Source organism: Rhodonellum psychrophilum GCM71 = DSM 17998, from assembly GCF_000381545.1.
Lineage (GTDB): Bacteria > Bacteroidota > Bacteroidia > Cytophagales > Cyclobacteriaceae > Rhodonellum > Rhodonellum psychrophilum.
This window is the reverse complement of record NZ_KB906675.1, coordinates 1-57,671: the sequence shown is the minus strand read 5'-3', so window position 1 is coordinate 57,671 and position 57,671 is coordinate 1. Positions and strand designations below refer to the sequence as shown.

The 57,671-nt window shown below is 42.6% G+C and carries 51 protein-coding genes, 1 pseudogene and 1 riboswitch (1 of these 53 running past the window's edge); of the genes and pseudogenes, 22 read left to right on the top strand and 30 right to left on the bottom strand.

All coding sequences use genetic code 11. From position 1 onward, the window contains the following. Nucleotides 1–67 carry the 5' portion of a polyprenol monophosphomannose synthase gene (locus F824_RS0106115; protein WP_019596983.1) on the bottom strand. 686 nt of this gene lie to the left of the window's left edge, so the window shows 67 of its 753 coding nt (coding positions 1–67); the start codon lies at nucleotides 65–67; its stop codon lies beyond the left edge, outside the window. A 105-nt stretch (nucleotides 68–172) separates the two neighbouring features. Here F824_RS0106115 and F824_RS0106110 point away from each other — a divergent pair, with 105 nt between their 5' ends. The 3 genes from F824_RS0106110 (at nucleotide 173) to F824_RS0106100 (ending at nucleotide 2,878) form a co-directional block, all read left to right on the top strand. Continuing rightward, a complete protein-coding gene (locus F824_RS0106110; protein ID WP_019596982.1) occupies nucleotides 173–1,054 on the top strand; it encodes an ATP-grasp domain-containing protein in 882 nt (293 codons plus the stop codon). A 305-nt stretch (nucleotides 1,055–1,359) separates the two neighbouring features. Then, nucleotides 1,360–1,785: a hypothetical protein gene (locus F824_RS0106105; protein WP_019596981.1), complete on the top strand. Its 426-nt coding sequence runs from the start codon at nucleotides 1,360–1,362 to the stop codon at nucleotides 1,783–1,785. A gap of 22 nt (nucleotides 1,786–1,807) precedes the next feature. After that, nucleotides 1,808–2,878, top strand: a complete 1,071-nt coding sequence (locus tag F824_RS0106100; protein ID WP_019596980.1) for a globin family protein — start codon at nucleotides 1,808–1,810, stop codon at nucleotides 2,876–2,878. A gap of 69 nt (nucleotides 2,879–2,947) precedes the next feature. Here F824_RS0106100 and hisB read toward each other — a convergent pair whose 3' ends face one another. The 13 genes from hisB to F824_RS0106015 form a co-directional block, all read right to left on the bottom strand. Further along, a complete protein-coding gene (gene hisB / locus F824_RS0106095) occupies nucleotides 2,948–4,042 on the bottom strand; it encodes a bifunctional histidinol-phosphatase/imidazoleglycerol-phosphate dehydratase HisB (RefSeq protein WP_026333530.1) in 1,095 nt (364 codons plus the stop codon). A 32-nt stretch (nucleotides 4,043–4,074) separates the two neighbouring features. Beyond that, entirely contained in the window at nucleotides 4,075–5,133 is a 1,059-nt protein-coding gene (hisC, locus tag F824_RS0106090; RefSeq protein ID WP_019596978.1) for a histidinol-phosphate transaminase, read from the bottom strand. Beyond that, entirely contained in the window at nucleotides 5,133–6,425 is a 1,293-nt protein-coding gene (gene hisD / locus F824_RS0106085) for a histidinol dehydrogenase (protein WP_019596977.1), read from the bottom strand. The genes hisC and hisD overlap by 1 nt, the downstream gene beginning before the upstream one ends. 188 nt (nucleotides 6,426–6,613) lie before the next feature. After that, a complete protein-coding gene (gene hisG / locus F824_RS0106075) occupies nucleotides 6,614–7,474 on the bottom strand; it encodes an ATP phosphoribosyltransferase (RefSeq protein WP_019596975.1) in 861 nt (286 codons plus the stop codon). 270 nt (nucleotides 7,475–7,744) lie between these two features. Continuing rightward, complete coding sequence (locus F824_RS0106065) at nucleotides 7,745–8,317, bottom strand: hypothetical protein (RefSeq protein WP_019596973.1); 573 nt, start codon at nucleotides 8,315–8,317, stop codon at nucleotides 7,745–7,747. Next, nucleotides 8,314–8,712, bottom strand: a complete 399-nt coding sequence (locus F824_RS0106060; protein ID WP_019596972.1) for a VOC family protein — start codon at nucleotides 8,710–8,712, stop codon at nucleotides 8,314–8,316. The genes F824_RS0106065 and F824_RS0106060 overlap by 4 nt, the downstream gene beginning before the upstream one ends. 140 nt (nucleotides 8,713–8,852) lie before the next feature. Next, entirely contained in the window at nucleotides 8,853–9,605 is a 753-nt protein-coding gene (locus tag F824_RS25590) for a GDSL-type esterase/lipase family protein (RefSeq protein WP_019596971.1), read from the bottom strand. Nucleotides 9,606–9,782: 177 nt separating this feature from the next. Then, entirely contained in the window at nucleotides 9,783–10,139 is a 357-nt protein-coding gene (locus F824_RS0106045; protein WP_019596969.1) for a translation initiation factor, read from the bottom strand. Between the two features lie 7 nt (nucleotides 10,140–10,146). Next, the gene (locus F824_RS0106040; protein WP_019596968.1) at nucleotides 10,147–10,992 is read right to left on the bottom strand and encodes a universal stress protein; all 846 of its coding nucleotides are present in this window, start codon (nucleotides 10,990–10,992) and stop codon (nucleotides 10,147–10,149) included. Nucleotides 10,993–11,061: 69 nt separating this feature from the next. Then, on the bottom strand, nucleotides 11,062–11,967 hold the full coding sequence (locus tag F824_RS0106035; protein WP_026333529.1) for a 1,4-dihydroxy-2-naphthoate polyprenyltransferase: 906 nt from the start codon (nucleotides 11,965–11,967) through the stop codon (nucleotides 11,062–11,064). A 77-nt stretch (nucleotides 11,968–12,044) separates the two neighbouring features. Next, nucleotides 12,045–12,635 (bottom strand): glutathione peroxidase, encoded by a 591-nt coding sequence (locus tag F824_RS0106025; protein WP_019596965.1) that lies wholly within the window; start codon nucleotides 12,633–12,635, stop codon nucleotides 12,045–12,047. Between the two features lie 2 nt (nucleotides 12,636–12,637). Further along, on the bottom strand, nucleotides 12,638–14,428 hold the full coding sequence (gene argS / locus F824_RS0106020; protein WP_019596964.1) for an arginine--tRNA ligase: 1,791 nt from the start codon (nucleotides 14,426–14,428) through the stop codon (nucleotides 12,638–12,640). 176 nt (nucleotides 14,429–14,604) lie between these two features. After that, nucleotides 14,605–15,555, bottom strand: coding sequence for an arginase (locus F824_RS0106015; RefSeq protein WP_022582340.1), 951 nt, complete (start codon nucleotides 15,553–15,555; stop codon nucleotides 14,605–14,607). 383 nt (nucleotides 15,556–15,938) lie between these two features. On the opposite strand from F824_RS0106015, the gene F824_RS0106010 reads away from it, so the two are divergent. From F824_RS0106010 to F824_RS0105980, 5 genes are all read left to right on the top strand, one after another. Further along, complete coding sequence (locus F824_RS0106010; protein ID WP_026333528.1) at nucleotides 15,939–17,087, top strand: methionine aminotransferase; 1,149 nt, start codon at nucleotides 15,939–15,941, stop codon at nucleotides 17,085–17,087. 155 nt (nucleotides 17,088–17,242) lie between these two features. Beyond that, nucleotides 17,243–17,776, top strand: a complete 534-nt coding sequence (locus F824_RS0106005; protein ID WP_019596960.1) for a hypothetical protein — start codon at nucleotides 17,243–17,245, stop codon at nucleotides 17,774–17,776. Further along, the gene (locus F824_RS0106000) at nucleotides 17,773–18,720 is read left to right on the top strand and encodes an alpha/beta hydrolase (RefSeq protein ID WP_019596959.1); all 948 of its coding nucleotides are present in this window, start codon (nucleotides 17,773–17,775) and stop codon (nucleotides 18,718–18,720) included. Before F824_RS0106005 ends, F824_RS0106000 begins: the two co-directional genes overlap by 4 nt. A 455-nt stretch (nucleotides 18,721–19,175) precedes the next feature. Next, the gene (locus tag F824_RS0105985) at nucleotides 19,176–20,018 is read left to right on the top strand and encodes a sulfurtransferase (protein WP_019596956.1); all 843 of its coding nucleotides are present in this window, start codon (nucleotides 19,176–19,178) and stop codon (nucleotides 20,016–20,018) included. 161 nt (nucleotides 20,019–20,179) lie between these two features. Beyond that, the gene (locus F824_RS0105980) at nucleotides 20,180–21,532 is read left to right on the top strand and encodes an FAD-dependent oxidoreductase (protein WP_019596955.1); all 1,353 of its coding nucleotides are present in this window, start codon (nucleotides 20,180–20,182) and stop codon (nucleotides 21,530–21,532) included. Between the two features lie 140 nt (nucleotides 21,533–21,672). Here the strand turns inward: F824_RS0105980 and F824_RS0105970 are convergent, their stop codons facing one another. Beyond that, nucleotides 21,673–22,050, bottom strand: coding sequence for a hypothetical protein (locus F824_RS0105970; protein WP_019596953.1), 378 nt, complete (start codon nucleotides 22,048–22,050; stop codon nucleotides 21,673–21,675). A 334-nt stretch (nucleotides 22,051–22,384) separates the two neighbouring features. Between F824_RS0105970 and F824_RS0105965 the strand changes: the two genes are divergently transcribed. The 7 genes from F824_RS0105965 (at nucleotide 22,385) to F824_RS0105930 (ending at nucleotide 29,705) form a co-directional block, all read left to right on the top strand. Beyond that, nucleotides 22,385–23,257: a sulfite exporter TauE/SafE family protein gene (locus F824_RS0105965; RefSeq protein WP_139189638.1), complete on the top strand. Its 873-nt coding sequence runs from the start codon at nucleotides 22,385–22,387 to the stop codon at nucleotides 23,255–23,257. 68 nt (nucleotides 23,258–23,325) lie between these two features. Next, entirely contained in the window at nucleotides 23,326–23,736 is a 411-nt protein-coding gene (locus F824_RS0105960; protein WP_019596951.1) for an RrF2 family transcriptional regulator, read from the top strand. A 443-nt stretch (nucleotides 23,737–24,179) separates the two neighbouring features. Further along, nucleotides 24,180–24,671, top strand: coding sequence for a hypothetical protein (locus F824_RS25585; protein WP_019596950.1), 492 nt, complete (start codon nucleotides 24,180–24,182; stop codon nucleotides 24,669–24,671). A gap of 153 nt (nucleotides 24,672–24,824) precedes the next feature. Further along, a complete protein-coding gene (locus F824_RS0105945) occupies nucleotides 24,825–26,213 on the top strand; it encodes an arginine decarboxylase (protein WP_019596948.1) in 1,389 nt (462 codons plus the stop codon). A gap of 208 nt (nucleotides 26,214–26,421) precedes the next feature. After that, nucleotides 26,422–28,380: a hypothetical protein gene (locus F824_RS0105940; RefSeq protein WP_019596947.1), complete on the top strand. Its 1,959-nt coding sequence runs from the start codon at nucleotides 26,422–26,424 to the stop codon at nucleotides 28,378–28,380. A 58-nt stretch (nucleotides 28,381–28,438) separates the two neighbouring features. Next, nucleotides 28,439–29,218 carry a DUF2490 domain-containing protein gene (locus F824_RS0105935; RefSeq protein WP_236613220.1) on the top strand — a complete coding sequence of 260 codons (780 nt, stop codon included), beginning with the start codon at nucleotides 28,439–28,441 and terminating at the stop codon, nucleotides 29,216–29,218. Nucleotides 29,219–29,237: 19 nt separating this feature from the next. Next, the gene (locus F824_RS0105930) at nucleotides 29,238–29,705 is read left to right on the top strand and encodes a hypothetical protein (protein WP_033405164.1); all 468 of its coding nucleotides are present in this window, start codon (nucleotides 29,238–29,240) and stop codon (nucleotides 29,703–29,705) included. Nucleotides 29,706–29,725: 20 nt separating this feature from the next. Here F824_RS0105930 and F824_RS0105925 read toward each other — a convergent pair whose 3' ends face one another. Continuing rightward, nucleotides 29,726–30,820, bottom strand: coding sequence for an alanine racemase (locus F824_RS0105925; protein WP_022582280.1), 1,095 nt, complete (start codon nucleotides 30,818–30,820; stop codon nucleotides 29,726–29,728). A 550-nt stretch (nucleotides 30,821–31,370) separates the two neighbouring features. Between F824_RS0105925 and F824_RS0105915 the strand changes: the two genes are divergently transcribed. Then, nucleotides 31,371–34,796 carry a HEAT repeat domain-containing protein gene (locus F824_RS0105915; protein WP_019596942.1) on the top strand — a complete coding sequence of 1,142 codons (3,426 nt, stop codon included), beginning with the start codon at nucleotides 31,371–31,373 and terminating at the stop codon, nucleotides 34,794–34,796. A gap of 446 nt (nucleotides 34,797–35,242) precedes the next feature. Here F824_RS0105915 and F824_RS0105905 read toward each other — a convergent pair whose 3' ends face one another. The 11 genes from F824_RS0105905 to pdeM form a co-directional block, all read right to left on the bottom strand. After that, nucleotides 35,243–36,718, bottom strand: coding sequence for an SGNH/GDSL hydrolase family protein (locus F824_RS0105905; protein ID WP_051107544.1), 1,476 nt, complete (start codon nucleotides 36,716–36,718; stop codon nucleotides 35,243–35,245). 14 nt (nucleotides 36,719–36,732) lie between these two features. Then, on the bottom strand, nucleotides 36,733–39,615 hold the full coding sequence (locus F824_RS0105900; protein WP_019596939.1) for a TonB-dependent receptor: 2,883 nt from the start codon (nucleotides 39,613–39,615) through the stop codon (nucleotides 36,733–36,735). 287 nt (nucleotides 39,616–39,902) lie between these two features. Further along, on the bottom strand, nucleotides 39,903–40,247 hold the full coding sequence (gene gldC, locus F824_RS0105890; protein WP_019596937.1) for a gliding motility protein GldC: 345 nt from the start codon (nucleotides 40,245–40,247) through the stop codon (nucleotides 39,903–39,905). A 126-nt stretch (nucleotides 40,248–40,373) separates the two neighbouring features. Further along, entirely contained in the window at nucleotides 40,374–41,033 is a 660-nt protein-coding gene (locus F824_RS0105885; RefSeq protein WP_019596936.1) for a 3-oxoacid CoA-transferase subunit B, read from the bottom strand. Nucleotides 41,034–41,135: 102 nt separating this feature from the next. Next, on the bottom strand, nucleotides 41,136–41,831 hold the full coding sequence (locus tag F824_RS0105880) for a CoA transferase subunit A (protein WP_019596935.1): 696 nt from the start codon (nucleotides 41,829–41,831) through the stop codon (nucleotides 41,136–41,138). 16 nt (nucleotides 41,832–41,847) lie between these two features. Continuing rightward, nucleotides 41,848–42,780 (bottom strand): bifunctional riboflavin kinase/FAD synthetase, encoded by a 933-nt coding sequence (locus tag F824_RS0105875; protein ID WP_019596934.1) that lies wholly within the window; start codon nucleotides 42,778–42,780, stop codon nucleotides 41,848–41,850. Then, nucleotides 42,767–43,453 carry a tRNA pseudouridine(55) synthase TruB gene (truB, locus tag F824_RS0105870; RefSeq protein ID WP_019596933.1) on the bottom strand — a complete coding sequence of 229 codons (687 nt, stop codon included), beginning with the start codon at nucleotides 43,451–43,453 and terminating at the stop codon, nucleotides 42,767–42,769. Before truB ends, F824_RS0105875 begins: the two co-directional genes overlap by 14 nt. Before the next feature lies 1 nt (nucleotide 43,454). Continuing rightward, nucleotides 43,455–44,252, bottom strand: a complete 798-nt coding sequence (locus F824_RS0105865; RefSeq protein ID WP_019596932.1) for an undecaprenyl-diphosphate phosphatase — start codon at nucleotides 44,250–44,252, stop codon at nucleotides 43,455–43,457. Next, nucleotides 44,253–44,462 (bottom strand): DUF3098 domain-containing protein, encoded by a 210-nt coding sequence (locus F824_RS0105860; RefSeq protein WP_019596931.1) that lies wholly within the window; start codon nucleotides 44,460–44,462, stop codon nucleotides 44,253–44,255. Between the two features lie 2 nt (nucleotides 44,463–44,464). Then, on the bottom strand, nucleotides 44,465–45,355 hold the full coding sequence (locus F824_RS0105855; RefSeq protein ID WP_019596930.1) for a cell division protein FtsX: 891 nt from the start codon (nucleotides 45,353–45,355) through the stop codon (nucleotides 44,465–44,467). Between the two features lie 54 nt (nucleotides 45,356–45,409). Beyond that, nucleotides 45,410–46,087 (bottom strand): ligase-associated DNA damage response endonuclease PdeM, encoded by a 678-nt coding sequence (pdeM, locus tag F824_RS0105850; RefSeq protein WP_019596929.1) that lies wholly within the window; start codon nucleotides 46,085–46,087, stop codon nucleotides 45,410–45,412. Nucleotides 46,088–46,215: 128 nt separating this feature from the next. Here pdeM and F824_RS0105845 point away from each other — a divergent pair, with 128 nt between their 5' ends. Beyond that, nucleotides 46,216–46,656 (top strand): DUF2147 domain-containing protein, encoded by a 441-nt coding sequence (locus tag F824_RS0105845; RefSeq protein WP_019596928.1) that lies wholly within the window; start codon nucleotides 46,216–46,218, stop codon nucleotides 46,654–46,656. Nucleotides 46,657–46,724: 68 nt separating this feature from the next. Here the strand turns inward: F824_RS0105845 and F824_RS0105840 are convergent, their stop codons facing one another. Continuing rightward, the gene (locus tag F824_RS0105840) at nucleotides 46,725–47,120 is read right to left on the bottom strand and encodes a VOC family protein (protein WP_019596927.1); all 396 of its coding nucleotides are present in this window, start codon (nucleotides 47,118–47,120) and stop codon (nucleotides 46,725–46,727) included. Nucleotides 47,121–47,420: 300 nt separating this feature from the next. On the opposite strand from F824_RS0105840, the gene F824_RS0105835 reads away from it, so the two are divergent. Beyond that, a complete protein-coding gene (locus F824_RS0105835; protein ID WP_019596926.1) occupies nucleotides 47,421–48,890 on the top strand; it encodes a protein adenylyltransferase SelO in 1,470 nt (489 codons plus the stop codon). A gap of 85 nt (nucleotides 48,891–48,975) precedes the next feature. Beyond that, nucleotides 48,976–49,458, top strand: a complete 483-nt coding sequence (locus F824_RS0105830; RefSeq protein WP_019596925.1) for a hypothetical protein — start codon at nucleotides 48,976–48,978, stop codon at nucleotides 49,456–49,458. A 54-nt stretch (nucleotides 49,459–49,512) separates the two neighbouring features. Here F824_RS0105830 and F824_RS0105825 read toward each other — a convergent pair whose 3' ends face one another. Together F824_RS0105825 and F824_RS0105820 are read right to left on the bottom strand one after the other, a co-directional pair. Next, on the bottom strand, nucleotides 49,513–50,568 hold the full coding sequence (locus F824_RS0105825; RefSeq protein ID WP_026333526.1) for a homoserine O-acetyltransferase family protein: 1,056 nt from the start codon (nucleotides 50,566–50,568) through the stop codon (nucleotides 49,513–49,515). A gap of 71 nt (nucleotides 50,569–50,639) precedes the next feature. Then, nucleotides 50,640–51,947 carry an O-acetylhomoserine aminocarboxypropyltransferase/cysteine synthase family protein gene (locus tag F824_RS0105820; protein WP_019596923.1) on the bottom strand — a complete coding sequence of 436 codons (1,308 nt, stop codon included), beginning with the start codon at nucleotides 51,945–51,947 and terminating at the stop codon, nucleotides 50,640–50,642. A gap of 199 nt (nucleotides 51,948–52,146) precedes the next feature. Beyond that, nucleotides 52,147–52,256: riboswitch (SAM riboswitch) on the bottom strand. Between the two features lie 338 nt (nucleotides 52,257–52,594). Between F824_RS0105820 and F824_RS0105810 the strand changes: the two genes are divergently transcribed. From F824_RS0105810 to F824_RS25580, 3 genes and pseudogenes are all read left to right on the top strand, one after another. Beyond that, the gene (locus F824_RS0105810; protein WP_019596921.1) at nucleotides 52,595–53,650 is read left to right on the top strand and encodes an acyloxyacyl hydrolase; all 1,056 of its coding nucleotides are present in this window, start codon (nucleotides 52,595–52,597) and stop codon (nucleotides 53,648–53,650) included. 425 nt (nucleotides 53,651–54,075) lie between these two features. Then, on the top strand, nucleotides 54,076–57,309 hold the full coding sequence (locus tag F824_RS0105800) for a S41 family peptidase (RefSeq protein ID WP_026333525.1): 3,234 nt from the start codon (nucleotides 54,076–54,078) through the stop codon (nucleotides 57,307–57,309). Between the two features lie 130 nt (nucleotides 57,310–57,439). Beyond that, nucleotides 57,440–57,671 (top strand): annotated as a pseudogene (locus F824_RS25580) (IS5/IS1182 family transposase); the annotation flags it as partial.

Below are 57,671 nucleotides of genomic sequence, written 5' to 3'. Positions count from 1 at the left end.
GGACCATCTCTCGAATGTTTTCGAGTTCGTTGTAAGTGGGGATGATGACGAGTTTTTCTTTTTGCATACGATTGGACCCCAAAAGTATAATAAATTGATAGTTTTTTTTTGTTCGGTTTAATAAAATGCAGAAGTTTGGCCAAATTCACCTTTAATCTTTAAAAAAAAAACCATGCGTATTGCTGTAGTTACCTATGAATCAAAGATTTCCTATGCGGCAACCAACGTTTTGGATGAAGATAAAATACTGGCGGAAATCCTGACTGATCTGGGTTTGGAATTCAAATTTGAGATTTGGTCGGACACTTTGGTGAAATGGGAAACATATTCGCATCTGCTGGTCAAATCCCCATGGGACTATTTTGATCGGTATTCGGAATTTTTGGACTGGTGTCAGCGCATCAAAAAACTGGGGATACCGGTTTTCAATGACATCGAAACAATCCTTTGGAATTCGGACAAACGATATTTGGAGGAAGTCCAAAAGCAGGGATTTCAGATTGTGCCGACCCGCTTTTTATCCAAGCAACAACCCTTTGACTTGGCCGAGTACTTTGATGTTTTTAAGACGGACCAACTGGTGTTGAAGCCCACCGTCAGTGGAGGAGCCAAAAATACGATCAAGTTGGATCGGGAAATGTGGCTATCCAAAAAGGAGGAGATGATTGGATTGATGGCGACAGAAGATTTCATGGTGCAGCCATTTGTCAAGCAAATAGTGGAGGAGGGCGAATATTCTTATTTGTATTTCAATGGGAAGTTTTCCCATGCCGTACTCAAAAGTGCCAAAGAAGGAGATTTCAGGGTGCAACATTTTTTTGGGGGAAATATCAGTAAAGTCCTTCCCAAACCTGAAGATTTGAACTGTTTACAGCAATTAGTAAATGCTTTTGCGAAGAATTGTCTTTATGCCAGGGTAGATGGCGTTTGGATTGAAGGTGTCTTTTATCTGATGGAATTGGAGTTGATCGAACCCTATCTTTTTTTGTTTATAGAAGAACAAGCGATCCCCAATTATCGCGGGGCAATCAAGGAGAAACTGGGTCTGATTTAGGAAGGATCCAGTGTTTTATTTTTTAAGCGTGTCAAAGTGTATTTGTTTGTTTCAAGCAATACTTTGGATTTTGTGTTTTGCAAAAACCTTCTAAAAGGCTCTACTTTTCGACGAAAGTTGATTTTTGATTTTCGTGTTCATACTGCGGTAACCCATCTCCAATTCCAAGAATAATCAAGCCATTTAGGTTTTGGAGGAGAAATTTTTAGAACTATAAAATCAGAATTTATTTCGATTTTTTCAATCTCCCTAAATCCAAAAGGAAAATGGGGGTCGTATATGTGGTCAAACGAAATTGAAAGACCATGATTAAAAAGATTTTGATAGGAGCTGTTGCCATCGTACTCCTTTTGGTAGCGACGCTGGCCATACACATTTACTTGGTGACACAACCCAAAGAAGGTGCAATGCCTACCATGACCATGAGCCGTATTGATTTTCCCTCCGCTTTGGATTCTTTGGAAGGCTATGCGATCAGGGATTTTGTCAAAAACACGGATGGCATGAAAGATACCCGAGTCAATCTTTCTATGGGGCACCTTGTCTGCCTTTATGACCGCAACCAAAAATCGCCACAGGAGATCGTGTCTGACATCAATGACAATTTCATGACTTCTGCTGTGCTTTTCCAACCCTCAGACGACATGCTGGCGCAAAGCTGTCCTGCAATCAACAAAAGCTCCCTCACCTATAAATTGGGGGCATTTTTCCAAAAAACCTTTGAAAATTAATTATAACTAAATTTTAACAACTATGAGAAAGGTAAATTACTGGTTAGCCAGTGCGCTTGTTGGGTTTTCTGTCGCCTTGTCTTCCTGTGACAGGGAGGATGGACCGGAACCCATTATGGATGATTCGTTTTATTCCACCAAGTTGGGTGGAGAAACCAGAGTGGCTGATCCCATGAATTCGGGTCAGATGATTGAGCAGGGTTTCTTGAACCTCAGAACCGTCGTGACCAATACTGTTGTTACCATCGCCACGAATGAAGGTGGGAAGTATGATGCCTTACAGCCTTATTTCAGCGTACTGTTAAGTGAGGTTGGAAGAGGTGAAACCTCAGGTCTAAACCATTTGGTAATGGAGTTTTCAGAATTTTTGGCGCAAGCCACAGGTTCGAAAAATTTCAGTTATACGGGGTTGAGCATGGCAGATGCGCACAATCCTGCTTTGCATTCCAGGATGAATGGAACGATCAACAATGCAGATTATGACCTCTTCATCGGTGCAGTGGTGGAAGGTGCAGCCCAGGCTGGAATTACTTCTGCTGACGTGATTGGACCTGTTGGACAGTTGTTGGAATCTGTAAGACAACCCATTGTACAGCGTGCCGATGGAGCATCGCTTGACCTTTATTCCCGATTGGGTGGCTCTGGTTTAGTTGCTGATCCCGATAACGAAGGTCAATTGATTGAGGCTGGATATATTCCATTGAGAGCGGTGGTGACGGGTACTGTATTGATCATTGCGACCAACGAAGGTGGCAAATACAATTCCCTTCAACCTTATTTCTCAGTACTTTTGGCAGAAGTTGGTGCGGGAAATACTTCGGGTTTTACCATGCTGGTATCTGATTTCAGTGATTTGTTGGCCGAAAGCATCGGTTCTCAAAACATCGAATACAATGGTTTGAATATGGTTGATGCACACAATCCCGCTACCAATCCCAGAATGACTGGTTTGATCACTTCAGCAGATTACGATCTGTTTATTCAGGCTGTAGTGGAAGCTGCGGTTGAGTTGAATGTACCTACTTCCGTGATTGGTGAATTTGGAGGTCTTTTGACCAGCCCAGGTTTAAAAGGAGCGATTGTACAAGGCTAAAAATATTAGTTTGGTCAAAAATTGATATGGACTGGAAAATGAAGAAATTCAACTTCCAGTCCATATTTTTTATAATACTCCTTTTGTACTTGGGAGTTGATTCAGTGCTGTTTGATCTTTTTGAACGGCCATCTTGATGGCTCTTGCAAAACCTTTGAAGATCGCCTCAATTTTATGGTGCTCATTGTTGCCTTCTGCCTTGATGTTGAGGTTGCACTTGGCAGTGTCGCTGAAGGATTTGAAGAAATGGTAAAACATCTCCGTAGGCATTTCCCCGATTTTTTCCCTTTTGAATTCGGCTTCCCAAACCATCCAAGGTCTTCCTCCAAAATCAATGGCAACCTGTGCCAAGACATCGTCCATGGGAAGCAAAAAGCCATATCGGTAGATTCCCTTTTTATCACCCAATGCCTTTAAATAAGCTTCGCCCAAGGCCAAAGCGGTGTCCTCGATGGTGTGGTGCTCGTCGATGTGCAAATCCCCCTTCACCTGAATGTCTAGATCGGTGCCGCCATGTTTCCCCAATTGGTCGAGCATGTGGTCAAAAAAGTGGATGCCTGTACTGATATTTGTTTTGCCGGTTCCGTCAAGGTTGAGTTTGATGTTGATTTCCGTTTCTGAGGTTTTTCTTTCGACGGTGGCGGTGCGGGAAGGATACTTCAGGAATTGATAGATTTCCTCCCAAGAGTTTACACAGATGGTCGGCTCTTCATAAGTTTCACCAATGAAAATGGATTTGCTTCCCAGATTTTTGGCCAATTGAATATCTGTTTTTCGGTCTCCGATGACAAAGGAATTTTCCAAATCATAGGTCCCGTCAAAATACTGGCCCAACAAACCTGTTCTTGGTTTGCGGGTAGGAAGGTTTTCATGCTCAAAAGAACGGTCGATGTGCACTGCAGCGAAGTGGATGCCTTCATTGGCCAGGGTAGTCATCATCTTATTCTGGGCAGGCCAAAAGGTATCTTCTGGAAAAGAATCTGTTCCCAAGCCGTCCTGATTGGTGACCATCACCAATTCGTAATCCGTTTCTTCTGCAATCTTTCTTAGGCTGGAAATAGCCATTGGCAGGAATTCCAGTTTTTCCAGGCTATCTACCTGCATATCAATCGGTGGCTCGATAATCAAGGTCCCATCTCGATCGATAAAAAGTACTTTCTTCATGGTTGTTCTCGGTTTAGGATGATTTTTGTTTTTTATCCCACTACTGGGAATTTCTTCAGCGTTTTGATCAATGCTACATTTTCCTCTCTTGTTCCCACAGAAATCCTTAGGCAATCGTCACAAAGCAAAACCTTGGAGCGATCTCGCACGATGATCTGGCTGTCGATCAGGAAATCATATATTTTTCTTGCTGCCGTGACTTTGACCAATAGAAAATTGGCATGGGAAGGATAAATATGCAACACAAATTCCAAATGGGTCAATTCCTGCCACAAATATTCCCTTTCCAGCAAGATGTCCTTTACCAAGGATTCCATTTTTTCTTTTCCCTCCAATGCTTCCAATGCTTTTTGTTGCGTCAGTCCACTGATGTTGTAGGGAGGTTTGATCAGGTTGAGGATTTTGATGATCTCGGCTGAGGCAAATGCCATCCCCAATCGAAGCGAAGCCAGACCCCAAGCCTTGGAGAAAGTCTGCATCACCAAAAGATTGGGATATTGGTCCAATTCCGTCGTGAAACTTGGCTCGTCACTGAAATCCGTGTAGGCTTCATCCACCACAACCAAACCCTTGAAGTTTTCAAGGATCTTTCGGATATCTTCCCGGGCGACTTTGTTTCCGCTGGGATTGTTGGGGGAGCAGATAAAGATGATTTTGGTGAATTCATCCGTGGCAGCCAAAATGGCATCCGGCCTGAGTTGGTAATCTGTGCTGAGGTTGACCTTTTTAATCTGAATATCATTGATTTCAGCACTCACTTCATACATGCCATAAGTAGGAGGGAGAAGGATCACATTGTCCTTTCCAGGCCTGCAGAAGGCGCGAATCAATAAATCGATGGCCTCATCGCTTCCATTTCCAATGAAAATCTGATTGGGGCGAACATCTTTAACAATGGCCAATTTTTCTTTTATTGCCCATTGATAGGGATCTGGATAGCGGTTGAAATCCTCCGCCGTGGCCGATCCAAATGGGTTTTCATTGGCATCTAAGAAAATACCCTCCTTTCCTGAGTATTCATCTCGGGCGGAAGAGTAGGGTTTGATATTGGCGATATGTGGCCGAAGCAAAGCCTTAAGGTCGAAAGCCATTATTGGTTGTCTTTTAGGTATTTGAGTCTGATACTGACCGCGTTTTTGTGTGCAAACAAAAGTTCGTTCGCTGCCATGACCTCGATGGTTGGACCCAGGTTTTGCAGGCCTTTTTCGGTGATCTTTTGGTACGTGATCTTTTTGACAAAACTGTCCAAGGAAACTCCGCTGTAATTGCGGGCATAGCCATAGGTGGGCAATGTATGGTTGGTCCCTGAGGCATAGTCCCCAGCGGATTCGGGGGTGAAATTCCCGATAAACACCGATCCTGCATTGATGATTCTGGACACGACTTCGTCTTCATTTTCCACACAAATGATCAAGTGCTCGGGGGCATATTCATTGATCAAGTCGATTGCTTTGTCCTGGTTGGGCATCACGAAAGCGACTGAATTTCCCAACGCTTTTTTCGCCATTTCCATTCTGGGCAATTTCTCCAATTGAGTCTCCACTTCCTTGAGGATTTTATTGGCCACTTTTTCGGAGGAGGCCACCAAAATAACCTGACTGTCCACGCCATGTTCGGCTTGGGACAAGAGATCTGCTGCCACAAATGCCGGAATGGCCGTTTCGTCCGCATATACCAACACTTCTGATGGTCCGGCTGGCATGTCTATGGAGACACCTTTCTTCACTGCCATTTGCTTTGCAGCAGTCACGTACTGATTTCCGGGACCAAATATCTTGTCCACTTTTGGGACGGAATCGGTGCCGTAGGTAAGTGCTGCAATCGCTTGTGCTCCTCCTGCTTTTACGATTTTATCGATGCCGATGAGATCCGCTGCATATAAAATCGCAGGGTGAATGTTCCCCTCTTTGTTTGGTGGAGTGCAAAGGATGATTTGTTCACAACCCGCGAGGTTAGCCGGAATGCCCAGCATCAAAACGGTCGAAAAAAGAGGAGCTGTGCCTCCCGGAATGTAAAGACCTACTTTTTGGATGGGAACACTTCTCCGCATGCAAGTTACACCTTCCATCACTTCCATTTCCAAATCTGGAGTGGCTTGGGCTTCGTGGAATTTCTCGATATTTTCTTTTGCCTGAAGAATCGCCTCCTGCAGTTCTGGGCTTACAAGTGCTTTGGCGGCCTTGATTTCCTCCCTGCTTGCTTGGAGATTTTGGATTTCGACATGGTCATATTCCAAAGCGAATTTTTTCAAGGCTTTGTCGCCCTGTCTTTTCACCTTCCGCATGATGGGACGGACGATCTTCTCTATGTCTTTTGTCTTTTGAACGGGTCTGGCCATTGCTTTTAGCCATTCCGGTCTGGGGGGATTGATAATTATTTTCATAATCTCTGTTTTTTGTCCGAAGCCGAATATCTGTACGGTTTCCCCAAAACCAAAAGCCTACCATTTGGAGTTTTTATTTTAGGGCAAGCCAATTTATTGTTGGGAATAAAGCCTAGGGATGTCTTTGTTTATAAATTTCACGTGGGCAGTTGGACTCTTTTGTCATTTTTTGTGGATGACAATAGATTTTAGACCACCATTTTTTCGATTGGTACCACCAAAATTCCTTCGGCACCTGCAGCACGAAGGCCTTCGATGTTTTCCCAAAACTGCTCCTCGCTCAATACAGAATGTACAGAGGACCAGCCTTCTTGAGCCAGGGGAAGAATGGTTGGGCTGCGCATTCCCGGGATCAGGGAAATGATTTTGTCAAGGGAATGGTTGGGTGCATTCAGCAATACATATTTATTGCTTTTTCCGGTTTGTACCGCATTCATTCTGAACAGCAATTTATCAACAATGGACAGTTTTTCTGGGCTCAGGTTTTTGTTGCTGATCAGAACCGCCTCGGATTTGAAGATTTGTTCTACTTCCTTCAATCCGTTCATCATCAAGGTGGATCCAGAACTTACGATATCACAAATGGCTTCCGCCAAACCGATGCTGGGAGCAATCTCTACAGATCCGCTTATTTCATGGATTTCTGCTTGAAGATTTTTTGATTTCAGGAAATCCCCGAGGATTTTTGGATAGGAGGTTGCAATGCTTTTTCCGTCAAAAAAGGACAACCCTGGATAATCCTGGCCTTTTGGAATGGCAAGGGAAAGCCTGCATTTGGAAAACCCCAGTTTCTTGAGGGTATTCACTTCCTTGTTCTTTTCCACCAACTCGTTTTCTCCAACGATTCCCAGATCTGCGACACCATCGGCCACATAGCCTGGAATATCGTCATCTCTTAAAAAGAGGAATTCGATGGGGAAATTGGTCGACGTGGATTTTAACTTGCCGGTGCCATTGTAAAATTTGATTCCACATTCTTTGATAAGGCTGAGGGAATCTTCACTTAATCTGCCGCTCTTTTGAACCGCTATACGGATAATGTTTTCCATGGATGCAATATAAGTTTAGTATGGGAATACCAATGGTTGTTTTGGATAAATGGGCCGGGTAAATGGTTTACCAGCCTCCAGTGGGCGATATAATGTTGATTTTCCTCCTTAGGAGGAATGGTGGGAATGATGAACAGAACCAGCATGGGCTGATGCGAAAAATTTGGCGGTATGGGAAAGGCAACTGTTCATTTGAATTGTAAAGTTAAAGACCTATTTATAACTACCAAAGAGTTCAGGATGTTTTTATTTTCGTTTTGCCATGAATTTTTAGACCCATAAACTTATCCCACCGAATGCGGCACCCAGAAAACCGCCAACTACAAGTTCCTGGAGAGAATGGCTTCTCTTGACTAATCTAGACCAGCTGATGGCAAAGGCGAAAACAAGCAGCGCCAATCCAAACCCGATTGACAATGCAAAGAGGTTCAGACTGATAAAAAATGCTATTGCTGCATGCAACGATGCCTTCAGTTTCAGATTGACAATACCCATGGTGAGCAGTAAAAAAAAGAAAACAAGACTTGTCATGATCAGCTCACTCGGCAGTTGGAGGAAATAAAAAAGCAGCAAGAGAACCACGAATAAAACCAGGGCAAAGGGGTAGAAATTTTTCCGTTGTTGTTGGTCGGAAACGTCGAAATTCCCATACTTCCCATTTTTCACCTTTCGCCAATTGTGGAGGGCGATGGGTACCACAACCAATCCAATGACCAATCCGCTGACCAAAATGGCAGCAGGTCTTTCCATTCTATAGAAACTGACAAAAACCACATAGATGCTGCCCAGCAAGAGGGGGTGGCCAATTATTGAAATCCATTTGGCAATTGAGAGAGTATTCACGTGTTTGGCTGGATCAAATCCCAGAGATTGCCATATAGGTCGGCGAATACGGCGACTGTCCCGAAGCTTTCCTCAGATTTTTCTCGGATGATCTTGACGTCGTGATACAGGAGATTTTGATAAGTACCTTCGAAATCATCGGTATGCAAAAAAAGAAAAACCCGACCACCAGTTTGGTTGCCAATTGCCATTTCCTGTTCTTCCCCAACTGCCTTGGCCAACAAAACCTGGCAATTACCGGGTTCGGAACCTGGAGGTGCTATTCTTACCCATCTTTTGGTTTCACTCATGACCGTATCCTCTTCCAAGGTAAAGCCAAGTTTGCCTACATAGAAATCGATGGCTTCATCATAATCCCGCACAACCAAGGCAAATTGGGCAATTGTTTGTTTCATTTTTGGTGATTTTAAAATATTTTCAAACCCATTCAATCCAAATCCATTTCGGGATTCGTATATTCTTTCAGTTAGGTAAATAGTTTGGTTGAATAAACATTTTAGAATATTGGTTTAGTTTGTGGTTCAATTTTTTTTGGTTAAAGGGGAGGCTTCGCAGCCTCCTTTTTCTTTTCAATGAAATTAAAATGCGCAAAAACCGATTTAGCCATCATGCTGTATCCCAGGTCAGAAGGGTGAATGCCGTCCGCGGCAAAAAATTCGCCGGTGAAATCCTGTTTGGAAACGTCAAAATGAAGTGGAATGATTTTTTGGCTGAGGCTTGTGATTTCTGAGGTCAACATGTACCTATGGATCCGCATGAAAAAGCGGAGCAATCCTGGAATTGCGGGGAAAACATGCACCGGTGGTACCATCGGGATGATGATTTTATTTACCCCTTTTTCCATTATCAAAAACTGCAAAAACATTTCCAAATCCTTTCTGAATTTTTTCGGATGCGTTAATTTGAAACAGTCATTGGCCCCTATCATCACGATTGCACTTGTAAATGGCATTTCTTTGGCGACGGGATTGCCCATCAATAATCCCATCAATTTCCCGGCGCGAAGTCCGTTTTTACCGATGTTGTGGATTTCAAACCCATTGAAAGAGAGCAGGTCAATATTGGAAGCGAAAGTGGTTTGGGGACTGCTTGCGCCGACACCCGCCACGGTAGATTCTCCGATGATCAACAGCGTATTTTCTTTGGAAAGTGAGGGGATATATTGGTAATCGGATTGGGGAGGCAATTTCTTGATTTTTCCCCTTGCTTTCTTTCCAGAAAAATACAAGAAAGGTAAACAAGGGACCAAGAGGACACGCTCCAAAAAATAAAGCAATTGAATTTTCATGGTATTGGTGGATTGTGGTGATTGTACCAATCAGAAATCTATCCGAAACTCTTCAAGAATTCATGAAAAAAGGATAGGGGATTTGGGTGAATGGCATGATCAGGCTTTGGTCTCCTGATCATGCGCAAAACACTGATTTTAAATGCCCTCCAAAGGTTCACAAATCAAACTTTTTGATTAGCCTCCCGATTTCTTGGCCTTGTAACCTTCTTGGGTAAGAAAACCTATTATTTTGTCCCGATGGTCTCCTTGAATGAGAATCTCCCCATCTTTGGCACTTCCACCTACACCGCATTTGTTTTTGAGGATTTTCCCCAAAGCTTTCAAGTCCTCGTCCGAGCCTATAAATCCCTCGATCAAGGTTACCTGTTTGCCGCCACGCGACTTTTTGTCAAGGGTAACTTTTAGCTTTTGGTGAGCAGGGGGAAGGGTTTCCATTTCCTCCTCACCTGAATTTTTGAATTCAAATGCATCGGATGTTGAGTAGACCACACCTTCTCTGCTTTTCCAATCGCTTCCTTTGTTTTTTGCCATTTCCTATTTATTTCACTTTCATTGTCCAAACTGGCCTCTGCGCGTGATTGACGACATCTTCGGCAATACTTCCGCTTAGAAGATGCAAGAAACCCGTACGGCCATGCGTGGCCAATGCAATCATATCGGCATCGATGTCTTCTGCATATTCGATTATCCCTTCTTCCTCTGAGGAACTATTGAAAATCTCCACTGAAACATTTTGCAGTTCATTTTCAGAAATAAATGCATGGATGTTTTTAAGCGATTCCCTGCTGTTTTCGAACATGCTTGGCGTATTGATCTTGACCAAGAATAACTCGGCTTGGAGGACCTCTTGAAGTTTTTTCAGTTTTGTCACCACCTTTTTGGAGCTTTCCTGAAAGTCGCTGGCAAAAACTATTTTTTTGATGTTATCCGGGTCTCTTTTGTCTTTGATGGTGATGACGGGGCAAGTGGCATGTCGCACGACTTTTTCAGTGTTGCTACCGATAAGCAACTCTTCCAGTCCACTGGATCCTCTAGATCCCATGACCACAAGGTCTGCACCGATCTCTGCGATTTCCTTGGAGATACCTGCATAGGGATTACCAAAAACAAGCTTTGTGCTGAAGGAAAAACCAAGGTTTTTGTACATGGCTTCCAGTTCTGACATTTGTTTTTTCCGCTTTTCGACAAGCTCGAGGACAAATATCTGGTTCATTTCATAACCAGTCTCTGCCCCACCCATTGTTCCTAAAGAATGTGCAGTGGGGATTTCGATTACGTGCACCAGTTTGAGATGATGTTTTGTCTTGGCCGCCAATCCGCGGGCAAAATCAAAGGCGTTTTCAGCATCTTTTGAAAAATCGTAAGGTACAAGAATAGTCTTCATGTTTTGAGGGTTTGATTCAGAGTGGAAAATACAAAAAATAAGCTGTTCTTTTAAATTCCTTGCCTACAATTATGAAAAAATTAGTAATCCTAACCCAAAAGAAACCACCCAAAATAATGTTGCGATAGCCATTTTTTTTAAATAGGGATCAATCGATTTCGATTTGGAGACGCCTAATCCAACATGGATCATAAAAGGCAATACGATCAGAGGGGATAATGCCCACCACGCATGCTGGGAATAGGCAAATCCAAGCAAGGCAAAATTGCCGGTAAGAATCAAAACCCAGTTGTAAAGGATTGCCTTTTTCTTGCCAATCCTCACCGGGATGGATTTTTTCCCCGCCTTGGTGTCCGAGTCAATGTCGCGAATATTGTTGATATTCAAAACTGTGGTGCTGAATAGTCCCAAGGAAATAGCGGGCAAGAGGATGGACCAATCAAAACTTAAGGTATGCAGGAAATAAGTACCGATTACCCCCACCAATCCAAAGAAGAGGAACACCGAAATGTCTCCCAAACCGGCATATCCATAGGGCTTTTTTCCCGAGGTATAAGTAATGGCTGCAATGATTGCGGCGATCCCCAATCCCAGAAAAACCAAAAAAAGTTTCCAGTCTTGTAAAGCAAAAAACAGCAGCAGAATTCCACTTACAAGCGAAAGAATCGCGAAGAGAATCACGGCTTTTTTCATTTCGGCAAGACTTATCACACCGGATTGAACCGCTCTCGTGGGCCCCTGCCTGTCCGGACTGTCCGCTCCATGAATGGTGTCGCCATAGTCATTGGCCAAGTTGGACAAGATTTGTAAAAAGATGGTGGTGACGCTTGCCAAAAGAAGGATTTCAAGGCGGAAAGCATTTTGGAATGCGGCCAGAAATGAACCCATCAAAATACTGGACAATGCCAATGGGAGTGTTCTTAACCGAATGGCTAAGAGCCAAGCTTTATTTTTACTTTGCGCTGTAATGTCCAAATCAATATTTTTTAGAGCTAAGAAAAAGACCCAGTTTCCGGCGGAAATGGGTCTTAGGGCAAAAAAACAACTAATTATTATGCTTCAATTAATTTTATGATTTCTTCATCCAAGGGATTGACAGAGGAAGAGAAAAACTGTTTCAATTCACCTTTTTCGTTGATAAAATATTTGCAGAAATTCCAAGAGGGCTCTTTGTCATTCCATCCATTCTGGCTTTTGTCGGAAAGCCATCTGTACAGGGGATGCTTGTCGATTCCTTTCACGGAAATTTTGTCAAACATTTGGAAGGTCACCCCGAAATTTGAAGTGCAAAACTGTTTGATTTCCTCATTTGTGCCGGATTCTTGCCCACCAAAATTATTTGCAGGAAAACCCAAGATGACCACCTTGTCCCCATAGGTTTCATTCAATTCTTGAAGTTGCTCATATTGAGGAGTATATCCACATTTTGAGGCGACATTTACCAATAAAATCTTCTTTCCTTTGTACTGGTTAAAGTCGACCTCGTTTCCGTCAATATCCTTCATTTTGAAATCGTAAAATGATTTTTCCATATTCGTTTGATCTATATCAAAGGCTTGGCCGGATTCCACCGGTATTTGTTTTTGAACACTGGAGGTGCATGCCAAAGCGATTAGGGTGAAAATAGTTAAAATTGCTTTCATAGTTACATTCTGTCTGGAACATTTATACCTAATAACTTCATGCCTGCTTTTATTGTTTTGGCCGTCATGGCTGACAATGCAATTCTGAAAGACTGGACTTTCGGGTCAGACTCATTAAAAATAGAGAGGTCTGCATAAAAACGGTTGTACTCCTTTGCCAGGTCAAACAAATATTGCGCCAACAGAGAGGGTGAAAATTCCTCTCCCGCAGCTTTGATCTTCTTTTCGAAATCATACAATACCACGATCAGTTCCCGCTCCGCATTTTCCAATTTATCCATGCCAGCATAACCATTTGTGCTGAAATCCACACCGAGCTGATCGGCCTTTCTTAGGATGGCAGCAATCCTTGCATGTGAGTATTGGATAAAAGGTCCGGTATTTCCCTGGAATTCGATCGACTCTTTGGGATTGAAGAGCATTCTCTTTTTTGGGTCCACTTTGAGAAGAAAATATTTCAAAGCGCCCATGCCAAGGGTTTCATACAAAGCGGCAGCTTCCTCTGCGTTGAAACCATCAATTTTGCCCAGTTCTTTGGTGTGGCTTTCGGCAGTGTCGATCATTTCCTGCATCAGGTCATCTGCATCTACCACAGTTCCCTCACGGGATTTCATCTTTCCAGTGGGAAGATCCACCATTCCATAAGAAAGGTGATAAAGTCCATTTCCGTAGGGACGGCCCAATTTGCGCATGATCTTGAACAGGACATCAAAATGATAATCCTGCTCGTTTCCCACCACATAAACAGACTTGTCAAACTCGAAATCCTGGTATTTCAAATCGCAGGTGCCCATGTCCTGGGTGATATAGACGGAAGTGCCGTCTCCACGAAGCACCAATTTTTCATCAAGTCCTTCTGATGAAAGGTCCACCCAAACGGATCCATCGGTTTTCTTGAAAAAGACTTCTTTTGCGAGGCCTTCGTCCACGATGTCCTTGCCCAAAAGATAGGTGTCGGATTCGTAATAAAACTTGTCGAAATCCACACCCATTTTCTTGTAAGTGGCATCAAATCCTGCGTAAACCCAAGTGTTCATGGTTTTCCAGAGGGCAATGACTTCAGGATCGTTTGCTTCCCATTTGAGCAGCATCTCCTGCGCCTCCAAGATCAAAGGTGCATTTTTCTTGGCTTGATCCTCAGTTTGGCCTTTTTCGGCGAGTTCTTGTATTTGTTTTTTGTATTGCTGGTCGAAGATCACATAGTATTTTCCGGCCAAATGATCACCTTTCAACCCACTTGACTCAGGTGTCTCTCCGTTCCCGAAGTGTCGGTAGGCCACCATGGATTTGCAGATATGGATGCCACGGTCATTGACTAGATTCGCTTTGATCACATCATACCCATTGGCCTTTAGGATTTCGGATACGGAATAGCCTAGGAAATTATTCCTCAAATGTCCCAAGTGAAGGGGTTTGTTGGTGTTGGGGGAACTGTATTCCACCATTACCTTTTGTCCGTTTTTTGGCAACTGTCCGAAATCGGGATTTTGGTATAAACTGTCAAACACCCCGAGCCAAGCATTTTTTCCAACGGATATGTTCAGGAAACCTTTGACGACATTGTAGTCATCCACCACTTTGGTGTTGGCTTTCAGGAATTCTCCGATTTTGATCCCGGAAGCTTCCGGAGCCATTTTGGTGACTTTGGCAAAGGGGAAAACCACAAACGTGAATGTTCCCTCAAATTCCTTCCGCGTAGGCTGAAGAACAAGTTCACCCGCGCTGAGCTCATGTGAAAAAAGTGTTTGAAAAGCTTCTTTTATTCCCGTTATGATCTGTTGTTCTATCGTCATGGCATGAACCGTATTGCACTCGAATTATTGATGATTTTTTATTTTTTGTCCTGCAGAAATTTCAATTGTCTCTTTCGCAAAACAAATATAATCTTAATGTGTAAAAACCACAGTGAGGAACCACAGGAAATCTATTGTCTTTCTCTCAGGTCAATGCCCTTTTGATTCCCGTTGAATTAAAAGTTATCGACCAATGACTTTGTGGTCGCTTCCAAGATATCAAAGGCGTTTTCTGCCATTAGGTTTTCCGTATCCAGTGTTGGATTCACTTCCACTATTTCCCAACAGCAAACCCTTTTGTCCTTGATCAAAGTGGTGTTCAGTTCAATGGCTTCTTCCACTGTCAGTCCATTGGCCACCGGTGTGCCTGTTCCCACAGAAATGGAAGAATCCAAGCTGTCCACGTCAAAGGAAATGTAGATTTGTTCACAGTCTTTCAGGACTTCCAAGGCTTGTCTGGCAACCTCGGGAACGCCCAAACTTCTGACTTCTTCGGTTTTGAAATTTTTGATGCCGTATTTTTGGATCAAGTGGTCTTCAGGTTCTTCCGTATCTCTCACCGTGATGAAAACGATGTCCTTGGCATTCATCTTTGGGAAATCACCCCCTATTTTTTTGATTTTTTCCCAGTACTGAATCGTTTCATCCGGGATTTCATTGATTTGGCAATCTTTGTTGTCTTCCTGAAGGCACATGGCCAAAGGCATTCCATGCATATTGCCAGATGGGGTAGTGTAGGGCGTGTGCAGATCTGCATGCGCATCGATCCAAATCACACCGAGTCGTTTTTCGGGATTGGCAGATTTAATGCCCATGATGGTTCCTGCCGCTGTGGAGTGGTCGCCAGCCAGGATGATGGGGAATTTCTTTTCCATCCTGAGCAACTCAATGGTACTGTACACATTTTTTAAGATCTGATAGACGCCATCAATGTATTTGGCATAGGAATGTTTATTCCCTTTCCAAAGGTAACTGTTGGCATCAGGAACATTGATCGGGTCAAATCGAGAGAAAAAATTTGATTTCTTATCCAAACTCGCAATTTTGAGTGCGTCGATCCCAAGACTTGCGCCACGGGTTCCTGCCGCGATCTCCGAACGAACTTCCACTAATTTGATTTTTCTCATAAAGTTATTCGCGTTGGGCCTGATTGTTATTCTGTTTGACGCCGCAAAAGTAGGTAAAATTGAATGAATAACCAGATTAAGGACTTTCCCTTTAAAGGTTGGTTGTAGAAATGTTCGGTAAAGCCGAGTAACGGCTACAATTTTGGGTGCAAGTAAGATTACAAGATTATTCTTGGATTTGTGAATCATGGGTCTGAAAATGAATCAGTCTTATTATTTTAACTTTTGACAAGCAAGATTCAAAAAGCTAAAATGTATTGTTGTGAATTCTTCACCAAACAAATCCAGTGAAGACTTTTTTCTCAATCCTAATATCGATAATATAGTGTGACCGATTGCTTGATTTCAGGTCTAGTTTACATTCCGTCCAAGAATATTCTTCCATGCCGCTTTCTTCCAAACTTCCCCATGTTGGGACTACGATTTTTACCATTATGTCAAAATTGGCCACAGACCATGGGGCTATCAATCTTTCGCAGGGTTTTCCCGGATTTGATTGTGATCCGCATTTATTGGATTTGGTGACCAAATACATGAAGGCTGGATTTAACCAATACGCGCCCATGAGCGGTGTGCCAGTGTTGCGGGAGCGACTGGCAGAAAAAACCAAATTGTGTTATGGGGTAGAATATGATTTCGAGGAAGAAATCACGATCGTGTCGGGCGCCACAGAGGCCTTGTATGCGGCAGTAACTGCTGTGGTGAAAAATGGAGATGAGGTGATTCTGCTGGAACCGGCCTATGACAGTTATGCTCCGGCGGTGCTTTTAAGTGGTGGAATTCCAATTTATGTCCCGCTTCGGCTACCGGATTTTTCTGTGGATTGGGACTTGGTCAAATCCTCGATAACAGAAAGAACAAAACTGATTATGGTCAATACTCCCCATAATCCAAGTGGCCATGTTTGGAACCAAAATGATCTGAACACCTTGGCCGAGATAGTCCAAGACCAGGATGTGTATGTAATCAGTGACGAAGTGTATGAGCATATCGTTTTTGATGGACGAAAACACCTTTCGCTGATGACGCATCCGATATTAAGGGAAAGGACTTTTGTGTGCGGTTCCTTTGGCAAAACGTTCCATGTTACCGGCTGGAAAATCGGGTATTGTCTTGCCCCAAAGGAATTGACCAAGGAATTCCGCAAAATCCATCAGTTTTTGACTTTTAGCACTGCTACACCCTTGCAATATGCTTTGGCTGAATACCTGGAGAATTCTTCCCGATATCTGGAACTGCCTTTGTTTTACCAAGATAAAAGGGATCTGTTTTTGGAGGGTTTGAGGCAGACATCATTTAAGTTTTCTCCTGCTGAGGGAAGTTTCTTTCAAATGGTGTCTTTTGGCCACTTGACTGATGAATCGGATAGGAATCTAGCTGTCCGACTCACCAAGGAAATCGGGGTGGCCAGCATTCCCGTTTCTGTTTTTTACCAAGGGAAAACCGATCACAAATTGCTGCGTTTTTGCTTTGCCAAAACCGATCGGGATTTGGAAATGGCTTTGGAAAAACTGGCAAAGTTGTCTTTTTAAGAACGCTTCAAAATATCAAATAAACGATTGATTGCGTTTCGAGAAAACCAGCTTTAGATGAAGCTTGATTTTGGCCTGATGGAAACTGTATGAATTTGATTAGCTTTAAAATCGATTTTAAGTATTAATCACCACAAATCAATCATGAACGCCTTATGAAGAAGTACTTTTTGTTTTATCTGCTTTTTTGCGCCGGCTTTGCAGAGGCCCAGCAACTCAACGTAGGCATCCGCTTGCAGAAAACCCACCAGATGTATTGGGAAAACGGGGTTTCCGCCCAGTATTCCTTTGCGAATTTCAAACCGGATCGGCTTTTTGTGGGCTTTGATTTCGTGACTTCCCGGCTGGGGACTGCTTTCAATTCCAATGCACTCAAACAGGGCAGTTATATATTTTCAGGAAGCTGGCATTTTTTCAAAAAGCGCCAAGTGCATCTTGTTGGTAGATTGAATGCGGGTTATTTGAATACCGACTTGGAAGAAGATGTTTTTGCTGAACTCCCATCTTCCGCTGTTCTCTTGGCGCCTGAATTGGGCTTGAATTATTCGCCAAAGAATCTCCCATTTTCTTTCAATACTGGAATTGGGTTTTATGTCAACACGCAGGAGGAAAGCAAAACGCCCGGAACCTTCCAACCGCTTTATTATCACATGACTTTGTACTACAAACTTTTTGAAAACAGAAAATGAAAACTCTCTTGAAAAATATTTTGATCGCTGGCCCTCTATTCTTGACGGCTTCACTCTTTTTTGCTTGCAGCGATGCACCTGAAATCACCGATTCGCTTCTTGATGGGGATGTGCTCTTTGATCCCTCGCTTTATGCCCCTGAGGAGTATCTGGTCTCCGCAAAATTCCCCAATCCGAGTGCCGATGACCTAGACAAACACATTTTGATTGCTTCCCATGGTTACTCTGCTTCCACCTTTGAGTGGCAGGAATTTGTGGATTGGTCAGCCGATGCGGACTATCGGGTTTCCTCTCTCTTGTTGGATGGGCATGGCCGCACTTATGGAGATTTCAAAGCCTCCAAGTGGGAAGATTGGCGTGCCGCCATTATTCGGGAATTTGAGTTGTTGGAAAGACTGGGCTATACCAAAATCAGTTTTGTGGGTTCTTCTACAAGTGGAGCATTGCTTTTGGAGTTGATGGAGACAGGTTATTTTGACAAGCATGTAAAACCCAAAAACATTTTCTTTGTCGATCCAATCGTGGTGCCTACGGCAAAGCTTCAAACTATCGTGGATATCGTCGGGCCCATGTTGGTCTACCTCGAAGCCGATCAGCCGGCTGAGGAAGATAAATACTGGTACCGCTTTAGACCCTACCAAACGATAAATGAGCTCAATGAAGTCATACAAAAAGTCCGAAAAGGTCTTGAAAAAGGAATTGTCGCACCCACTGGAACATTCATCAAATCATTCCATTCAAAATTTGACCCTACCGCCAGCACGACGAGTACAGTTCTGATCTATAAAGGTCTCCGGCTTTCTGACGGGAATAAAATAGAGGTACAGATCATGGATTCAGAGATTCATGTTTTCACGAGATTGAGCCTGCGGCCGAGCGTCTCACCACTGGAGCGAAGCAATCAGCAGAATGTCTTTGCACAAATGGCAGCGAAATTGAACTAGGGTTGGTTCGGGATTGGGCACCAAAGGATTGCTTATAAAATCATCAGTATTGTTGGGTTTAATTTCCTTTGCTTGTTTTTTCCATTCAACCCGTTTTATGCATTTCCAATCCCATTCCATCCTAAAAATGATTCATCATCAGTCGGTTGTCTACTGTTCATGACTTCACCGTTTTGGTACAATGCCTTATTCTCCAAATGGTTTGATTTTCTTGCAGTTTCAACACCTATTGGAGAACCTATTGCATATTTCGGCTTCAAATAAAGCCAAGGCAGAAGCAATCTAAGAAGGCTGAAATGTTTTTGAGCGAAGTGAGAAAGTGATTCTTTATTTTAGGGTTTCGAATCTTCAAATCTTTGGGATAATTGCCAACAAAAGTGAATCCATTCGTTTGGAAAAATTCAACAAGTGTATTGAATCTAAAAAAATCATCATAACCACATAACCAATTGCTTATGAAACCCATCCTTGATGTCAATGAATTGCCAAGTTTAGCGCAGCTGGAAAACTTGGTTCTTGTGGATGCCCGTGCAGGGAAAGATGCCAAATCAAATTATGAAGTGAAGCATTTGCAAGGTGCAGTATATGTGGATTTGGATCTTCAGCTGGCCCATATTGACGAGGATTTTTCCAAAGGGGGAAGACATCCCTTGCCACCCCTTAAACAGTTTTCGGAAACCTTGTCCGCGCTTGGCATTTCAGAAAAAAGCCATGTGGTGATTTATGATGACAAAAATGCATCAAATGCTGCCGCCCGGCTATGGTGGATGTTGGCATCCATCGGTCATAAAAACGTACAGGTGCTTGATGGTGGGTTTCAGGCAGCGGAGAAAGTGGGTTTTCCAATGTCCTCTGGAATGGAAACGGTCAAAAAGACCCCACCTTATCCAGTAGAGAAATGGATGCTTTCCATTGCCGATATGGCTGAAGTGGAAAAGGTTTCCCAAGACAAAGACCACCTTGTGATCGATGTCCGGGACGCAAATCGATACCATGGCGAAACGGAACCGATCGATTTGGTTGCCGGTCATATTCCCGGAGCAAATAATGTCCCTTTTACGGAAAACTTGGATGAGGACGGTTTCTTTCTTTCTCCCGAAACCTTAAAGAAAAAATATGAGGGAATCTTAGCAGGGCGAAAATCAAATGAGGTGATCGTGCATTGTGGTTCAGGCGTCACAGCTTGCCACACCTTGTTGGCTATGGCGCATGCTGGTTTGGAAATACCAAAACTCTATGTTGGCTCCTGGAGCGAATGGTCAAGAAACAATAAACCGATGGTAACCAAAGAAAATTGACAGTCGAACCTTATTTTGGCCTAATTGTGGCTCTTGGTAAAACAAATAAAGCAAAGGAGAAGGTTGTAAAGTGAATTGAACCCAAAAGGAAAACCCTGCAATCCATAACTTTTCAATTGATTGCAAAAAATAATTCCAATTGGGAAAGCGAATAAAAAAAGATGAAAAACGAATTACTGGTTGTAATAGGAGCAAATGCTGCGGGAATGAGTGCCGCTTCCAAATTGAGAAGGCTGGATACCAAAAAGAAGATTCTGGTATTTGAAAAAGGAAAACATCCCTCATTTTCTGCCTGTGGAATACCGTATTTAATCGGTGGAGAAGTAAAATCTGCAAAAAACCTGATTGCCCGAACACCAGAGGAATTTCTTTTGAACCAAAATATTGAGGTGAAAATCCAACACGAGGTGCTCGAAATTGATGTATCCAAAAAAAGAATTTTGATACTGAGCCTCCTTGATAAAACAGAATTCTGGCAAAAATACGATGATCTCTTGATTGCAACAGGAACATCCCCGATTTCACCCAAACTTCCAGGGATTGAAGCCAAGGGCGTATTTGCATTTTCCTCACTGGAATCCGGAAAATCCGCGGACCGATACATCCAAAAGCACCAGCCAAAAACAGCGGTGATCATCGGTGGTGGATATATAGGAATAGAAATGGCAGAAGCCCTTCTCCACCTTGGTATGAAAGTGAGTCTGATTGATATGGCGCCACAGGTGATGGCAACCTTAGATCCAGATATGTCCGAGATCATCGCTGCCTATATGAAAAAGGAGGGTGTTGATCTTTTTCTGGGACAAAAACTGGAGTCCTTGGAAATGGACGATTCCAGAACGGTATCAGTTGTCGTGACTGACAAGAAGCGCATCAAGGCAGACTTGGTCATTTTGGGAATAGGAGTGAAGCCCAACTCGAAGATAGCAGAAGCTGCAGGTATACAGATCGGTGCCGGCGGCGCCATTCAAGTGAATAAAAAACTCGAAACTTCTGCAGAACATATTTGGGCAGCAGGAGATTGTGCAGAGTCGTACCACTTGGTCAGTGGAAAAGAAATTTTCATTTCACTGGGTACAGTGGCCAACAAACATGGGCAAATCGCTGGGATCAATATCAGCGGAGGTAAAGCCGAATTCCCGGGAGTCGTAGGAACAGCAATTACAAAATTCAAGGATTTGGAAATTTCCCGTACAGGATTGTCAGAAAAAGAGGCAAACCAAGAGGGAATGGATTATGATGTGGCCCTGATTGAAAGTTCGGTTTTTTCATCCTATCTCCCGGACAGTGAAAAAATCACTGTAAAATTGCTGAGCGAAAAAGCCAGCGGAAGACTCCTGGGAGGCCAAATAGTTGGTGGCAAGGGAGCGGGTAAAAGAATAGATGTGATCGCCATTGCCCTTCAGGCCAAAATGACAGCAAGAGATCTGGTTTTCGCGGATTTGGCTTATGTCCCTCCCTTATCGGGTGTTTGGGATCCCGTTCAGATAGCTGCGCGGCAATTGGTCAAATAAATAAGGCCTTCAAATGCGACTAGGAAATGTGGGAGGGGATGATGCTTTGTTTGGTGTTCGAGGTTTGTCATTTGATGGGGAATAAAAAAAGCTGCTCCAAACCAAAAGAGCAGCTTTCCCAACTTTTAAAAAAATAATAATTAGCTGAATTGCTCAGTGATGTATTCCACCAAACTTTCGTCACTCATTTTGTTCGCCGTACTGTCTTGGGTAATGGTGTTTTTGTATTGTGGAGTTTCAGCCAAATGTTTCATGAATTGTTCCTGAACAATTCCAGTTCCTGTCAAATGCAATTCGTCAACATTTTGCATGTGTGCGGTGATGCTTTTGAAAAACTTTTGGATGGAATCTCTTTCAGCATTGTTTGCTGCATTTTCGTTTGAATTTCCACCTTGAATGTCAGCTTTTTCATGACCTATGATTACAAAATCACCTGAATCTGTATCTTCTCTTCCTACGATTGTAGCGTGTTGAGAATCCAACCAAACTCCAAATTGTTTTTTATTTTTTCCTGACATTTTTATATTTTTTTATATGCAACACAATATTCAATAAGCATGCCATGAAATATTTTATACTTATAATGCAGGTAAAAAAGTAGTTGTTTTATTCAAATAATTTTATGCTGATAAGAAAACTGCTTGGGGAAGCCGTTCAGGTCAAATGTTGATTTTGCAAGTCCAGTCCAAATCAAAAAAATTCCAGAACTCTCCAGTAAAAAGCTTTAGATTCTGAAAGTGTCAAACAATGGTTTTTATTCATCCTATTCCCTACAAAAAAGGTAGGGATAATTGGATAACAAGAAATTTGGGTCTAATTTTGAAAAATAAGTCAGAAATCAAGAGCGTAAGCATGGAAAGAATTATTTTGAAATTAAGGGAAGAGCCGTTTTGGTTGATGTTTTTCAGCATCAGTGCAGTGTTGATTGCTTTGATCGCCGTGAAGTCATTTGCGGGTCTTCTTGGGAATTTCGAGATGGATTATGAAATGTTTTTTTGGTTTTTGTTGGTGGGTTTTGTGGCCCAAACCATCGATGGCGCCTTGGGTATGGCTTATGGAGTCAGTTCCAACTCAATTTTGTTGGGGATAGGGATTCCTCCTGCTGTGGCCAGCGCTTGGGTACATTTTGCCCAAGTCTTTACCAGCCTGGCTTCGGGGTTTTCCCATTGGAAACTGGGAAACGTAAAATGGGACCTTGCTAAGAAATTGATGATTCCAGGTGTTTTGGGAGCGGTTATCGGGGCTTATTTCCTTTCCAATATCGATGGAAACACCATTAAACCATTTATTGCCATTTATCTTTTTATCATGGGATTGATCATCTTGGGAAAAGTGATCCGGAAGAAAAAGAAAGTATTCAACCCAAATGCCAAAAGTCTTCCCTACTTGGCCAGTATTGGAGGATTTGCCGATGCCATTGGTGGGGGAGGTTGGGGGCCAATCGTCAACTCCACCCTGATGGGAAAGGGACAGGTTCCCAGATTTGCGATTGGTACGGGGAATTTTGTGGAAATTTTTGTTTCCTTGGCAAGTGCCACCACTTTTTTGTTTTTTATCAAGGACTTGAGCCTGGCTCCGATTTTGGGTCTGATTCTCGGGGGTGTCATTGCGGCACCTTTTGCAGCGATCATTTGCAAAAAACTCAACCCAAAACTTTTGATGATATTTGTGGGGGTATTGATTATTTTTCTGAGCATCCGCACGTTTTATCTCACTCTTGATTGACTTTTGGTTCTGAAAACGAATAGAAAGGTTTCTTTTTTTGTACTTTCGTTATTGTCTATATACCGAACATGCTGTCAAAAAGAGCCAAATACGCCATTAAAACCATTCTTTATCTTCATGAAAACGATCAAGGTTTACCCATTTCTGCGAAAGTGATTTCTGAAAAGGAAAGAATTCCCTATAAATTTCTTGAAAATATTCTCAGAGAATTGAAAACCCATCAAATCTTAAGAAGCGTAAGGGGAGCGGAAGGAGGATATATTTTGGCCAAAGATCCAAACGAAATCACCATTGCTCAAGTCATGCGGGTCATCGATGGCCCCATTGCATTGATTCCTTGTGTTTCGGAAAGGTTTTACGAATCCTGTCCGGAATGTGTCGATGAGGAGACTTGCAGAATCCGAAAACTTTTTGGAGAACTCAGAAATGGAATGCTCCCCATTTTGGAAAAATCGGTGGTGGAATTGGCCAGGCTTTAATAAAATTACATCCTCATTTTTTTTCGGGATTTCCTCTGATGCACCATGGGGTTGAATTAAGTATTCAATCCGTGTTGTACTTTTCCATTTCTATTCCAGTCTTAAATAATTTAGTAATCAATGCGTTATACATTGTTTTTGACTTTACCATATCGGTGTCAGGAATCAGTCTCCCAATGGTCTGATTTTCTTTCGGTATCAAAATCCTAAGATAGCCTAATGCATATTTCCATCTTACTTAATCAAGTTAGATGCTTTACGTTACTTTTTCGATGTCTTGGAATTCGGGTTTAACGATGGATTTTCCTGTAATTGAAAAAAAAAAATAAATCAAATACCCTATAAAAGTTATAGGGTTATTAGGATAATAAAAAATGATCGCTTACTTTTGAAATGTGGTCATTTAAAAAAGCCAGTTTTATCAAAACCAAAATTTTAAGCCGATGTCAGTATCCAACCGTATTTCTTCCGCAAACGCACCAGCGAACTCAAATTTTGCTTTCCAAAAAGTGAGCAAAACCCAAACAACTGTAGAAAACCCTCTCAGTGTCATGGATTTGATGGTTGCATGCGGAATCGTACAGGTGACAGAGACGGCAAGCTTTGATTTCCCCAACTTTCCAGAGGCAAAGAAAAGCTTTCAGGTAATCTATTTTGAGCTTTCTTCCGATTATGCAACACATACAAGTTTATTTGGAGGCTTGGTCAGTCTTGGCAAGCCAAATGGAGTTATCCTTCAACAAAATCGGGAGCTGGGAAATTTCACACTGAAGTTCTATGCATCGAATTCCGAAACTGTGAAAGGTTATCTTCAAAAAATATTTGGAATCGTGGAGGAGGAAATCAGGTTCAAATCCATCCTCAAAAAAATCATCCAAAACCAACAAAGGTTTGAAAATGAAGAGCAGTTGCTCAAAAAGGAACTGTTTTATTAATTGGATTCAAATATATTTTCCAATTTTCATTCATTCAAGATCATGATATAAAGAGGGGAAGGGCCAAGAGGTTTTTCCCCTCTTTCGTTTGAATTCCCAATATTAAAAGCAAATTTTACAGCCTGTAACATTGTAACCATTCTGATACTTGAAATGAACAAATACATTGACCTCATCGAGCAGACTTTTGATTTTCCCACTAAGGAATTTAATGTAGAAAACAACGAGTTATATTTTAATGGTGTGAATTTGATGGAAATCATTGCCACGTATGGCACGCCATTGAAATTGACCTACTTACCCAAGATTTCAGAAAGCATCCAGAATGCCAAGTCCTATTTTGGGAATGCAATGAAATCGCACGATTACAAGGGTTCCTATACCTATTGTTATTGTACAAAATCCTCCCATTTCAGTTTTGTGCTGGATGAGGCCTTGAAAAACGATATTCATATCGAAACCTCCTCGACATTTGACATTCCCCTGGTCAGGAATCTTTTTGAAAAAGGAAAAATCACCAAACAGACCCACATTGTCTGCAATGGTTTTAAAAGGGATCTTTACAAGCAATACATCACAGAATTGCTGAATGATGGATTCGAAAACTGTGTGCCGATTTTGGACAACCTGACGGAAATAGACTACTATTTGGAGCATGTGAAAGTTCCTTTCAAAGTGGGGATTCGGATCGCTGCCGATGAGGAACCCAAATTCGGTTTTTATACGTCAAGATTGGGCGTCAGATACAATGACATCATCAGCCTTTACGAGGAAAAAATCAAGAACAATCCAAATGTGAGCCTGAAGATGCTCCACTTCTTCATCAATTCCGGTATCCGCGATACGGCATATTATTGGTCTGAATTGACCCGTTTTATCCAAAAGTATGTGGATTTGAAAAAAATATCACCCTCTTTGGATACCATGGATATCGGTGGCGGATGGCCGATCAAAACCAATGTCTTCTTCGATTATGATTACCAATATATGGCCGATCAGATCATCAAGAACATCAAATGGATGTGTGCCAAAAACAATACGGTTGAACCGAATATCTTCACGGAATTTGGAAGCTATACAGTAGGGGAGAGCGGTGCTGTTTTGTACTCGGTCCTGAACGAAAAGCTCCAGAACGACAAAGAGCTTTGGTACATGATCGATGGATCCTTCATCACCCAGTTACCAGACAGTTGGGGACTGAACCAGAAATACGTCATGCTTGCGGTGAACAACTGGGACGAGGAATACCACAACATTTCATTGGGTGGATTGACTTGTGACAGCATGGATTATTACAATTCGGAAGCACACCAGTTCAATATCTATCTCCCTAAAATCGAAGAGAAAAAGAAGCAATACATAGGATTTTTCCATACAGGAGCCTATCAGGAGTCTTTGGGCGGTTACGGAGGGATTCAACATTGCCTGATTCCTGCCCCCAAGCATGTGATCATTGACAGGGATGCCGATGGAAATATCTCACATTGGCTATTTGCCCCAGAGCAGACCAGCGGAAGTATGTTGAAGATTTTGGGTTATTGATTTGAGAAGTTTTCTTCTGAATTGTTGGCTTAAATCCTTGCAGGAAATCACTCAAAATCGATATTGATAAAAAGCGAGGAGATTCCAATAGTCCCCATTTGATTTGGTGGGGGGGCAAAAAAATTATATGTTTGCAATAAATTATAGAACATTTCAACTTGATACTTTAACAAGTTGAAATGTTTTGTTGTTTAGGAAAAATCCAAATATGAAAAGATTTACAGTCTCCTTTTTAATCCTTCTCTTTCCCTTTTTACTCCCAGCCCAACAATTATACTCTGGAGCTTATACTTTCAATGGTTTGAAAGGGGAGAGTGTCTTCGAATTTATCCAAGGAAAAAACGAAGAGGTTATCAAAGACGGTAATTTTCAGTTTTTCCGAAAACAAATCGACAAGCTTGACAATACGATTTTTTATAGTACCGAGATCATCGGTCAATTCCAAAACAACCTAAAGTCGGGAATTTGGGAATATGAAGATGAGAGACATAATGTTGTCTTGAAAGACATCGAAGATTTTAAGGTGGTTATAGATTTGAACAGTGAGCAATTCAAGTTGAAATCTTCCTATTCCCAGGGAATACCGGATGGTCGCTGGGCTTTTGTCCAAAATGAATTTTCCGAAGGCAAATTAAAACCGAAAGCCCAGGCAGAAGAAATCAGGTTCAAAAAAGGAGATATCGTCGGGAAATTTCAATATAAAGAATTCAACGGCAAAGGAACCCATTTTATTCGAGGAGAAGTGCTTGAGGGAGGCCTGATGAATGGCGAATGGACACTGGTATACGAAGATGGTGGTAGATTCGTATCCGAGATCCGGAAATACGAAAAGGGGTTTCTTTTGGGATTGGTCAAAAGGGATCTTGAGAACGATTCATTGATCGAAGAACTTGTGTTTTTCAAAACTATTGAAAAACTCCAGCTGGTCAACAACAAACAAAACTCAGGTTTCAGAATTGCTGACGAAAAGTTCGGATTGTTTTTTAATGATGGCTTTTTGGAAGATTACAAAGAAGTTATTGAGCAAAATTCTGGCAATGCATTTATCAGTTCCTTTCTTCGCAAGATATTGAAATTCGATGAGGCGTTCGTCAATGCTGAGGGCTTATTGATCGAAACACCGATCCACACCAAGAGATTTGTCTTTGAGATCAATAGGGATGATCAAAGTGCATTGGTGGGAATTCCTCTAAAATACAATGGCCTTAAAGAGATTGTGACTGAGTATTCAGAAAAAAATGCCTTGGCGCTCAACAGGTTTCAATCTGATTCTTTGGCCAAAGCACATGCGTTTTTTCAGCTGTACAAAGTGAAAATAACACAGCTTGGAGAATTGGTCAAATTGTTTGATTCGAAGGATATCCAATATTTTGATCTTGGATATTTTGAAGAGAGAAGACCTTCCTTTTTGTCTGATAAGGATCTGATCAATTTCACGTTTGGTGACGAGGAAATCCAGAAAACAATCGAGTACACAATAGACGATCAGGAAAAAAGTTTTTTTGCATTGACGGATTCTTATCTCGATCAAATGGTGGCTGAGGTGGAAAGGCAAAAATCCATAGTGGATTTTGCCTTGAGACGGATCGAAAAAAATGAAGGTTTGAGGAATTTGGAAAAGAATATTCAAGTCAAGAAAGAAGCAATGGTTAAGCTTTATTCATTTGATGGTGAAGACGGTTTCAGTTCTGAAGAAAAGAGTTTGGTGGAAGCAATACGGGTTAATATTCTGACTACGGCATTCAATCGACTGAATGAAAATTATGCCAAGGAGGATGATTTTGAACTCAAGAACCAGGCTGGCCAGGTGATCTTGGATTTGTTATCGGAAATGGAAATCCAGCACCCAAAACTATTGAAAATCCATGCCGTCAATGCCACATTGGACGACTTGTACATGGAAGAGGTATTCAACCCATTTACCTACACCAGATATGACCAAAGGGTTAAGGAAAGGCTTTTTGAGGCCGGACAAAAGGTTTTTGGATATTACCTGGACCAGATAAAATCTGAGCAGGAATATACCGAGATCAAAACTTGGTTGAATAAAATCGAGAAATTGAACGTCAGAATGCTTGAGTTGTACTCAGCCGACACCCGGAGACTGGAAAGAAGGCTCAACCGTAGGGAATCAATCAGTGGATTAAAATCATTATTGGATTTATAATAAAAAATCAATGTTGTTAAAGAATCTTTGTAGAGGGATTAAGGTATTGGTTTTTTTGATGTCAATATCCATAAATCCATCTATCGCTCAAGAAACCGCAATCACCGAAAGGACAAATCTCGCCCCGACTACCGAAAGTTGGAATGGGTTTTATTTGAAACTGAGGCTCAGTGACAAATGGTTTTGGTATCAGGAAAATCACTACAGGAGAAAAAACAGCATTGACAATCGTTCCGATTTTGTGGGGAGGATAAGTCAAGTCTATAACAGATTTGGGCTGACCTACTTGATTGCCGATAATTTTGAGGTGACTTTTGGGCCGACGCTGGTTTGGAATTTTACGCCGGACCCTGAAAATCCAGAGTTTGTCAATTCCACTTTGGAACCTAGATTTTGGCACCAGTGGCTGCTTACCCAGAATGTGGGGAGAGTGAAAGTCCTTCACCAATTTCGATTTGAGCACAGATACAAAAGAAGCAATCTGATTGGAGCAGATTATTTGTATACCAATAGGTATCGATATAAAATCACGGCTTATATCCCTTTGAATAAACCAAGAATGGAGAATAAAACCCTCTTCTTGGCCCCATCAAATGAGATATTTTTTGAGACGGGAAATCATATCCTCAACATTTTGGAAGAAAACAGAGTCTATACTGCTATCGGATATACCCATAACAATTTTATGTTTTTTGGAGGTCATATGTGGACCTATGGTCCCACTTCCACTCCCGGGACTTTTAGAAATAGACACATCATACGGCTCAATCTAATGTACACCTTGGACTTGCGGAACAAGAGAAGGCCTGTAATCAAAGCCACAGACCTGAAATTTTAAGAAATAATTGGATATGAGGATGATGAAGGTTGTTTTGTTTTTTTTGGTTTTCACGGGTTTTACTAACTTGGCTTCTGCTCAATACAAGGGACAGCAAAGGATTTATTATGCAAATGAATATGCGATAAATGCTGGATTTTTTGGAATGAATTTTACGGGGGAATACTTTGCCTTTGACAATGTCTCCATTGTACCATCCTACAGTATTTTTCTTCCTAAAAAAGGAAAAGCGAGTGGAGTGGATGTCAATATCCGATATTATTTCACAGAAGAAAAACTTCAATTTTACGGTTTGGCCGGATATGGTTACTACACAAGAAAGTTTGAAGCAATTCCCAATGAACGATTGAACTTCAATTCAATCAACATAGGTGCAGGCGGGATCATCAAACTCAGTGACGAGCTTGGGATCAATCCTGAAATCCGTTACCAGACTGACCGAAATGATTTTTTACTGAAGCTAGGGGTTGTCTATTTTATCAATTGACGGTTTTGTTAATCAAAAACTTAGTGGCCTTCAACATGATCAACAATTTGGCCATTTAGGCTGAGGTAAGCGCCCATACAATCCGCCGTCATGCAACTGTGGATGGGTAAAATCCCCAAAAGATCACCAACTTTAACTTTGGCCAGCAATTCATCTGAAGCTTTGATAAGGCCATGTTCCTGGGAAATACTTTTTAGGAATGACCTTTCGCTAGGAATTTCCCATCCATTCTCGTTCAGAAAGACCACTTCCCCAAAGTTCTTTGAACCATCGGGCTCCGTCAATACATCCTTTGCCAAGTGGACACCACCACCGTGGACCAAGATTTCTTTGCGTCCAAGATGGATATCCACTACAGGGACGGCAAGTGCTACAGCAATGTCTTCTCTTTTACAGCTGCCTAAATTTACCTGCATCAGGTCATAAAATACAAAATTACCTGGGCCCATCTCGTCGATGTCTCCAAAATCCTCAATGACCGAGCATCCCGGAGTGTCTCCCGTTCGTGTCACCAATTCAGGATATTCAGACCTGTATTTATTCTTGAGCATGTTTAACGCAGCTCTCGTCTCGTCATAAAGCTTTTCGATGTCCTTTTCATAATAGGAGTGACCCGCATGGATATAAAATCCCTTGAACTTGAGTTTATCCGTTTTTATTGCCATCCTCATGATCCCTTCGATCAATTCGAAATCGGTAACCGCAACTCCCGTTCTTCCATATCCCGCATCGATTTCGATGAAAAAGCCCAGGGGATTTTCCAGTTCCATGGCCAGTTTTTCGGTCACGGCCACGTTGATCAGTTGGACCGACAGCGATTGGTCTTTGGCCAAATCATTGATTTTTTTGGTTTCCCTAGGATTGAAAGGGAATGCGATATGGATATTGTCCCAACCTTGGCCACAAAAATATTCTGCCATTTTGATCGATGAAACCGTGATTTCCCGGATACCATATTCCTTTGCCCATTCCCCAATCTGTTGTGATTGGGCTGTCTTAAAATGGGGTACAAGTTTCATCCCGTTCCTTTTGGCTTTATCGGCCATTTTTTTGAGGTTGTTTCTACAGATCTGCTCGTTGAGCAAAAGGGTAGGGGAGGATATTTGGTCGAGCATAGGTTTTGAGGAAAAAGATTTGAAATTCAATGTTTTTTAATGGCTTTGATACTTAAATCCTTGAAATGATCTGGCGTGTTTCCATTCTGGGGAAGATCATTGGGCCGACAATATAGAATCCAAAAAACAGCTGTCCAAACCAATCCTAAAAAATAGCCTTTCAATTTTTGGGATCACTGCCGCATTGCCTTTGTCCAAAAGTACCTTTCTATCCCTTAAACCCGGATTGTGCAAGAAGTTTCCGCATAGGGATTGACACTGCAAGAAAATCAAACCATCTGAAGAATAGGACATCGTACCGATTTGGTGAAGCCAAAAACAGAAATAACAGATTGCTTTTTAGCAATTTCACCGGAATAGAATTGGGAACGCATAACATGGATTGAAGCCCAACTACCCTTCGTAGAATTTGCCTGAATTTTTAAACCCCTCATCCTTCAAAGCGAAGTATAATTTAAAATAGAACCGATTGTCAAAATTTTATGTGTATAAATGACATTTTCACTATATTTCTGCTTTATATTCAATGATTTAACAAAGCCTAAAACCAATGAAGCCTAAACCTCCATTTCCAAATGTTTTTTTTGCTGCCTGCTGTACTTTCTTTGCTTTTTCGATGCTGGCCACTTCTTGCAAAGAAAAACCCCCTGTGGACCTCAGGGAGAAACGACTCGATCAAGCCACTGTTCAGGCCATGGCTGCCGAAATAGAAGCACTCGTCAACCCGGAAATTGAAGAGGGATTGACGCTCAAATTGTGGGCAGTCGACTCCCTGATCAATGATCCCATTTCCATCAATGTGGACGAGAATGGGGTTTTATACTATTCAAGGACCAACCGTCAGAAAAACTCCGAGTTCGATATTCGGGGTCATCAAAGTTGGGAAATCAGATCGATAAGTCTTCAGACCGTTGAAGAAAAAAGAGCGTTTTTGAGGGAAGAACTTTCTCCGGAGAGAAGCAGTGAAAACCAATGGTTGGGGGATGTGAATGGTGACGGTTCCCACGATTGGAGAGACATGCTGATCGAGAAAGAACAGATTTACCGCGTCATGGATACTGATGGAGACGGATTGGCGGATTATTCCCAGATCATGGTGGAGGATTTCCACGATGAGGTCACAGATGTTGCTGGAGCGGTGATGAAGCGCGGGGATGACCTGTTTGTAGGCGTCGGTCCTGATATGTGGAGACTGAAGGACAACAACGGTGACGGGATTATGGATGAAAAGACCTCCATTTCCCATGGGTATGGCGTTCATGTCGGCTTTGGTGGACACGGAATGTCTGGTCTTGAAGAAGGACCGGATGGAAGGATCTATTGGGGAATTGGAGATATTGGTTTCAATGGAAAAGGTCCCGATGGGACAGAATGGAAGTATCCAAACCGTGGTGTCATCGCCAGGGCCAACCCGGATGGAAGTGATTTTGAGATTTTTGCCATGGGTGTCAGAAATACCCATGAATTTGTTTTCGATGAATTCAACAACCTGATTTCGGTTGACAACGATGGGGATCATCGAGGAGAGAGTGAGCGTTTGGTTTATTTGGTCAATGGATCCGATACCGGTTGGAGGATCAATTGGCAGTTTGGCAAGTACCGTGATCCAGACAACAATACGTACAAGGTTTGGATGGATGAGGGCTTGAATCTTCCCCGTCATGAAAAACAACCTGCCTATATAACCCCTGCTATTGTCAACTATGTCAATGGACCTACGGGAATGGTTTACAATCCAGGAACAGCCTTGAGTCCAAAATGGAAAAACACCTTTTTTGTAGTGGAATTTGTAGGCAACCCAGCCAGGTCTGGTATCCATGCTTTCAAATTAAAGCCAAAAGGAGCCAGCTTTGAATTGGCAGAAACCAAGAAGATTTTGGGAGGAGTATTGCCAACGGGTTTGGATTTTGGTCCGGATGGCTCATTGTATTTGTCAGATTGGATCAATGGTTGGGATACCAAAAATTACGGTAGGGTCTGGAAACTGGATGATGCCGAAGGAGCCAATTCTGCTGAAAGACAGGAAACACAAAAACTTATTGTATTGGATTATAAAAAACTCAAGGAAGCCGACTTGGAGAAATACCTCCAACATGCAGACATGAGGATCCGAAGGAAAGCACAATTCGAACTGGCTACGCGTGGTGACAAGGGGGCAAAAGTTTTTGAATCGGTAATTGCAAGCAAGGACAACCAAGTGGCTCGGATCAATGCCATTGTCGGGATGAGCCAGTTGGCCAGAATGAAGGACATGAAGTACGCAAAAGCTTTGGTGCCTTTGTTCAAGGATTCCGACCCGGAAATCAGGGCGCAGGCAGCTAAATGGATCGGGGATATTCGATTTAAGGATGCGGGAAATGATCTCTTGCCTCTCTTAAAAGACGAAAATAGTCGGGCAAGCTTCTTTGCTGCTGAAGCCTTGGGCAGGATCGCTTTTGAGCCGGCCATAAACCCATTGATAGCGTATCTCGAAAAGAACAATGATGAGGATGCTTTTATCCGTCATGCTGCAAGTTTGGCTTTGGCAAGAATCAACAAACCGGAAGCCATCGCAAAATTGTCTTCGCATCCAAGTGATGCGGTTAGAATGGGAGCCGTTTTGGCTTTGAGAAGGATGGAGGACAAGGGGATTGCCAATTTCCTTTCCGATAAAAACGAATGGATCGTCACCGAAGCCGCAAGGGCCATCAACGATGATTTCTCCATTGAGCCAGCATTACCAGCTTTGGCGGATTTGTTGCTCAGTACTCCTTTTTCCAATGAGGCCTTGATCAGAAGAGCCATCAGTGCCAATCTTAGGGTGGGCACGGAAAGATCTATGCAAAACTTGATCGCTTATATGGCGATGGAAAAAGCACCTGTTGCCATGAGAAAGGAAGCCATAGAAGCCTTGAGTACATGGACAAAACCTTCGGTTTTGGATAGGGTAGATGGTCGAAATAGGGGCACAATCACCAGAGAGCCCTCGATAGTCAGAAAAGCATCTTCCACGCCTTTGTTGGAGCTTTTTCAAAGTAAGGAAACAGACATCAGGTTAAGCGCTGTCATGGCGACAGGAAAACTGCGCATAACGGAAGCATCGGAGCCTTTATTGGGGGCCTTGAAGCGTGACAGAGATCCTGAGGTGAGAATGACAGCGATAAGGGCGTTGACTGCCATGGAGGCCCCCAATACAGCTGAGGCCATTAAGATTGCATTGGAGGACAGTGAGAAATCCGTTCGGGTGGTTGGCTTGGATTTGCTTGGGAATCTTAATTTGTCAGATGACTTAAAAGTCAATCTGTTGAATGACGTCATCCAAAAAAGAACGGTGGAAGAGAAGCAAGCGGCATTGATCGCATTGGGAGCTTTGCCTGTGTCCGCGACCAAGGAGACTTTTGGGAAACTTCTGGCAGATATGGAAAAGGGGAAATTGAAGACGGAAGTGTTACTGGAGTTTTCAGAGGCAATTGTCAATACTGGAGATGCTGATTTGAAATCAAAATATACCGAAGCGGAAACCAAACTGTGGAAAGGAGATGCGCTGGCGTCCTACCAAAGCAGCTTGGAAGGTGGAGATGTGATCAAGGGAAGAAGGATATTTTTTCAATCCCAAGTGGGACAATGTATGCGTTGCCATTCTTATGACGATTTTGGGGGGATAGCAGGGCCAAGACTCAATGGCGTTGCCGCTCGACTTGACAGGCAGGATCTATTGGAATCCTTGATCGACCCCAGTAAAAAATTATCACCTGGATTCGGAGTGGTGATGTTGGAGCTGAACAATGGCAAGGCCCTCAATGGTGTTCTTGAAAAAGAAACCAACAGTACTTTCTTGGTCAAGATGGGCAATAGGCCCGATACCTTGATCCAAAAAGCGCATGTGGTTTCCCGGAAAAATGCAGCCTCCAGCATGCCAGACATGAAAGATATGCTTTCCAGAAGGGAAATCAGGGATCTGGTCAGTTTCTTGGCCACTTTGAAAGAGGAAGATTGATGGATTGAAAAGCATTGTATAACAGGAGTACACAAAAAGTCCTTCACGATTTTCGGAAAGAAAATCGTGAAGGACTTTTTGGTTTTAAGGATGGTAACCCATTTTGGATTTAAACCCGAAATATGCATTAGAGGTCCTGATTGGACAGTAATTAGTAATTACAAGAAAATCAGACTATTTGGAGATTAATTAATAGCCCAATACAGCGCGGTCAAAAACAGAAGTATTCGACTGATTATGAAGCAATTTCAGGCCGGAATAGAAATGGAAATGCATCACAGGGGTTTCAGACATGGGCACAAAAAAAGAAGCCATTCCGAAAGGATGGCTTCTTTTCTATTTTATTGGAGGAGGAATTTAAACCCTCTGTTGAGGTTTTAATTCCCGAATGAAGGCATTCCCCATTCCTTTTTATTCACAATGACGAATCCCAATGCCAACCAAAATCAACCTCCTACAGGAAGATCATTTCCTGGATAGGCATTTGGATTGGATTTAGGGATATTTGCACCCCATTTTGCATTGATGGCATCAATAAAGAGATTGGCAATGAATGCATGCGATCTTGCATTTGGATGCACCCCGTCAACCGAAAAACCACCGTTAGGAGGTATAATGGAAGCAGTCAAGGAAGCACCGCCTGCATTGACTTGGCCTTGGAGTACTTGATTGAGGAAATTGTTGACGTCTACCAAAACCAATCGATTGCTGGATGCCTGAACTGCAGCTGCAATCAAAGCATTGAAGGCAGTGATTTTTGCCTGCGATTCCTCTTGTTCCATTTGGGTCAGGACGAAACTGTCTTCCACAGGAAAACTTACCCCTCTGACCAATTGTGGATTGCCGCCGACTGCAACGCCCAATGCGGTGGATAAAGTCAGGACGGGCTTATCTGTATTGTTGCTTTGACGGATGGAAGGCAATCCAAAACCAGTCAAGTCAGTAAGATTTTTGTCCGCCATCACAAAGCCATTTTGGCCAGCCTTAAACACAATGGTCCTTCTGGTTTTTTCAGCTTCAGTGATCAATCCCATTCCTGCCAATTGGGCAAGTCCTCCGTTGTATTGAAGATAAGCCTGATTGACAAAAGCAGCAGTTCCCTGATCCAAAGGAAGTGCATTCCAAGGCACTAAATTGAAATAAGGCAATACATTTAAGTTTGGAATATTGGCGACAGCGCCTTTGGCTTCAGGGTTTGCTTGCAGCATTGTGCCTAAGGCCAAACTCAATCTTTGTTCAAAATTGATATTTGAAGTGAGTATAGCCGGGTTTGAGGCTCCACCCAAAGCGTAACCCAAGACGTCATTGCTTCCCAACCAGAAAGTAAAGAAAGTTCCTCCATTACCCAAGGCTGCCGCAGCATCACCGATAATGGTAGATTCCCCTGGATTGGAGGCAAATCTTGCATACAAGGGATTGAAAGCTGGGTTTTGAGGAACGTTTGGTCCTCCGGTCTGGGGGATCAGGGAAGTCAACAATGTGGAACCGGAAACGCCAAAATTATTCAATGCCGATTTGTCACCCGTAAAAGCCGTTGGGATTTCACCAAGTCCAATTGGTGCAGGTCCCGTTGCTCCAGTTTGTGGATTGACCGTAAGGATTAATCTTCCCAATGGTGTTTGGCCATCAGGAGCGAGGCCAAAGAATCCATTTACAGAATTGATATTGGGGACGTTGAATGCCCCACCGCCAACGGGGACCATTTGATCCGATAGGATGACCGCAAAGGAATTGTCCTGGCTTCTGGTATAGAGTGCGCCATCCATAAAACCGGCCGTAAGGGAATTCCCTACGCTTATCATTTTGGTAAAATTAGCCTCGCCTGCGGTAGGTTCCTGAATGACCTCTTCAGGGAAATCATAGGTACACGCAGTAAATGAGCCTAATAAAATGAGGTATAAATATTTATTTATATTTTTCATATTCATGGATTTTTTTAATTGAACAATTCATCAAAGGTGATGGAGATATAATAAATCGATCCAATTGTCGGGCCACCGTAATTGAGGATATACCGATTGTTGAAGATATTGGATCCTCCCAATTTGATGATGGATTTCCATGGACTTACCTTATAACTTACCTGAGCATCTACTGTATGCACCTCAGGTACGCGTCCAACTGCAAAGGACGATTCCCAATCAAATGCGGTCTGGAAACGATAAGCAACATTGAATCCCACATTCTTAGTCAATTTTCTATTTCCAAATATAAGGTTCACTTTATGCTCAGGGGTGTTGAATTCTGAAAGGAAATCTTCGCCGATGTCTGTGATCAATCTGTTGAAATTATAATTACCAGAGATTGAATAGTTTTTAGGAAGATTATAAGCCATTCCGATTGCTGCTCCATGTGCCCTTACTTCCTCGTTTACTAAGTTGGTGTAGGTTTGGAAAGTATTTTCTCTCCCAGGGATAGTGATTGGAGTCAAGAGGGTAGGGGCGTTGATCGCATTGATCGACAGTTCCGCATTCGAAGTTGGTACCGGGAAGATTGGTCCTGGCGCTTTTCTGACAGATGTCTGCGTTATGAAATCATTGTAAACGTTGTAGTAATAGGCAAAATCAATCATGAGTTTGCTATTGGCCAAGAGGCTTTTGTAGCCAAGTTCGATGGATCTTACTTGCTCTGGTCTCAAAGCAGGCAATTCCGTAATGGGTTGCAACAATGCAGTGGCCTGTGGCGAAACCGGGCTTGCTCCAGCACCAACTGCGGCTACGTAATTGTTGACGGAAGCCAAAGTAAAGGCATTGGTGAAAACGTCATATTTATCACGATAAAAAGGAAGTCCGCCGATCAATCTTGCAGAAACCACATTCAAGTCGATGTGCTGGGCTTGGGTTGAAGGCATCCGGAAACCTGTCTGATAGGAGACCCTGAAATTCTGGTTTTTCTCTGTGAAAACACCGGAAATCCTTGGGCTAAACTGACCGTCAAAGTTTTCGTTTTTGTCATATCTCAATGAACCCATGAATTTCAATTTGTCATTGAGTACTCTTTTTCCTGCCTGTGCAAAAGCACCATATTCACTGATCGTGATGTTGTTTCCTTCCACATCCGCAAAAATGGTTCCGTTGGAATTCAAATCATAAACCCTGTAAGAACCGCCAACCTGAAGGTCCATAAAGGAAATTTCCTCTTTGAAATCATATTGTCCTTCTGCCATGTACATTCTTGACCTGTCATTGAAAAGCGAACCTTGTGGGATAAAGTTTTTCCTTACTTCGCTCGATGCATTTTCGAATTCTGGTGTTCCAGGCATAAAACGTCCTTGATCCGCAAATCCACGGGCAGCACCATGGGCAACGGCCTGCTGCTGGGTCGTACCCAATGCGCCAGGACCTACACCTTGCTGTGCGATGGCACCCATGTAAGCCAAAGTGTATTGACCAAACCAAGTGGAATTGTCTTTCCATTGATCGTTGATGTTTACTCCGGTAAGGTCAGCAATGTAAGAATCACCGGAATTTTCTCTCGTTGTGTAAGCACGCAAGAAAAAATTGTCGCCTTTTAGCTCAAGTTTGTGCTGGCTGATTTCGAAATTTCTTAAGGAATAGCGCTGAGCACCAGTATAGACCGTGGTACCTGAACCATAGTTCAAGGTGTAGGACAATTCTGCCTTATCAGTGACCCTGTAATGCAATGCCGCATTGACCTTATAATTTTTCGCACCATAATCAACCAAATGTCTTTCATCATAACCGGTACGGGAAACTACTTGGTCGGGAATGCTATTGATATACCCACCAATCCCCAAGGCATTCGCCTGTTGTTGAATGGCACCTACATTTCTCAAAAGACCGATATTGTTGGAAACCTCATCACCGAAAACGTGGACACTGTTTGCACCTGGATTGGTGGGCAAGTCTCCTTGGGTTCTTTTGTTGAGGTCGGAGAGGTCTGTTCCGTACCAGTCTTCGGCTCTCATAAAGGAAGCATTCAATTTGAAAGCAAACTTGTTGTTGAAGGCCTTTGCGTAGCGAATTGAACCTTCATACATCGGCTGTGGGCTACTTGGTTCTCCTGGTGTGCCTGAAAAGTGATTGAACCCTTGTTTGTAGAAAGCACTGAAACCTTGGTATTCAAAAGGATTCTTGCTGTTGACCAAAAGAATTCCGTTGAAGGCATTTGGGCCATAAAGTGCAGAGGACGCACCTGGAATGAACTCAACACTTTCCACATCCAATTCCGAGGGACCGTTTAGGTTTCCAATTGGGAAGTTCAGTGCTGGAGCTTGTGTATCCATTCCATCTGTCAGTTGGACAAATCTGGTATTTCCAGTCGAGTTGAATCCCCTTGCGTTTATGATTTGGAAATTAACGGAGGAGGAGGTAACATCCACACCCTTTAGGTTTGCAATTCCTTTGTAATAATTGTCAGCAGGAGTATCTCTGATTGCCAAAATATCCATTTTTTCGATCGATACAGGGGACTGGAGAATGCTTTCTTCAATCCTTGAAGCAGATACCACCACTTCCTGACCAAGTAATGTCTGTTCAGACATACTGATTTTCAAATCAGAAACGTTGTTTTGGGTTATTTCCACTTCTTGCGAAGTAAACCCCACCATCGAAAAAACAAGTGTCAAAGGTGGATCTTGGTTCACCCTGAGGTTGAATTTTCCTCTGAGGTCTGTTACTGTTCCGATTACTTTTCCTTTGACGATGATATTGACGCCAATCAAGGTTTCTTTGGTATCCTGATCAGTTACGGTTCCGGAAATAGTGGTGGTCTGTGCCAATACATCCGTGAATCCAAAGGTCAGCATGACCAGCGGTATCAAGATGGTTTGACAAAGGTTTTTAGTAAATTTTCGCATAAGGATTTTGGGTTTAGGATAAAACAGACACCAACGATTTTATCAATCGTTAATTAATGTGAAATTTAAACGAAATTATCATTTATCAATATAGGAGTTCCAATAAATTTTGAAAGCAAAGTGGAATTCCTTCTTTCATTACGAAGGGATCGTTTTGAGAAAAAGAGGAATCAAGTCTGAAATATTAAAAACAGGGTTGAATTCAAATGTAGTTCATGGATTTAAAAAATATTCTATTGAAATATTCAAAAAAAAAGTCTGACGATTCGGTCAGACTTTTTTGTGTTTTATTGGATTGATTTTTTGTTTTCTTCGTTGACGTGTTTGACAAGACGGTCACATAGCACTTTTATTTCGTCAGCGATAAATTCATCACCGGTGGCGTTCAAAATGGTCTGGGCCATTCCCCCAAGAATGTCGATATAAAACCGTTTCATCTCCACCACAGACATGTCCTCTGTCCAAAGGTCAATTCTAAGCGTGCTGTGGTTGAGATTGTCCCAAACATTCAAACTGATGCTTTTGGTGTCTTCCAAGCCTTCACCTTCCTTATCGGAAGCATCCCATTGAATGGTTTTGGGAAGGTTTTTATCGTCAAGATTGATTTTGAATTTTATCTCCGAACTTTTCATTTTTTATTGGATGATTAGGAATGCAAAACTACAAAACCTTTGTTTGAGTTCCGAAAAATAATAGGGATATATGCGTTGTGCTTTTTTTATCAGCAAATCTCAGCTTTCTTTCCGGTCCGATTTTGATCAGTCGAATACCATTTCAGGGATTTCCCCGTCGATGACCAATTTCCCTTCTGTTTTGGCTTTGATTTCATCCACAGAAACCCCCGGCGCTCTTTCCAAAAGTCTGAACCCTCCTTCTGGCAAAACATCCAAGACGGCCAAATCCGTCACTATTTTTTTCACGCACCTCATCCCTGTAATCGGGAGAGAACACTCTTTTAACAATTTGGATTGGCCATCCTTGCTGCAGTGTTGCATCGCCACGATGATATTTTCCGCTGAAGCGACCAAATCCATGGCACCCCCCATTCCCTTGACCATTTTTCCTGGGATTTTCCAATTTGCAATGTCCCCGTTTTCGGAAACTTCCATGGCCCCAAGGATGGTCAGATGGATATGTCCACCCCTGATCATGGCAAAAGAATCTGCCGAGCTGAAAAGAGAGGAACCTTGCACCATGGTAATGGTTTGCTTTCCGGCATTGATCAAGTCCGGATCCACGTTTTCTTCTGTGGGAAAAGGACCGATTCCCAGCAGACCATTTTCCGATTGCAATACCACTTCAAGGTTTTCGGGGATATAGTTGGCTACCAGGGTAGGGATTCCGATTCCTAGATTTATGAACTGACCGTTTTTGACCTCTTTGGCGATCCTTTTGGCAATTTGGTTTTTGTCTAGCATGGAAAATTTGGGTTTTTGATTTTGTGAAAAACAGATTTTTTTGAACTTTGGAGTTCTCCTTTTAATTGGAAAACCTGCGGTTATTCCAATTAAAAATTCAGTTTATTTACTGACTGTCCTTTGCTCAATTCTTTTCTCGTACTTTTCCCCTTGGAAAATCCTGTGTACATAAATACCTGGTGTGTGGATCTGATTGGGGTCCAGTTCACCAGCCGGCACCAATTCCTCAACTTCAGCAATTGTGATTCTCCCAGCTGTTGCCATCATGGGATTGAAATTTCTGGCGGTTCCCTTGAAAATAAGATTGCCTGCCGTATCTCCCTTCCAGGCTTTTACAAAGGAAAAATCGGCTTTCAACCATCTCTCCAAAAGATAAAGTTTCCCGTCAAACTCCCGGATTTCCTTTCCATCTGCCACTTCGGTTCCTACGCCTGCAGGGGTGAAAAATGCAGGGATTCCTGCTCCTCCAGCCCTTACTCTCTCGGCCAAGGTTCCTTGGGGGATCAATTCCACTTCAAGTTCTCCGCTGAGGAGTTGTCTTTCGAATTCGGCATTTTCACCAACATAGCTGGAGATCATTTTTTTGACCATGTGTTTTTGAAGCATCAGTCCTATGCCAAAATCGTCCACACCGGCATTGTTGGAGATACAGGTCAGTCCAGTCAAATCCTTAAGAAGCAATGCCCTAAGGCAATTTTCAGGAATACCGCATAAGCCAAATCCGCCAAACATAAGGACAGAATTGGAGAAAACGTCCTTAACAGCTTCGGTTGCATCTTTTACCGTTTTATTGATCATCGTTCGTTCGTTTGGGTTATTGTTGGGACAAAATTTCAATGGCCTTTATTCTGTCGTTTTCAAGTTGGGCCTTTAAGGATTCAAGATTTGAAAACTTGACTTCTGGTCTAAGATAAGCCTTAAAATAAACACAAACCCGCAAATCATACAGATCTCCATTAAAATCAAAGAGATTCACTTCGATACTGCGACTAGTTCCGTCAACGGTTGGTCTCATGCCAATGTTGAGCATTCCTTTATAAATCGCCCCTTCCACACTTACTTTCACCGCATAGGCGCCATCGCAGGGGACAAGTTTATAATCGTTGGGAATATAGATGTTGGCTGTCGGGAATCCTATGGATCTGCCCAATTGTTGGCCTTTGATAATGATGCCATTCAGCTCATAATCCCTACCCAAGTACTCATTGGCAATTTCAATGTTGCCGATTTCAAGGGCTCTTCTGATTTTGGAACTGGAAATGCCCACATGATCGATATCTTCTCGTGGGATTTCTTCCAACTCAAAATGGTATTTTTGTATATTTTCCTTCAAGTACTCAAAACTTCCCTCCCGATTTTTTCCGAATCGATGGTCGTACCCGATCACCAGTTTTTTGGTTTGGATTTTCTCTACAAGAATTTTTTGGATAAAGTCCTCAGAGCTCATTTCTGAAAATTCTTTCGTGAAGGGTAGTGTGACCAAATGGTCGATTCCATATTCCCTGAGGAGTTTTGCCTTTTCTTCAAAAGTGCTCAACAAGCGCAAATTGTGTTCATGGGGAAAAAGCACCAACCTTGGATGGGGCCAAAAAGTGATCAAGACCGTCTCACCATTGAATTGATCTGCAATGTCGCGGATCCTTTTAAGGATTTTTTGGTGGCCGAGATGTACCCCGTCAAAGGTTCCACTCGTGACTACGGCATTTTTCACAGGTACAAAATTGGCTAATCCTTCAAAGATTTTCATTTGCCCTGCTTTTAATTCTTTCAATCAATGGCAAGAGTCCTTCAGCATCTTCCAACTTGAATTCTCCAATTCGGGTTCTCACCAAAGCAGACATATAGGCGCCTACTCCCAATATTTCCCCAAGATCCCTGGCAAGGCTTCGGATGTAGGTGCCCTTGGAACAAACAATCCTGAAATCTATCTCGGGAAGCTCCATTCTGGTGATTTCAAAAACAGAAACTTGAACCGGTCTTGGATCGATTTTCACTTCAATGCCTTTTCTTGCCGATTCATAAACGCGTTTCCCGCCGATCTTGATGGCGGAATGGGCTGGTGGTATCTGCATGATGTCACCCGTAAGTTGGGAAGCAGCATTTTCAATTTCCTCCAATGTGAGATGGAAAGGGTCGGCAACATCCACGATTTCTCTTTCGAGATCAAAACTTTCAGTGGTTTTTCCCAATACATAAGTACCGGTATATTCCTTTTCCTGCCCCATAAAGGTGTCGATGCTTTTTGTCTTTTTCCCAGAGCAAACGATCAACAATCCAGTGGCCAGTGGATCCAATGTGCCCGCATGGCCTACTTTTTTGATTTGAAGAGCGTTTCTGACTTTTTTGACCACATCAAATGAAGTCCATTCAAAAGGCTTGTCGATCAAAAATACTTCTCCGTAAGGTGCTTCCTGTTCCATATTACATATAAAAATAGCCATAGACGATGGCGATAAGACCTACTATGGTACAATAAATGGCAAAATAGGTCAATTTGCTTTTCTTGACCAATTGAATCATCCAAGTACAGGCAAAAAAGCCAGATACAAAAGCGGCCACAAATCCTGCGGAAAGATAGCCAAAGCTGTCTCCATTATAGGTAAGTGCACCATCGAGAATGTCCTTGGCGATTTTTCCCAAGATCAAGGGTACGACCATCAGAAAAGAGAATCTTGCTGCCCTGGCTTTGTCGATACCCAAGAGGACAGAGGTCGAAATCGTCGCTCCGGACCTTGATATCCCAGGAAGGATGGCAATGGCTTGGGCAATGCCGATGATGACGGCATGAAAATAGGAGACTGGTTTCTGGGTGTCTTTTGCCCGGTCGGCAAAGAATAACAGTACTGCTGTGACCAAGAGCATGAATCCCACGAAGGCAAGGTTCCCTCCGAACAATTGCTCCAATTGTTCCTCAAACAAAAGCCCAACAATTGCTGCGGGGATCATGGATAGGATAATTTTGAGGGAAAATCTAGTCTCATCGTTCCATTTGAATTGGAACAGACCTCGGACAATTTCCCAAATGTCCTTTCTGAAAACCAAGATGGTACTCAAAGCGGTGGCAAAATGCAGCACCACCGTGAAAAGCATACTTTCTTTTGGTATTTTGTTTCCTCCGAGGATGGCTGCTCCGATTTCAAGGTGGCCACTGGAAGATACAGGCAAAAACTCCGTCAAACCTTGGACTATGCCCAAGATAATCGCATCAATAATGTCCATTTACTTATTTTCTGATTTTGAGAAGATGGCGTAAAATTCAAATATAAAGCCAGTCAAAGTGATGATTGGACCGAGGGTGAGGCCCATAAACCCAAATCCATGGGGTTCGGAATCCAGTCCAATAATGATGAAGCCCAAAACAATGATGCCGATACCGATCAACATCAGTTTGTAATTTCTCGGGGAAAAGGGGAAAGAATCTTTGTTCATTTTTAGTAAAGTTCGTCCAATGACATGTTGAGGTATTTATTTACAGCCCTGAGTGTACTCAATACAGATAATAAGGCTCCAAACAGAACCAAACCTCCGAAGAGAAGATACAGCAAATTGTAGTTTTGTAACATCGCGAAACCATCGATATTGGCTTTGGTATATTCGATGATGATAAAAAGAAAAGCGGAGGCGAGCAACCCCGCGATAGCGCCAAAAAGAAAAGCTCTTCCTAAGAAAGGCTTTCTGATAAAACCTCTTGTGGCACCCACCAATTGCATGCTTCGGATGAGGAAACGCTGCGAAAAAAGGGCAAGTCGAATGGTGTTGTTGATCAACATGATCACTGTGATGATCAGGATCAGGATAGAACCACCCATGACAAGACTGACTTTCAGTAGATTTTGGTTGATGGATTTTACCAGATCAGTCATGTAGGTGACCTCAAATACGCCGTCCAAGCCTTGGATTTCCAGTACGATTTCTTCGATTAACTCTGGCGTTTGGTATTCTTCGCTGATAGCGATGGTGTAGCTGTCCCTCAGGGGATTGTCATCCAAGAAGCGGGTGAAATCTTCTCCAGTATTCTCCAAAAAGGATGCTGCAGCCTCGTCTTTGGAAATAAAGGTGATGTTGGGCACGCCATCATTTTCGAGGATGTAAGGCTTTGATACTAAGGCATCGTTGATTTTGGCAAGGTCGGTTTCTTTTAAGTCCTTGTTGAGAAAAACCTGGATTTCGATGTTCTCCCGAATGATTTTGGTCAAGGTTTTGGCTTGGATGACAATCACCCCAAAAAGTCCGACAATAAACAGCGAAAGCGTGGTACTGAAAAGTACCGATGCAAATTTGAACCTACCTAATTTTGCTTTTTTTCTTGGATTGCGACTCATGTTTAAACTTCAAATTCTTTCAAAATTAACCAGCATATCTGTATTTAACCAATCTTATTTCATTAAATCGATCGGAATGACATTTTTGTCTGTGATAACGAAGGCTTGATCGGTTTTGGTGCACTTCATGGAGGCCAATCCCGTGAACCTGCCGAATGCGGGTAAAACCATTTGATGGGGATTTGCAAAAAAACAGGGGAGCATCAATCGCTGCCTGCCTTTTCCATGGAGCGCGATGCCGGGGTGAATGTGGCCGCAGAGGTTGAATTTTCCTTCTGGAATCGCGGAAAGGGGTTCATGCGATAGGATCAGATTTCCCAAAACCAAAGGCTCCTCATGAATAATCCAAAGACTGGACCGGTAGCAGGCATCCGACAAAATATCATGATTGCCCTTTACCAAATGGAAATTTATTTCCGCGAATAATCCCGAGAATTCCTCGAGCACAAACCAACTTTCATTGAGATCGCTGTGAAACAAGTCTCCCAAAAAATAGATGTCTTTGGGCTTGTATCTTTCGATCAATTCCTTGATCCGCATCAAATCCTCCTCATGCAGGATTTCCGGGATCGGAATCCCGGCTTTCCTGAAATGAGCCGCTTTTCCAAAATGGGGGTCTGAAATGAAAAGTGATCCCAATTCGGGTGAATAAATTGCCTTTTCCTTCAATAAAATCAAGTTGCGATTGAAAACCTCAAAAACGTGCCCCCCTTCTTCATCCACTCCGGTCATTTATTGTCTGTTTTTCAGGCTTATGTTCTCGAAAAAAACTATTCCAATTCTCGAATCAAAAAGGAATTTTGTTTTTGCACCGTAAAAGTATTACTATTCGTAAGGTTTTGAAATAAAAACAGTTCAACATGATCAGAAAATCAATTTTATTTATTCTTGTTTGCGGTGCTACGCTTTTGTCATTGCAAGCAAATGCCCAAGATTCGAATGCTATCTTGGGGCAATGGTACAATACCGAAAAAGACGCGAAAATCGAGATCGCCAAAGAAGGGGATAGGTTTTTTGGAAAAATCGTCTGGCTCCAAGAACCAACAGAAAACAGCAAGCCGAAGCTGGACAAAAACAACAGTGATAAAGACAAAAGAAACAGACCTATAATGGGGATGCGCCTGTTGGATAATTTTGAGCACAAAAACGGTGTTTGGGAAAACGGGGTCATCTATGACCCCAAAAATGGAAAAACCTATTCCTGTACCATCAAAATGAAAAATAGCAAGACTTTGGAAGTCAGGGGATACATTGGGATTTCTTTTATTGGCAGGACAGTGGAGTGGACGCAAGCGGAATAATTGGTCTCCTTTGATCCAGCCAAAAAAAAGGTGCAATTCCTTTTATGAAACTGTTTTATGACACCAGCTTATTTTTTGTCCCATATCCCAATAGGGACTATTTCCAGTACTTTGCCGAAGGGGTCTTCAAAATAAAAACTTTGGAGACCTCTTTTCCATTCCTGTTCGTGTGTGAGGACAATCCCTTTTTTCAAGATCTCCACCTTGGTTTTTAGATATTCCTTGGCAGGAACTTCAAAGGCAATGTGCTGTTTTCCCCTGGCAAAATGAGAGGGAAGATTGGTCTCGCTTTGGGTGACCTCCGGAATAAAGCAGAGGAGGATGGAACTTCCACATCTGAAGAATATATGCCTGTTTTCTACTCTTGATATTATCGGCATTTCCAGAACTTCGCCATAAAAATACTGGGCGGTGTCCAAATTTGAGATGTAAAGGCAGGTTTCCTTGATTTGTGTATATTCCATAAGAGAAGCTACGCATCAATTGCGTATGCATCAAATAGATTTTGGGGGATTGAGAAATGCTTGTTTGACCTTCGGGTTTTGAGACATAAGCGGTAAGTTTGACTTTCTGTAGGATACTTAATCATTTCACCTTTTTCCAAACAAGGACAAATAGGGAGAGTTGATGGAGATGGGTTTTCTGAAAAGCAGAACGGAGGATAAGCGGCAAAAGCACTAACTTGCGTGCAAATCATGAAGCATTCGTGAAAAAAAATCGGGATGACCCATGCGATGTGCTTCCCCAATCGAATTTGAAAATTTATGAAGAACTTGGAAAGAGGATGGAATTTGGACAACAGCTACGCAAGGTTACCGGAAAAAATGTTTGCGCTTTCTTCGCCCAGCCCTGTTCACCAGCCTACAAAAATCTTATTCAATTACAAATTGGCCGAAGAGATCGGATTGAAATATGATTCGGAAAGTGATGAAGAAATAGCGTTGTTGTTTTCTGGAAACACTGTTCCCGAAGGAGCGAAACCATTGGCCCAAGCCTATGCCGGCCATCAATTTGGTCATTTTACCATGCTTGGTGATGGTCGAGCGATCTTGTTGGGAGAGCAAATCACCCCAGAAAACATACGGCTTGATATCCAATTAAAAGGCGCTGGGTTTACAGCCTTTTCGCGAAGGGGAGATGGGAGGGCCACACTCAGGTCCATGCTCCGGGAATATTTGATCAGCGAAGCGATGTACGGATTGGGGATTCCCAGCTCAAGAAGTTTGGCGGTGATCGGAACAGGTGAAAAGGTGTACAGGGAACAAAGTAACCAGGGAGCTGTCCTCACAAGGATATCATCAAGCCATATTCGTGTTGGGACTTTTGAATATGTCAAGAATTTTTTGCCAAAAGAAACACTCCAAGAGTTCACCGATTATGTGATCGAAAGACATTATCCCGAAATCAAAAAATCAGAAAACCCTGCTTTGGCCTTGTTGAATGCAGTCATGGAAAGGCAGATTGACCTTGTGGTGAATTGGATGCGGGTTGGATTTATCCATGGCGTGATGAATACCGACAATATGTCCGTAGCCGGAGAGACATTCGATTATGGACCTTGTGCTTTCATGAATGCATATAACCCAAAAACTGTTTTCAGCGCCATCGATACAGAGGGGCGTTATGCTTTTGGGAACCAACCCAAAATAGTCCTTTGGAATCTATCGTGTTTTGCCGAATCCATCCTTCCTCTTATCCATTCCGACACACAAGAGGCCATTCGGCTTGCAGAAGAAGCATTGAATTCTTTTTCATCAAAATATGAAAAGAAGTGGTCCGAAATGATGGGAAGAAAATTAGGTTTGGTCCATTTGTCTGATTCTGGATTGGGAAAAGAATTGGTCCAAGAACTATTGATTTGGATGGGGAAAAACAATGCGGATTACACCAATACATTTTTAGAAATACAATCTGACAGCAAAGAGAAGACAGGCGTTTATGCCACGGAATCTTTTTCTAATTGGCTTTCCAAATGGAAAACGATGATGACACTGGATGGGAAAGATTTTCAAAGCACTTTGAAAACCATGAAGGCAAACAATCCAAGCTTCATTCCAAGAAATCACCTGGTGGAAAAGGCGTTGGATGATGCCTGTCTAAATGGGGATTTCGGATTGTTTGAGCAGTTGCTTCAGGTTTTCGCCGATCCTTATCAATCCGTTCCTGCGTTTAATGAGATGCAAACACCACCAGCAAATGGAGACCGACACTACCAAACCCATTGCGGAACTTAAAATCATTTGATCTTCCCACGATTTCCAGATTCAATTCGTTTTTGGTGATTTATATTTTAATTCTTAAAAACATTTAACAGCGATAATGCAACACACCGCATATTTATCAGCATCTGAAACCCAGATTTTGAAGGATTTCAACCAAAACAAAACCATCCAATCGGTAATCTATTACTATTGGATCAATACGATGAATTCCGAGGATCTTTTTACATTCAAGGATACAATCGAGTTTGTGAGTGATTCCCAAAAATCAATTTTTTTCAAAATCAATGAGGAGGATACGGGGATCTGTATTTTGGATGTTTTTGATTTTGAGAAGCAAAAGGCAGAAATTGAAAGTGAATTCCAAGGGAAAATCAAATTCCATAAACGGGATGCTTCCTCACTTGAGATTTGGCAGGAGACTTTAAGAAGCCCTTTTTTGGAAATCAAGGCAGAAAGTGAAAACGATCGCCTCTTGAACCATACTTTTATGATCGCATTTGAGGAGATGAAATTGGAACTGAATCTTCATCCTGTGGATGGTCTGGTCTTTAGTCCGTATGACGATAGTTTGGATGATTAAAAGCCAAGTGGTCAGGAAAATCAGTGTTGAACGTCTGGAAAATATTTTTTTGGATCAATCGTTTGCTTCCAGATAAAATGAGCTGAGGATGTAACTCAACTGACTGTATTCTATCAAAAAGGCATCGTGACCATAGGGTGATTGTATTTCTCGGTAGGTTCCGAGTTGTACATTTTGGGCAATAAATTGGGATTCTTCCCTTAGGAAAAGCAAATCCCTGTCCACCCCGATGGCCAGCACTCTGGACGGGATTTCGGACAGTGCCTTTTTGACTCCGCCTCTTCCACGGCCCAAATCGTGACTGTCCATGGTTTTGGTAAGTGTCCAATAGGAAAGTGCATTGAAGCGATTTGCCAATTTGTTTCCTTGGTAGCGCAGATAGGAACTGACCCTGAATTGATCTGTTTTGTCTTCCGCATCGGCTTGGTTTTCGGCAAAATTCTCAGGATGTCGATAGGAAAGCATGGCAATCGCCCGAGCGGCTTCCAATCCTTTTTTTCCAGCTTCCGGCGTGCTTTGACCCCAAGTCGAGTCGGATTCAATGGCCATTCTTTGGGTTTCATTGAAGCCAATTGTCCATGGCGAAGTTTTGGCATTGGAGGCCAAAATGACTGTGTTTTTTACTTTGTGTTTCAGCAAATACGCCCATTCCAAAGCGACTTGCCCACCGAGGGATCCTCCGATCAGGGTATTGATCTCCATAATCCCGAGATGTTCCCGCAACAGATCAAGGGAAAGTGCCATGTCTTTTGTGGTCAAATGTGGGAAGTCATAATAATAAGGTTTCCCTGTCTTCGGGTTTTCGCTAAGCGGTTGGGTCGAACCATAGCAAGAGCCCAATAGATTGGCGCAAACGATAAAATGTTTCGTTGGATCGTAGAATTTATCTTCACCGACCAAACCACTCCACCATTCCTGCACATTGGCATCACCAGTCAGCGCATGAATCACCCAAATGACATTGTCCTTGGATGTGTTGAGGTGTCCTTGTGTTGTATATGCCAATTGAAATCCTGGAAGGAATTCCCCAGATTCCAATTTTAGAGGGTCTTCATTCGTGTAGGTTTCTTGCGCCATATCAATAATCAGGTAGGGGCTTTTCAAATTCATTGTCAAATTCATTGTTTCGTAAAATTCAAACCTGGCAAATCCAGAAGACTTACCAGGTTTTTATCTTTGTTTTATCCGATTGCTTCAAATGCTTGTTGCAAATCGGCTTTGATGTCCTCAATGTGTTCGATTCCCGTGGAAATCCTCAATTGTGTGGGAGTGACACCTGCCGCCAATTGCTCCACATCCGAAAGCTGCTGGTGCGTGGTAGCAGCGGGTTGGATGATGAGCGTTTTGGCATCTCCGACATTGGCCAAGTGGGAGATCAATTGTAGGCTGTTGATAAAAGCAGAAGCTTTTTCCTTGTCGCCCTTAAGTTCAAAACTCAAAACACCACCAAAACCATTGGTCAGGTATTTTTTCGCCAGTTCATGATAAGGCGAAGATTTTAATCCGGGATAATTGACCTTCTGGACTTTTGGATGCGCTTCCAGCCATTCAGCCAAAATCAAAGCATTCTCGACGGTTCTTTGTACCCGTAGGGACAATGTCTCCACACCCTGAAGCAAGAGAAAAGAATTGAACGGACTCAATGCTGGACCAAAATCCCTCAATCCTTCTACCCGTGCACGGATGGCAAAAGCGATATTGGGCAAGCCTAAAGGATTGTTTTCTCCAAAAACCTCCCAAAATTTCAAGCCATGATAGCCCTCTGAAGGTTCGGTAAATTGTGGGAATTTGCCATTGCCCCAGTTGAAATTCCCGCCATCGACGATGATTCCACCGATGGAAGTACCATGTCCACCGATCCACTTGGTAGCGGAGGCAGTGACGACATTGGCACCATGGGCGAGTGGTTTGAACAGGTATCCGCCTGCACCAAAAGTATTGTCCACGACCAATGGCAGGTTATGTTTCTTGGCCAAAGCGGCGATCGCTTCAAAATCAGGGATGTTGAATTCAGGATTTCCAATAGTTTCCAAATAAAGCGCCTTGGTCTTGTCATCGATGAGTTTTTCAAAATCAGCCACGTCATTTCCTTTGGCAAAGCGTGCTTCAATGCCGATCCTTTTGAAGGCGACTTTGAATTGATTGTATGTTCCGCCGTAGAGAAAAGGGGTAGAGACAAAGTTTTCGCCGGCTTGCAGGATGTTGTTTAGGGCGAGAAACTGCGCTGCCATCCCGGAACCTGTGGATACTGCTGCGACTCCTCCCTCGAGAGCGGCGATTCTTTTTTCAAAAACATCATTGGTAGGATTCATGATCCGGGTGTAGATGTTTCCGAATTCTTTCAGGGCAAAGAGATTGGCTCCATGCTCAGCCGAATCAAATACGTAGGACGTGGTCTGATAAATAGGGACAGCCCTAGAATTGGTTGCGGTGTCCGGTGCTTGGCCTGCATGGAGTTGAAGCGTTTCAAAACGATGTGAATTTGACATAACAAAATGGGTTTAATGGTTAATAAGGTGTTTTGTAGATACGGAAAACAAATTTGATTTCCCGGAATATAGGAGGGGTGAAAAACTATTTACACATAAAACAACACAAGCAGAGCATCAGTGAGCTTCTGGTGATTGTTTTTGAGTAAGAATCTTGAGGAAGGGTACGGGAATAATCAATATAAATCATCTGGTTAAGAATCTATATTTCCAAACGAGGATATTCTCATTTGGCAGGAATTGGCACCTTGGATTTTCCAGGTTGCCAGAGGGTCGTAGAGCCTGTCTCTTACCTCTTCTTTATAAATCCCAACACCCAAAAAAGCGGTAGGATGTCACAAAGTAAAACCCAAGGAATTTCTTAAGCAAGGGAATTTGGGAAATTATTTCTACCCAAATGAAAAAATCACCCCGTCAAATGATTGGAAGAGAATGTTTGACGGGTATTTGTGGCCAGCAAAGGTTTTGGCTTCTGAAGATAAAATAGCGGCGATTTCCTTGCAAAACCAGTTCTGTTTTCTCATCTGGGGTCATAAAGTGAATCCCCTAAAATTTTGAAAATCGGTCTTGAAATCATGAATAGTGGGCATAATTTTTATAAATTGAGATGAAGGTAATTCACTTTGGAATACAAAAACAGGAGAGATATGGGGAAACCTACCATCAATTTTTTGAGGATTTGGATTTTTTTGATTCCTTTTCAGGTCTTTTCCCAAAATATCGGGAGAGTTGGATTGGAAGGGTCGCGGGGGTTTGTTATTGCCCACTCCTCGGATTTGATACCAGTGTCCCAGACCAATCCCTATGGGCTAAAAGGCAGTTACCAGGTCTTGAAAACCGATCAGAAAAACTGGGAAGCTTGCAACTGTTTCCATTATTTGGGGATCGGGTTTTCCTACCACAATTTTGACTCTCCGGATATTCTGGGGGCAGCTTTTAGTCTTTCAGGATCATTTGAACCGATACTTTGGCAGCATAAGAAGTGGGTCTTGGGTCTGGAAAGTGGGATGGGGGTCAGTTATTTGACCAGATTTTATGATTCGGAAACAAACCCTTCCAATACTTTTTTCAGTGCCCCAATCAGTTTTTTGATGTTTGTTGCACCTCACTTGGAATACAGCTTGACGCCCGAATGGACATTGCAATTGGCTTTGAACTACAACCATATTTCCAATGGGGGGCAAAAAAAACCCAACAAAGGCATGAATTATCCCATGTTGAGTTTTGGGATTTACCACTACCTGAATAGCGTCGAATTGCCAAACCATTCCAAACAACCATTGGAAAGAGAATTGGTTTTTTTTGGGGAAATTTCCTACACAAACAAGAATTCGGAATGGGCCGAAAAAAGAAAACCTTCCCTTGCCTTGACCGGAGGTGCCTATAAATCCATTACTGGAATCAACGCGCTAGGGCTCGGCGTGGAACTGAATCGGGATTTTTCCTTTGATGGAGAAGATGGGATTTCGAATGACCTGATGCCGGCACCCTTTATTTCCCACCATTTTCTCTTTGGGAGGGTAGATTTCAGTCAGCGAATGTCACTTTATGCCCACAAACCCAATGGATACAATGACTATCTATTTTACCAAAGATATATTCTGCAATATCAAGTGTGGGAAAATTTGGGATTGGGAATCGGCCTCAAAGCGCATGGCCATGTGGCAGAAAACATAGAGTTTAGGCTCGGCTGGAAGTTTTAAGCCCTAATTCTCCAGTATTGTCCTAAATCTACCCTTTTCGATTTCTTTATTTCATGCAAATGATTTGCTGACCGACCATCGAGTTGGCGATTTCAAATTCCAGTGTTGAAGTGATCTGTGGTGTAGAATTTTTTTTGAATGGAAATTCAATATCGTATTGTTTATTATACAATATGCTTATCCTCAATGCCGTCAGAAAACACCAAATCCGCTTCAAATCCTTGGTATTAATTCCAGATTGGCGTTTTCTTCGGTTTTTGAACCACTAATTGAGAATTAGCATGCCATGTTCAGAACAGCAGACGATAGTAAGGAAAATGAAATTTTGATCTATTCAAATCAACTTTCTTTCCAACCACGTAATTTCTTTGAATACCCGAGTGTTTTTTCATTATTTTTAAACCCAAAACCATTCCCAAATATTTATGCGTTTGATCAAATCGAGTTTAACTATTTTACTGACGGGTTGGATGGGTTTTGCCATCGCCCAGGAAGCTCCCCAATGGCTTCGCTATCCGGCGATTTCACCCGATGGCTCCAAGATTGTGTTTACTTACAAAGGTGACCTTTACACTGTCCCAACAGCTGGCGGGAAAGCATCACAGTTGACTTTTCATGAAGCGCATGATTTCATGCCTGTATGGAGCAAAGATGGGAGTAAGATCGCCTTTTCTTCTGACCGTTATGGGAATTTTGATGTTTTTGTCATGGGTGCAGAAGGAGGTCAGGCTTCCAGATTGACTTACCATTCCAATGACGAAATGCCCTACACTTTTTCGGCTGACGATGCATCTGTGTTGTTCGGTGGCGTAAGGCAGGATTTGGCGGAGCACCGCCAATATCCAAGTGGATCCCAACCGGAGTTGTACAAGGTGCCGGTCACTGGAGGTCGTGTAGACCAGGTTTGGACCCTTCCCTCCGAGTATGTTCAGATAAGTGCAGATGGTCAAAAAACCATTTATCATGACAAAAAAGGTGGTGAAAATGAATGGCGCAAAAAGCACCAATCTGCGATTACAAGAGATATCTGGCTGTATGATGCCGCTACCAATAGCCATAAAATGATCACCGATTTCCCAGGAGAGGACAGAAACCCTGTTTTTGGTCCAGGAGAGAAAGAGATCTTCTATCTGAGTGAAGAAAAGGGAAGTTTTAATGTCCAAAAAATGAGTCTGGACAATCCCACTCAAAAAACAGCCTTGACCGACCTCAAGGATTTCCCGGTTAGGTTTCTGACCATTTCCAAGGACGGTTTGATGAGTTTCTCCTACGATGGAGAAATTTATACACTGAAGGATGGCGCACAGCCGCAAAAAGTGTCGGTTTCCATCAAAACCCAATCGATCGGCAACACGGACAGCTATATCAGCATCAATGGAGGCGTGAGGGAAATGTCGATTTCACCGGACGGTAAGGAAATTGCATTCATCGCGAGAGGGGAAGTGTTCGTCACTTCAGTGGATGGGGCATTGACCAAAAGAATCACCAATACCCCGCAGCAAGAAAGATTCGTGCAATTTGCGCCGGATGGAAAATCCTTGGTTTATGCCAGCGAAAGAGATGGGAAATGGCAGATTTATCAAACCAAAAGGGGAAGGGAAAAAGAGGAACCTTTCTTTTTTGCCAGTACGCTGGTCAATGAAGCCGTACTCGTAACTTCCGATGCAGACAATTACCAGCCGCTCATTTCCCCGGACGGGAAAAAACTGGCTTACATTGAAGGCAGAAGAACCTTGAAAGTATTGGATTTGGCCACCAAGGCAACGGTCACCTTGATGAATCCTGAGCAGCTCCTTCACATGGGTGACGGAGATCAATATTTTGCCTGGAGCCCGGACAGCAAATGGTTATTGGCCGAATACAATCCCACCATGGCCAATGGAGAAGTCGTCTTGTTGGATGCTTCGGGGAAAAAACCGATGGAAAACCTGACCTTGAGTGGATATGGAGACAGCAGGCCGAAGTGGATCAACGGCGGAAAGCAGCTTATTTGGTTCAGTAACCGTGATGGATTGAAGAGTTTTGCCACCAGCGGAGGATCCCAAAACGATGTGTACACCATGTTTCTTACCCAAGAGGCTTACGATAAATTTCGATTGAGCAAAGAGGATTTTGACTTGATGAAGGAAGTGGAGAAGCTCGGAAAAAAGGATGAGGAAAAAAAGGACGATAAGAAAGAGGATAAAAAAGAGGAAAAAGTTGAGGATATCAAAATAGATTGGGAAGACATCAGGGAAAGGAAAGCGAAACTGACTATTCATTCTTCATCTTTGGGAGATGCAGTTATTGACAAGGAGGGAGAAAAATTGTACTACCTCGCCAGATTCGAGAAAGGCATGAACCTATGGAGCACGGATCTTCGGACGAAGGAAACCAAGATGGAATTGAAATTGGATGCCGGTTTTGGAAGATTGGAGTGGGACAAGGAAATGAAAAACCTCTTTCTTTTGTCAGATGGAAGCATTTCCAAAATAACCGACAAGGGGAGTAAAAAAGAGCAGATCAAGATTGCGGGTGAAATGACATTGGACACTGAGGCCGAACGTGCCCAGATGTTTGAACACATCAAAATCAGAACAAAGGGAGTTTTCTACACCCCGGATTTTCATGGCGTCGATTGGGATGCCCTGACCACACAATATGCCAAATATTTGCCCCATTTGGGCAATGGCTATGATTTTGCGGAAATGGCATCCGAAATGATCGGGGAACTGAATGTTTCCCATGCGGGAGCAAGATACAGCCGAAATGTAGCTCAGGCAGATGCCACATCATCCTTGGGGATTTTCATGGATTACAACCATAAAGAGGCCGGAATCAAAATTTCCGAAATCCTGAAAGGTGGACCTTTGGATAAGGCCGATATCAAGATCCAAGCGGGGATGATCATCGAGAAAATCGATGGGGAAGTCATTGCCGTCAATAGAGACATTGCGCAGTACTTTAACCGGAAAGCGGATAAGTTCACGCTGCTGGAAGTATTTGATCCCAAAACCAAAACCCGTCAGCAAGTGACAGTTAAGCCCATTACTTTGGGTGCAGAAAACCAATTGTTGTACAAACGCTGGGTGAAAAAGAACCAAGCCGAGGTGGACAGTATGAGTGGAGGGAAATTGGGGTATGTACATATTCCAGGCATGTCCGATGGACCATACCGAACCACTTATGAAGAAATGATGGGCAAATACCATGACCGGGATGGCGTGATTGTCGATACCAGATTCAATGGAGGAGGGGATCTTGTCGCAGATTTGGCCATGTTCTTTACCGGTGAAAAATTCATCACCTACGCCACGGAAGACAGAGAAGTTGGCTATGAGCCTACTTTTCGCTGGACCAAGCCTACCTTGGCGATGTTCAATGAGGGCAACTATTCCGATGGACATTGCTTTGCCTGCGGCTACACCGATCTGAAAATCGGTAAGACCGTAGGAATGCCGACTCCAGGGACCTGTTCTTTTGCGGGTTGGGAAATGCTACCCGATGGAGGGAGATGGGGCGTAGTACCCATATCGGCAAAGGACAAAGCTGGAAATTGGATGGAAAACAACGAAACCAAACCCCAATTTCAAGTCAAGAATATGCCAGGCAAGATCGACAAAGGCATTGACGAGCAACTGGAAAAAGCCGTCGAAGAATTGTTGAAAGATGTAAAATGAAAAAAAAATGGGACGGAAATTTGAGGCCACTGAAAAAGTCCTTTGATAAAATGTTAGTAAAAAAGGTGTAGGAAAATTACTTTTCTACACCTTTTTTTTGTATATTTTAATATACAAATAACTCAATATCATGTTATTACATCAACAAGAGATTAAGTTCAGCCAATACAGTTCCATCTATGACTTGATAGTCCCAAAGGACAATCTTCTTAGAAAGATCAATGATATCATTGACTTTAGTTTTGTTTACCAAGAGTTAGTTGATAAATACTGCTCTAATAATGGACGTATGGCACACAGTCCTGTTCGGATGTTTAAGTATCTGTTGCTCAAAACCATTTATACCTTGTCAGATGTCGATG

Bases quoted from the DNA above. Each gene is read 5' to 3' on its own strand.
- F824_RS0106110 (WP_019596982.1), top strand. From the start codon at position 173: ATGCGTATTGCTGTAGTTACCTATGAATCAAAGATTTCCTATGCGGCA.
- F824_RS0106105 (WP_019596981.1), top strand. From the start codon at position 1,360: ATGATTAAAAAGATTTTGATAGGAGCTGTTGCCATCGTACTCCTTTTG.
- F824_RS0106100 (WP_019596980.1), top strand. From the start codon at position 1,808: ATGAGAAAGGTAAATTACTGGTTAGCCAGTGCGCTTGTTGGGTTTTCT.
- hisB (WP_026333530.1), bottom strand. From the start codon at position 4,042: ATGAAGAAAGTACTTTTTATCGATCGAGATGGGACCTTGATTATCGAG.
- hisC (WP_019596978.1), bottom strand. From the start codon at position 5,133: ATGGCTTTCGACCTTAAGGCTTTGCTTCGGCCACATATCGCCAATATC.
- hisD (WP_019596977.1), bottom strand. From the start codon at position 6,425: ATGAAAATAATTATCAATCCCCCCAGACCGGAATGGCTAAAAGCAATG.
- hisG (WP_019596975.1), bottom strand. From the start codon at position 7,474: ATGGAAAACATTATCCGTATAGCGGTTCAAAAGAGCGGCAGATTAAGT.
- F824_RS0106060 (WP_019596972.1), bottom strand. From the start codon at position 8,712: ATGAAACAAACAATTGCCCAATTTGCCTTGGTTGTGCGGGATTATGAT.
- F824_RS25590 (WP_019596971.1), bottom strand. From the start codon at position 9,605: ATGAAAATTCAATTGCTTTATTTTTTGGAGCGTGTCCTCTTGGTCCCT.
- F824_RS0106045 (WP_019596969.1), bottom strand. From the start codon at position 10,139: ATGGCAAAAAACAAAGGAAGCGATTGGAAAAGCAGAGAAGGTGTGGTC.
- F824_RS0106040 (WP_019596968.1), bottom strand. From the start codon at position 10,992: ATGAAGACTATTCTTGTACCTTACGATTTTTCAAAAGATGCTGAAAAC.
- F824_RS0106025 (WP_019596965.1), bottom strand. From the start codon at position 12,635: ATGAAAGCAATTTTAACTATTTTCACCCTAATCGCTTTGGCATGCACC.
- argS (WP_019596964.1), bottom strand. From the start codon at position 14,428: ATGACGATAGAACAACAGATCATAACGGGAATAAAAGAAGCTTTTCAA.
- F824_RS0106015 (WP_022582340.1), bottom strand. From the start codon at position 15,555: ATGAGAAAAATCAAATTAGTGGAAGTTCGTTCGGAGATCGCGGCAGGA.
- F824_RS0106010 (WP_026333528.1), top strand. From the start codon at position 15,939: ATGCCGCTTTCTTCCAAACTTCCCCATGTTGGGACTACGATTTTTACC.
- F824_RS0106005 (WP_019596960.1), top strand. From the start codon at position 17,243: ATGAAGAAGTACTTTTTGTTTTATCTGCTTTTTTGCGCCGGCTTTGCA.
- F824_RS0106000 (WP_019596959.1), top strand. From the start codon at position 17,773: ATGAAAACTCTCTTGAAAAATATTTTGATCGCTGGCCCTCTATTCTTG.
- F824_RS0105985 (WP_019596956.1), top strand. From the start codon at position 19,176: ATGAAACCCATCCTTGATGTCAATGAATTGCCAAGTTTAGCGCAGCTG.
- F824_RS0105980 (WP_019596955.1), top strand. From the start codon at position 20,180: ATGAAAAACGAATTACTGGTTGTAATAGGAGCAAATGCTGCGGGAATG.
- F824_RS0105970 (WP_019596953.1), bottom strand. From the start codon at position 22,050: ATGTCAGGAAAAAATAAAAAACAATTTGGAGTTTGGTTGGATTCTCAA.
- F824_RS0105965 (WP_139189638.1), top strand. From the start codon at position 22,385: ATGGAAAGAATTATTTTGAAATTAAGGGAAGAGCCGTTTTGGTTGATG.
- F824_RS0105960 (WP_019596951.1), top strand. From the start codon at position 23,326: ATGCTGTCAAAAAGAGCCAAATACGCCATTAAAACCATTCTTTATCTT.
- F824_RS25585 (WP_019596950.1), top strand. From the start codon at position 24,180: ATGTCAGTATCCAACCGTATTTCTTCCGCAAACGCACCAGCGAACTCA.
- F824_RS0105945 (WP_019596948.1), top strand. From the start codon at position 24,825: ATGAACAAATACATTGACCTCATCGAGCAGACTTTTGATTTTCCCACT.
- F824_RS0105940 (WP_019596947.1), top strand. From the start codon at position 26,422: ATGAAAAGATTTACAGTCTCCTTTTTAATCCTTCTCTTTCCCTTTTTA.
- F824_RS0105935 (WP_236613220.1), top strand. From the start codon at position 28,439: ATGTCAATATCCATAAATCCATCTATCGCTCAAGAAACCGCAATCACC.
- F824_RS0105930 (WP_033405164.1), top strand. From the start codon at position 29,238: ATGATGAAGGTTGTTTTGTTTTTTTTGGTTTTCACGGGTTTTACTAAC.
- F824_RS0105925 (WP_022582280.1), bottom strand. From the start codon at position 30,820: ATGCTCGACCAAATATCCTCCCCTACCCTTTTGCTCAACGAGCAGATC.
- F824_RS0105915 (WP_019596942.1), top strand. From the start codon at position 31,371: ATGAAGCCTAAACCTCCATTTCCAAATGTTTTTTTTGCTGCCTGCTGT.
- F824_RS0105905 (WP_051107544.1), bottom strand. From the start codon at position 36,718: ATGAAAAATATAAATAAATATTTATACCTCATTTTATTAGGCTCATTT.
- F824_RS0105900 (WP_019596939.1), bottom strand. From the start codon at position 39,615: ATGCGAAAATTTACTAAAAACCTTTGTCAAACCATCTTGATACCGCTG.
- gldC (WP_019596937.1), bottom strand. From the start codon at position 40,247: ATGAAAAGTTCGGAGATAAAATTCAAAATCAATCTTGACGATAAAAAC.
- F824_RS0105885 (WP_019596936.1), bottom strand. From the start codon at position 41,033: ATGCTAGACAAAAACCAAATTGCCAAAAGGATCGCCAAAGAGGTCAAA.
- F824_RS0105880 (WP_019596935.1), bottom strand. From the start codon at position 41,831: ATGATCAATAAAACGGTAAAAGATGCAACCGAAGCTGTTAAGGACGTT.
- F824_RS0105875 (WP_019596934.1), bottom strand. From the start codon at position 42,780: ATGAAAATCTTTGAAGGATTAGCCAATTTTGTACCTGTGAAAAATGCC.
- truB (WP_019596933.1), bottom strand. From the start codon at position 43,453: ATGGAACAGGAAGCACCTTACGGAGAAGTATTTTTGATCGACAAGCCT.
- F824_RS0105865 (WP_019596932.1), bottom strand. From the start codon at position 44,252: ATGGACATTATTGATGCGATTATCTTGGGCATAGTCCAAGGTTTGACG.
- F824_RS0105860 (WP_019596931.1), bottom strand. From the start codon at position 44,462: ATGAACAAAGATTCTTTCCCCTTTTCCCCGAGAAATTACAAACTGATG.
- F824_RS0105855 (WP_019596930.1), bottom strand. From the start codon at position 45,355: ATGAGTCGCAATCCAAGAAAAAAAGCAAAATTAGGTAGGTTCAAATTT.
- pdeM (WP_019596929.1), bottom strand. From the start codon at position 46,087: ATGACCGGAGTGGATGAAGAAGGGGGGCACGTTTTTGAGGTTTTCAAT.
- F824_RS0105845 (WP_019596928.1), top strand. From the start codon at position 46,216: ATGATCAGAAAATCAATTTTATTTATTCTTGTTTGCGGTGCTACGCTT.
- F824_RS0105840 (WP_019596927.1), bottom strand. From the start codon at position 47,120: ATGGAATATACACAAATCAAGGAAACCTGCCTTTACATCTCAAATTTG.
- F824_RS0105835 (WP_019596926.1), top strand. From the start codon at position 47,421: ATGAAGAACTTGGAAAGAGGATGGAATTTGGACAACAGCTACGCAAGG.
- F824_RS0105830 (WP_019596925.1), top strand. From the start codon at position 48,976: ATGCAACACACCGCATATTTATCAGCATCTGAAACCCAGATTTTGAAG.
- F824_RS0105825 (WP_026333526.1), bottom strand. From the start codon at position 50,568: ATGAATTTGAAAAGCCCCTACCTGATTATTGATATGGCGCAAGAAACC.
- F824_RS0105820 (WP_019596923.1), bottom strand. From the start codon at position 51,947: ATGTCAAATTCACATCGTTTTGAAACGCTTCAACTCCATGCAGGCCAA.
- F824_RS0105810 (WP_019596921.1), top strand. From the start codon at position 52,595: ATGGGGAAACCTACCATCAATTTTTTGAGGATTTGGATTTTTTTGATT.
- F824_RS0105800 (WP_026333525.1), top strand. From the start codon at position 54,076: ATGCGTTTGATCAAATCGAGTTTAACTATTTTACTGACGGGTTGGATG.